Origin of the sequence: Dermabacter sp. HFH0086, from assembly GCF_000413375.1 — a bacterium.
Lineage (GTDB): Bacteria > Actinomycetota > Actinomycetes > Actinomycetales > Dermabacteraceae > Dermabacter > Dermabacter hominis.
The window spans coordinates 57,672-114,236 of sequence record NZ_KE340308.1 but is presented as its reverse complement, the minus strand read 5'-3'; the positions used below and the strand labels follow the sequence as shown (position 1 = coordinate 114,236).

General features: G+C 63.7%; 54 protein-coding genes (2 of these 54 running past the window's edge). 44 read left to right on the top strand and 10 right to left on the bottom strand.

From position 1 onward, the window contains the following. On the bottom strand, positions 1–537 hold the 5' portion of the coding sequence (locus HMPREF1484_RS00505; RefSeq protein ID WP_083288081.1) for a M23 family metallopeptidase. It extends 102 nt beyond the left edge of the window; the window shows 537 of its 639 coding nt (coding positions 1–537); its start codon is at positions 535–537; its stop codon lies beyond the left edge, outside the window. Between the two features lie 384 nt (positions 538–921). On the opposite strand from HMPREF1484_RS00505, the gene rpsB reads away from it, so the two are divergent. The 9 genes from rpsB (at position 922) to HMPREF1484_RS00460 (ending at position 9,359) form a co-directional block, all read left to right on the top strand. Further along, complete coding sequence (gene rpsB / locus HMPREF1484_RS00500) at positions 922–1,794, top strand: 30S ribosomal protein S2 (protein ID WP_016663049.1); 873 nt, start codon at positions 922–924, stop codon at positions 1,792–1,794. Between the two features lie 51 nt (positions 1,795–1,845). Further along, on the top strand, positions 1,846–2,670 hold the full coding sequence (tsf, locus tag HMPREF1484_RS00495) for a translation elongation factor Ts (RefSeq protein WP_016663048.1): 825 nt from the start codon (positions 1,846–1,848) through the stop codon (positions 2,668–2,670). A gap of 160 nt (positions 2,671–2,830) precedes the next feature. After that, a complete protein-coding gene (pyrH, locus tag HMPREF1484_RS00490) occupies positions 2,831–3,595 on the top strand; it encodes a UMP kinase (RefSeq protein ID WP_016663047.1) in 765 nt (254 codons plus the stop codon). A gap of 50 nt (positions 3,596–3,645) precedes the next feature. Then, a complete protein-coding gene (gene frr / locus HMPREF1484_RS00485) occupies positions 3,646–4,212 on the top strand; it encodes a ribosome recycling factor (protein WP_016663046.1) in 567 nt (188 codons plus the stop codon). Positions 4,213–4,233: 21 nt separating this feature from the next. After that, positions 4,234–5,229 (top strand): phosphatidate cytidylyltransferase, encoded by a 996-nt coding sequence (locus tag HMPREF1484_RS00480; RefSeq protein WP_232049672.1) that lies wholly within the window; start codon positions 4,234–4,236, stop codon positions 5,227–5,229. Then, entirely contained in the window at positions 5,222–6,487 is a 1,266-nt protein-coding gene (gene rlmN / locus HMPREF1484_RS00475; RefSeq protein WP_016663044.1) for a 23S rRNA (adenine(2503)-C(2))-methyltransferase RlmN, read from the top strand. Before HMPREF1484_RS00480 ends, rlmN begins: the two co-directional genes overlap by 8 nt. Positions 6,488–6,607: 120 nt before the next feature. Next, the gene (locus HMPREF1484_RS00470) at positions 6,608–7,156 is read left to right on the top strand and encodes a DivIVA domain-containing protein (protein ID WP_016663043.1); all 549 of its coding nucleotides are present in this window, start codon (positions 6,608–6,610) and stop codon (positions 7,154–7,156) included. Then, positions 7,156–8,493 carry an RIP metalloprotease gene (locus HMPREF1484_RS00465; protein WP_016663042.1) on the top strand — a complete coding sequence of 446 codons (1,338 nt, stop codon included), beginning with the start codon at positions 7,156–7,158 and terminating at the stop codon, positions 8,491–8,493. The genes HMPREF1484_RS00470 and HMPREF1484_RS00465 overlap by 1 nt, the downstream gene beginning before the upstream one ends. Further along, the gene (locus HMPREF1484_RS00460; protein WP_016663041.1) at positions 8,490–9,359 is read left to right on the top strand and encodes a GNAT family N-acetyltransferase; all 870 of its coding nucleotides are present in this window, start codon (positions 8,490–8,492) and stop codon (positions 9,357–9,359) included. The genes HMPREF1484_RS00465 and HMPREF1484_RS00460 overlap by 4 nt, the downstream gene beginning before the upstream one ends. Here HMPREF1484_RS00460 and HMPREF1484_RS00455 read toward each other — a convergent pair. Beyond that, positions 9,356–10,108 carry a GTP pyrophosphokinase family protein gene (locus HMPREF1484_RS00455; RefSeq protein ID WP_016663040.1) on the bottom strand — a complete coding sequence of 251 codons (753 nt, stop codon included), beginning with the start codon at positions 10,106–10,108 and terminating at the stop codon, positions 9,356–9,358. The two genes, HMPREF1484_RS00460 and HMPREF1484_RS00455, sit on opposite strands and share 4 nt — an antisense overlap. A gap of 144 nt (positions 10,109–10,252) precedes the next feature. On the opposite strand from HMPREF1484_RS00455, the gene HMPREF1484_RS00450 reads away from it, so the two are divergent. Further along, positions 10,253–12,019 (top strand): proline--tRNA ligase, encoded by a 1,767-nt coding sequence (locus HMPREF1484_RS00450; protein ID WP_016663039.1) that lies wholly within the window; start codon positions 10,253–10,255, stop codon positions 12,017–12,019. 12 nt (positions 12,020–12,031) lie between these two features. On the opposite strand, the gene HMPREF1484_RS11380 is transcribed toward HMPREF1484_RS00450, so the two are convergent. Further along, positions 12,032–13,078 carry a DUF4439 domain-containing protein gene (locus tag HMPREF1484_RS11380; RefSeq protein WP_016663038.1) on the bottom strand — a complete coding sequence of 349 codons (1,047 nt, stop codon included), beginning with the start codon at positions 13,076–13,078 and terminating at the stop codon, positions 12,032–12,034. Positions 13,079–13,174: 96 nt separating this feature from the next. Between HMPREF1484_RS11380 and rimP the strand changes: the two genes are divergently transcribed. From rimP to truB, 7 genes are all read left to right on the top strand, one after another. Further along, a complete protein-coding gene (gene rimP / locus HMPREF1484_RS11375) occupies positions 13,175–13,720 on the top strand; it encodes a ribosome maturation factor RimP (RefSeq protein ID WP_016663037.1) in 546 nt (181 codons plus the stop codon). A 51-nt stretch (positions 13,721–13,771) separates the two neighbouring features. Then, the gene (gene nusA / locus HMPREF1484_RS00435) at positions 13,772–14,740 is read left to right on the top strand and encodes a transcription termination factor NusA (protein WP_016663036.1); all 969 of its coding nucleotides are present in this window, start codon (positions 13,772–13,774) and stop codon (positions 14,738–14,740) included. Positions 14,741–14,948: 208 nt separating this feature from the next. Further along, a complete protein-coding gene (locus tag HMPREF1484_RS11090) occupies positions 14,949–15,242 on the top strand; it encodes a YlxR family protein (RefSeq protein ID WP_255348412.1) in 294 nt (97 codons plus the stop codon). Positions 15,243–15,332: 90 nt separating this feature from the next. After that, on the top strand, positions 15,333–18,212 hold the full coding sequence (gene infB / locus HMPREF1484_RS00430) for a translation initiation factor IF-2 (protein WP_016663035.1): 2,880 nt from the start codon (positions 15,333–15,335) through the stop codon (positions 18,210–18,212). 89 nt (positions 18,213–18,301) lie between these two features. Then, on the top strand, positions 18,302–19,420 hold the full coding sequence (locus tag HMPREF1484_RS00425; RefSeq protein WP_172620165.1) for a TRM11 family methyltransferase: 1,119 nt from the start codon (positions 18,302–18,304) through the stop codon (positions 19,418–19,420). A gap of 35 nt (positions 19,421–19,455) precedes the next feature. Continuing rightward, positions 19,456–19,908, top strand: a complete 453-nt coding sequence (rbfA, locus tag HMPREF1484_RS00420; protein WP_016663033.1) for a 30S ribosome-binding factor RbfA — start codon at positions 19,456–19,458, stop codon at positions 19,906–19,908. After that, entirely contained in the window at positions 19,901–20,860 is a 960-nt protein-coding gene (gene truB, locus HMPREF1484_RS00415; protein ID WP_016663032.1) for a tRNA pseudouridine(55) synthase TruB, read from the top strand. The genes rbfA and truB overlap by 8 nt, the downstream gene beginning before the upstream one ends. Before the next feature lie 20 nt (positions 20,861–20,880). Here the strand turns inward: truB and HMPREF1484_RS00410 are convergent, their stop codons facing one another. After that, a complete protein-coding gene (locus HMPREF1484_RS00410; RefSeq protein WP_016663031.1) occupies positions 20,881–22,377 on the bottom strand; it encodes a L,D-transpeptidase family protein in 1,497 nt (498 codons plus the stop codon). 187 nt (positions 22,378–22,564) lie between these two features. On the opposite strand from HMPREF1484_RS00410, the gene HMPREF1484_RS00405 reads away from it, so the two are divergent. The 3 genes from HMPREF1484_RS00405 (at position 22,565) to HMPREF1484_RS00395 (ending at position 26,373) form a co-directional block, all read left to right on the top strand. Continuing rightward, positions 22,565–23,572: a bifunctional riboflavin kinase/FAD synthetase gene (locus HMPREF1484_RS00405; protein WP_232049671.1), complete on the top strand. Its 1,008-nt coding sequence runs from the start codon at positions 22,565–22,567 to the stop codon at positions 23,570–23,572. Between the two features lie 103 nt (positions 23,573–23,675). Beyond that, on the top strand, positions 23,676–23,945 hold the full coding sequence (rpsO, locus tag HMPREF1484_RS00400; protein WP_016663029.1) for a 30S ribosomal protein S15: 270 nt from the start codon (positions 23,676–23,678) through the stop codon (positions 23,943–23,945). A 190-nt stretch (positions 23,946–24,135) separates the two neighbouring features. Then, on the top strand, positions 24,136–26,373 hold the full coding sequence (locus HMPREF1484_RS00395; protein WP_016663028.1) for a polyribonucleotide nucleotidyltransferase: 2,238 nt from the start codon (positions 24,136–24,138) through the stop codon (positions 26,371–26,373). Between the two features lie 83 nt (positions 26,374–26,456). Here HMPREF1484_RS00395 and HMPREF1484_RS00390 read toward each other — a convergent pair whose 3' ends face one another. Beyond that, on the bottom strand, positions 26,457–27,056 hold the full coding sequence (locus HMPREF1484_RS00390) for an RDD family protein (protein ID WP_016663027.1): 600 nt from the start codon (positions 27,054–27,056) through the stop codon (positions 26,457–26,459). A 93-nt stretch (positions 27,057–27,149) separates the two neighbouring features. Here HMPREF1484_RS00390 and HMPREF1484_RS00385 point away from each other — a divergent pair, with 93 nt between their 5' ends. The 16 genes from HMPREF1484_RS00385 (at position 27,150) to miaB (ending at position 43,644) form a co-directional block, all read left to right on the top strand. Next, complete coding sequence (locus HMPREF1484_RS00385) at positions 27,150–28,508, top strand: pitrilysin family protein (RefSeq protein WP_016663026.1); 1,359 nt, start codon at positions 27,150–27,152, stop codon at positions 28,506–28,508. Positions 28,509–28,539: 31 nt separating this feature from the next. Then, positions 28,540–29,304 carry a 4-hydroxy-tetrahydrodipicolinate reductase gene (gene dapB / locus HMPREF1484_RS00380; RefSeq protein WP_034370222.1) on the top strand — a complete coding sequence of 255 codons (765 nt, stop codon included), beginning with the start codon at positions 28,540–28,542 and terminating at the stop codon, positions 29,302–29,304. Between the two features lie 55 nt (positions 29,305–29,359). Next, complete coding sequence (locus HMPREF1484_RS00375; RefSeq protein WP_016663024.1) at positions 29,360–30,259, top strand: SGNH/GDSL hydrolase family protein; 900 nt, start codon at positions 29,360–29,362, stop codon at positions 30,257–30,259. Beyond that, positions 30,256–31,017 carry an S-layer homology domain-containing protein gene (locus HMPREF1484_RS00370; protein WP_232049713.1) on the top strand — a complete coding sequence of 254 codons (762 nt, stop codon included), beginning with the start codon at positions 30,256–30,258 and terminating at the stop codon, positions 31,015–31,017. The genes HMPREF1484_RS00375 and HMPREF1484_RS00370 overlap by 4 nt, the downstream gene beginning before the upstream one ends. Before the next feature lie 42 nt (positions 31,018–31,059). Next, a complete protein-coding gene (locus tag HMPREF1484_RS00365; protein ID WP_051120672.1) occupies positions 31,060–31,767 on the top strand; it encodes an HAD family phosphatase in 708 nt (235 codons plus the stop codon). A 55-nt stretch (positions 31,768–31,822) separates the two neighbouring features. Beyond that, positions 31,823–32,542 (top strand): FAD-dependent thymidylate synthase, encoded by a 720-nt coding sequence (thyX, locus tag HMPREF1484_RS00360; RefSeq protein WP_016663021.1) that lies wholly within the window; start codon positions 31,823–31,825, stop codon positions 32,540–32,542. Then, on the top strand, positions 32,539–33,456 hold the full coding sequence (dapA, locus tag HMPREF1484_RS00355) for a 4-hydroxy-tetrahydrodipicolinate synthase (RefSeq protein WP_016663020.1): 918 nt from the start codon (positions 32,539–32,541) through the stop codon (positions 33,454–33,456). The genes thyX and dapA overlap by 4 nt, the downstream gene beginning before the upstream one ends. A 15-nt stretch (positions 33,457–33,471) precedes the next feature. Continuing rightward, complete coding sequence (locus HMPREF1484_RS00350) at positions 33,472–35,163, top strand: ribonuclease J (protein WP_016663019.1); 1,692 nt, start codon at positions 33,472–33,474, stop codon at positions 35,161–35,163. A gap of 107 nt (positions 35,164–35,270) precedes the next feature. Next, positions 35,271–38,162 (top strand): DNA translocase FtsK, encoded by a 2,892-nt coding sequence (locus HMPREF1484_RS00345; protein ID WP_016663018.1) that lies wholly within the window; start codon positions 35,271–35,273, stop codon positions 38,160–38,162. Between the two features lie 37 nt (positions 38,163–38,199). Further along, positions 38,200–38,793 (top strand): CDP-diacylglycerol--glycerol-3-phosphate 3-phosphatidyltransferase, encoded by a 594-nt coding sequence (gene pgsA / locus HMPREF1484_RS00340; protein WP_016663017.1) that lies wholly within the window; start codon positions 38,200–38,202, stop codon positions 38,791–38,793. Between the two features lie 5 nt (positions 38,794–38,798). Further along, on the top strand, positions 38,799–39,299 hold the full coding sequence (locus HMPREF1484_RS00335; protein WP_016663016.1) for a CinA family protein: 501 nt from the start codon (positions 38,799–38,801) through the stop codon (positions 39,297–39,299). A gap of 240 nt (positions 39,300–39,539) precedes the next feature. Further along, entirely contained in the window at positions 39,540–39,851 is a 312-nt protein-coding gene (locus HMPREF1484_RS00330) for a helix-turn-helix domain-containing protein (protein ID WP_016663015.1), read from the top strand. A 5-nt stretch (positions 39,852–39,856) separates the two neighbouring features. After that, positions 39,857–40,084: a DUF3046 domain-containing protein gene (locus tag HMPREF1484_RS00325; protein WP_016663014.1), complete on the top strand. Its 228-nt coding sequence runs from the start codon at positions 39,857–39,859 to the stop codon at positions 40,082–40,084. A gap of 219 nt (positions 40,085–40,303) precedes the next feature. Further along, positions 40,304–41,392, top strand: coding sequence for a recombinase RecA (recA, locus tag HMPREF1484_RS00320; protein ID WP_016663013.1), 1,089 nt, complete (start codon positions 40,304–40,306; stop codon positions 41,390–41,392). Beyond that, positions 41,370–42,050 (top strand): regulatory protein RecX, encoded by a 681-nt coding sequence (locus HMPREF1484_RS10690; RefSeq protein WP_051120582.1) that lies wholly within the window; start codon positions 41,370–41,372, stop codon positions 42,048–42,050. Before recA ends, HMPREF1484_RS10690 begins: the two co-directional genes overlap by 23 nt. A 40-nt stretch (positions 42,051–42,090) precedes the next feature. After that, positions 42,091–43,644 carry a tRNA (N6-isopentenyl adenosine(37)-C2)-methylthiotransferase MiaB gene (miaB, locus tag HMPREF1484_RS00310; RefSeq protein ID WP_016663011.1) on the top strand — a complete coding sequence of 518 codons (1,554 nt, stop codon included), beginning with the start codon at positions 42,091–42,093 and terminating at the stop codon, positions 43,642–43,644. Between the two features lie 27 nt (positions 43,645–43,671). Here the strand turns inward: miaB and HMPREF1484_RS00305 are convergent, their stop codons facing one another. Continuing rightward, the gene (locus HMPREF1484_RS00305; RefSeq protein WP_016663010.1) at positions 43,672–44,142 is read right to left on the bottom strand and encodes a YbjN domain-containing protein; all 471 of its coding nucleotides are present in this window, start codon (positions 44,140–44,142) and stop codon (positions 43,672–43,674) included. 105 nt (positions 44,143–44,247) lie between these two features. On the opposite strand from HMPREF1484_RS00305, the gene miaA reads away from it, so the two are divergent. Next, complete coding sequence (gene miaA, locus HMPREF1484_RS00300; RefSeq protein WP_016663009.1) at positions 44,248–45,234, top strand: tRNA (adenosine(37)-N6)-dimethylallyltransferase MiaA; 987 nt, start codon at positions 44,248–44,250, stop codon at positions 45,232–45,234. A 31-nt stretch (positions 45,235–45,265) separates the two neighbouring features. Then, a complete protein-coding gene (gene dapF, locus HMPREF1484_RS00295; protein ID WP_016663008.1) occupies positions 45,266–46,141 on the top strand; it encodes a diaminopimelate epimerase in 876 nt (291 codons plus the stop codon). A gap of 51 nt (positions 46,142–46,192) precedes the next feature. Here dapF and HMPREF1484_RS00290 read toward each other — a convergent pair whose 3' ends face one another. Then, positions 46,193–46,822 (bottom strand): class I SAM-dependent methyltransferase, encoded by a 630-nt coding sequence (locus HMPREF1484_RS00290; RefSeq protein WP_016663007.1) that lies wholly within the window; start codon positions 46,820–46,822, stop codon positions 46,193–46,195. A 220-nt stretch (positions 46,823–47,042) separates the two neighbouring features. On the opposite strand from HMPREF1484_RS00290, the gene hflX reads away from it, so the two are divergent. After that, positions 47,043–48,467 (top strand): GTPase HflX, encoded by a 1,425-nt coding sequence (gene hflX / locus HMPREF1484_RS00285; protein WP_084813966.1) that lies wholly within the window; start codon positions 47,043–47,045, stop codon positions 48,465–48,467. Further along, on the top strand, positions 48,464–50,509 hold the full coding sequence (locus tag HMPREF1484_RS00280; RefSeq protein WP_016663005.1) for an ATP-dependent DNA helicase: 2,046 nt from the start codon (positions 48,464–48,466) through the stop codon (positions 50,507–50,509). The genes hflX and HMPREF1484_RS00280 overlap by 4 nt, the downstream gene beginning before the upstream one ends. On the opposite strand, the gene lexA is transcribed toward HMPREF1484_RS00280, so the two are convergent. Beyond that, the gene (gene lexA / locus HMPREF1484_RS00275) at positions 50,506–51,174 is read right to left on the bottom strand and encodes a transcriptional repressor LexA (RefSeq protein WP_016663004.1); all 669 of its coding nucleotides are present in this window, start codon (positions 51,172–51,174) and stop codon (positions 50,506–50,508) included. The two genes, HMPREF1484_RS00280 and lexA, sit on opposite strands and share 4 nt — an antisense overlap. A gap of 178 nt (positions 51,175–51,352) precedes the next feature. On the opposite strand from lexA, the gene HMPREF1484_RS00270 reads away from it, so the two are divergent. Next, positions 51,353–51,700 carry a LysM peptidoglycan-binding domain-containing protein gene (locus HMPREF1484_RS00270; protein ID WP_016663003.1) on the top strand — a complete coding sequence of 116 codons (348 nt, stop codon included), beginning with the start codon at positions 51,353–51,355 and terminating at the stop codon, positions 51,698–51,700. Between the two features lie 48 nt (positions 51,701–51,748). Beyond that, a complete protein-coding gene (gene nrdR, locus HMPREF1484_RS00265) occupies positions 51,749–52,201 on the top strand; it encodes a transcriptional regulator NrdR (protein ID WP_034370179.1) in 453 nt (150 codons plus the stop codon). A gap of 290 nt (positions 52,202–52,491) precedes the next feature. Here nrdR and HMPREF1484_RS00260 read toward each other — a convergent pair whose 3' ends face one another. After that, positions 52,492–54,732 (bottom strand): hypothetical protein, encoded by a 2,241-nt coding sequence (locus tag HMPREF1484_RS00260; RefSeq protein ID WP_016663001.1) that lies wholly within the window; start codon positions 54,730–54,732, stop codon positions 52,492–52,494. A gap of 238 nt (positions 54,733–54,970) precedes the next feature. Here HMPREF1484_RS00260 and HMPREF1484_RS00255 point away from each other — a divergent pair, with 238 nt between their 5' ends. Continuing rightward, positions 54,971–55,177, top strand: coding sequence for a cold-shock protein (locus HMPREF1484_RS00255; RefSeq protein WP_016663000.1), 207 nt, complete (start codon positions 54,971–54,973; stop codon positions 55,175–55,177). Positions 55,178–55,228: 51 nt separating this feature from the next. On the opposite strand, the gene HMPREF1484_RS00250 is transcribed toward HMPREF1484_RS00255, so the two are convergent. Next, a complete protein-coding gene (locus HMPREF1484_RS00250) occupies positions 55,229–56,077 on the bottom strand; it encodes a spermidine synthase (RefSeq protein ID WP_016662999.1) in 849 nt (282 codons plus the stop codon). Between the two features lie 63 nt (positions 56,078–56,140). Here HMPREF1484_RS00250 and HMPREF1484_RS00245 point away from each other — a divergent pair, with 63 nt between their 5' ends. After that, positions 56,141–56,565 carry the 5' portion of a hypothetical protein gene (locus HMPREF1484_RS00245; RefSeq protein ID WP_016662998.1) on the top strand. It continues 22 nt past the right edge of the window, so 425 of the gene's 447 nt are visible here — the first part of the coding sequence; the start codon lies at positions 56,141–56,143; its stop codon lies off the right edge, out of view.

Sequence of the window (56,565 nt, the reverse complement as noted above, 5' to 3'; positions counted from 1 at the left end):
TCCCGCCTCGCAATGGGCGTGTTCCGACGGTTGCTCGATAACCCCGATCACTTGCCCTCTGCTCACCGCGTCCCCCTTCGCGACCGAAGCGAGGACCGGTTCGTACGTGGAGGTCAGCCCGCTGTCATGGAGGATCGCCACGACGGGTTTGCCCGCGACCGTTCCCGCGAAGGTCACTGTGCCGCTCTCAACGGCGTGCACCACGAGGGTGCTTCCGACGATATCGATGCCGCGGTGACCGGGACCGTATGCGTGGACGGGCGCCTCGAAAAACCGCACAACGTCATGGTCGGGGCCGATGGGCCAGGCCCACGCCCCTTCGTGCTCGTGCGAATCTATGGTCGGCGGGGCAGGCGCCTGAGCGGTAGGCGCAAAAACGGCGAGAGAAGCGAGCCTTGCCCGGTTCACGACTGCGACGGCGTGCTCGAGGGAGTCGGGTGGTTGATCGTCACCGTGCGCGGGCGGGAGCGCCACAACTCCGGCACCGATGAGGAGTGCGAGTGCGAGAAGGATGCGGGCGCCGAGCCTCGTAGACATGTGCATGGAGTAAGCACATCGCGCCCGAGAATCCCCGACAAGACCACCCCGCGTGACTGTGGATGATAAAAGGTGTGCAGCGTGAGGCGCGGACTCGCTCACACGTCTGCTCGGATCCGTGCGCGAGTCAGCTTCGCTGTATTAGAGTTGCCGTAGCACTCGCATGCGCGGGTGACTTCGCGCGCCCATGCACGCGCGCGTGCCTTCGTTCCACGATCCTCCCACGAGGGAAGTGGCGGCACGAACGCAGGGCGCTAGGGCGAGCCGGCAACCGTCGGCCCGTAAAAAACGAGAACAGGCTTTGCGCAAGAACCCCACCGAGCCCACGCCCCGCGGGTGTGAGTGAGGCGGGCGAGCCCAGGGCCCAGAAAGGTAGTTACGACCATGGCAGTTGTGACACTCCGCCAGCTCCTCGAGAGCGGCGTCCACTTTGGACACCAGACCCGCCGTTGGAACCCGAAGATGAAGCGTTTCATCCTCACCGAGCGCAACGGCATCTACATCATTGACCTTCAGCAGTCGCTCACCTACATCGATCAGGCCTTCGACTTCGTCAAGGAGACCGTTGCCCACGGCGGCACGATTCTCTTCGTCGGCACGAAGAAGCAGGCTCAGGAGTCGATCCAGGAGCAGGCCACGCGCGTGGGCATGCCCTACGTGAACCAGCGCTGGCTCGGCGGCATGCTGACCAACCTTCAGACTGTCTCCGGTCGCGTCGACCGCCTCAAGGAACTCGAGCAGATCGACTTCGAGGACGTCGCCGGTTCGCAGTGGACCAAGAAGGAACTTCTCATGATGCGCCGTGAGAAGGAAAAGCTCGAAAAAACCCTCGGCGGCATCCGCGACATGAGCAAGGCTCCCTCGGCCGTGTGGATCGTGGACACCAAGAAGGAACACCTCGCCGTTGACGAAGCCACCAAGCTCGGCATTCCGGTCGTGGCAATCCTCGACACCAACGCCGATCCGGACGAAGTGCAGTACCCGATCCCGGGCAACGACGACGCGATCCGCGCCGTGACCCTCCTGACCCGCGTCATCGCCGATGCCGCTGCCGCCGGCCTCCAGGAGCGCCACGCCAAGCAGACCCAGGGCGAGAAGAACGTGTCGGCCGTTGACGCCGAGCCGCTCGCCGAGTGGGAACAGGAGCTGCTCAAGCAGTCCGAGGTTCAGCAGGAAGAGGCCGGCAAGGCCGAGGAGGTCACCGAGGCTCCCGCTGCTGAGGACAAGGCTGCCGAAGCAACCTCCGAAGAAGCCTGATTTTTCGACTATCACCTGTTCGCTCCCACAACCATTTAGAGGAGACAGATAATGGCTAACTACACGGCAGCAGACATCAAGGACATTCGCGAGAAGACCGGCGCGGGCATGCTCGACGTCAAGAAGGCTCTCGACGAGGCGAACGGCGACCACGAGAAGGCCGTCGAAATCATCCGCGTCAAGGGCCTCAAGGGCATCGCGAAGCGCGAGGGTCGCGCCGCATCGGAGGGCCTCATCGCCGCCGATGTCCGCGACGTCGAGGGCGGCCAGCTTGGCACGCTCGTGGAGATCAACTCGGAGACCGACTTCGTTGCGAAGAACGCCAAGTTCATCGCTCTCGGTGACGAGGCCGTTGCGGCCGCCGTCGAGTCGGGCGCCACGACCCCCGAGGAACTCGCTGAGACTTCCTTCGGTGAGGCCCTCACGAACGCTGGCGCGACCATGGGCGAGAAGATCCTCGTTCGCCGCATCGGCCGCGTCCAGGGCGAGGTCGTCACGAACTACATGCACCGCACCAACAAGGACCTCCCGCCGCAGGTTGGCGTGCTCGTCGCGACCGACAAGGCCGGCGCCGAGGTTGCACGTGACGTGGCGATGCACATCGCGGCCTACTCGCCTCTCTACCTCACCCGCGAGGACGTTCCCGCGGATGTGGTTGAGAACGAGCGCCGTATCGCCGAGGAGACCGCGAAGAACGAGGGCAAGCCTGAGAAGGCTCTCCCCAAGATCGTTGAAGGCCGCATGAACGGCTTCTTCAAGGAGAACGTTCTTCTCGATCAGCCCTTCGCCAAGGACCCGAAGCAGAGCGTCGGCAAGGTTGTCGAGGCCGCTGGTGGCACGGTGACCGGTTTCGTGCGCTTCCGCGTGGGTAACTGATTTCCGACGCTTGCCAAAGCGTGAACGCGAGGGCTCGCACCCACGGGTGCGGGCCCTCGCTTCTTTTCGAGCTTCTCACACGAGGACCTTCCCCACAGGGGCGGGCGTTGCCGGGCCGGTAGACTGTGGCCCCGAGAACCTGCACTCGGAAGGAATGTTGATGAGTACCGACCCCGATCCCATCACGTCGTCGATTCCCGTCATTGAACCGAAAGAGGGCTCGCGCCGCGTGCTCCTCAAACTCTCTGGTGAAGCCTTCGGTGGAGGCCGCGTGGGCGTCGATCCCGATGTGGTCTCGCGCATCGCTCGGGAGATTTCCGCGGGGGTTGCCGCGGGCGTTGAATGCGCGATTGTCGTGGGTGGCGGCAACTTCTTCCGCGGTGCTGAACTGAGCCAGCGAGGCATGGATCGCCGTCGCGCCGACTACATGGGGATGCTCGGCACCGTCATGAACTGCCTTGCACTTCAGGACTTCCTCGAGCAGGCCGGCACGTCCACGCGCGTGCAGACCGCTATTACGATGGGGCAGGTCGCCGAGCCCTACCTCCCACTTCGCGCCGTGCGCCACCTTGAAAAGGGCCGTGTCGTGATCTTCGGCGCGGGCGCGGGCATGCCGTACTTCTCGACCGATACTGTTGCCGTGCAGCGAGCGCTCGAGATCGGCTGCCACGAAGTGCTCATGGCGAAGAACGGCGTGGACGGCGTGTACACGGCTGACCCGAAGACGGACCCGAACGCGACCAAGCTCGAGCACCTCACGTATAGGGAGGCGCTGAGCAAGGGGCTGCGCGTCGTTGATTCGACCGCGTTTAGCCTGTGTATGGACAACAAACAGCAGATGATGGTCTTCGGTCTTGATGCGCCCGGCAACATCACGAAGGCGATGTGCGGCGACCGCATCGGCACCGTCGTTACGGGCGACTAAGATAGCCTTACCAGGCGAGATGTTTAATTAATCGGAAGGAACCGAGAGGCATGAGCGAGGACACCGGAAGCATCCTTAAAGAAGCCGGCGAGAAGATGGCAAAGTCGGTCGAGGTGACGAAGGAGGAGTTCACCGCGATCCGCACGGGGCGCGCAAGTGCTGCGATGTTCCATGGCCTCACCGCTGACTACTACGGCACCCCGACGCCGCTCAATCAGCTCGCGGCGTTCCAGTTCCCCGAGGCCCGTACCGTGATTGTGACGCCTTACGACAAGGGCGCGATGGCCCAGATCGAAGAGGCGCTTCGCGAATCGGATCTTGGCGTGAACCCCACGAACAATGGCGACAACCTGCGCATTGTTCTGCCCGCGCTGACCGAAGAGCGCCGCAAGGACTACACGAAGCTTGCCAAGACCAAGGCCGAGGATGGCCGTATCGCGATCCGCGGCTCGCGCGCACACGCGAAGAAGGCCATCGAGAAGCTCGTGAAGGACAAGGAGATCGGCGAGGACGAGGGCACTCGCGCTGAGAAGGAGCTCGAGGCTCTCACGAAGAAGTACACCGAGCAGGTGGATGTCGCACTCGAAGCGAAAGAAGAAGAGCTGCTCACCGTCTGAGCGGCCTTTCCCTCATCGTTCGTGAATACACGCCACGGTCGTCGACGCGCCGTGCCTGGCAATGAGCCGGGCACGGCCGTTGCCGTATCGGAAAGCACTTCGCCCGAGGTTCCGCTTGCGGCCTCCGAGGCGCTCGCGAGCGAAGAGCGGCTCGTCGCCGAGGTTTCCGAGCTGCCCGCTGCGACACATGCGCGCACGCCCCGAGCCGGGCGGAACCTTCCCGCCGCGATCGCCGTCGGGCTTGCTCTCGTGGCGCTTTTGTACGGGTGCATATATGTGCTCCCAGCTCTATTCACGCCCGTGGTTGCCATCGCGGTCGTCATCGCGACCCTCGAGGTCGCGAACGCCCTCGAGGGTGCGCGCCTGCGAGTTCCCTCGATCCCGCTGCTTGTCGCGAGCGTTGGCGTGGTGGTGTCGGCGTGGCAGTACGGCGCCTCGGGGCTTCTCGTGTCCACGATCGTGGGAGCAATTGTGCTCATCATGTGGCGCACGACGGAGGCGACGGGCCTCATGGCGCTGCGGGACACGGTAGCGGGCATCTTCGCGCTTTTGTGGGTGCCGTTTATGGCGAGCTTCACGATCCTCCTCATGGCGCAGCCGAACGGCGCGAACAAGGTCATGTTTGCCCTCGTGGTTCCCATCATGAACGACACGTGCGGCTACGCCGTAGGGGTCCTGTTTGGCAAGCATCCCATGGCTCCGAGCATCAGCCCGAAGAAGTCGTGGGAAGGCTTTGCGGGCTCCCTCGTGGGTGGTATCGCCGCTGCGGGCCTCATCGGTCACGTGTGGCTTCCCGACATTGGCTTCGGGTGGGGTCTCGCGTTCGGCGCGGTCATGGTGGTCGTGTCCACCATCGGGGACTTGAGTGAGTCTCTGCTCAAGCGCGACCTGCGCATTAAAGACATGGGGCAGCTGCTTCCGGGGCACGGCGGCATGATGGACCGCCTCGATTCGATGCTTCTCACCGCCCCGACCGTGTACATTCTTCTCGCGATTGTGGAGGCCATCAGTGGTTGAGAATCCCACGCCCAAGCTCGATGTTGCGAAGGATCTTTCGCGCGAGGTCGTCAAGGGGGAGCCCGTAAGGCTCGCCCCCGGTCAGCTTCAGTTGCGGCCGACCCGCCGGGGGAAGCCGCCCGCGCATCTCGCGGATCTCACTCTCGACGAGCGCGCCGAAGCCGTGAAGGACATGGGGCTTCCCGCCTTTCGCGCAAAGCAGCTGTCGAATCACTATTTTGAGCATTTCACGACCGATCCTGACGACATGACCGACCTCCCGAAGGGGGACCGTTTAGCCCTCGTGGAGCGGTTCTTCCCAACGCTCCTCACAAAGGTCTCGCAGCAGAGCGCAGATCAGGGCATGACCCAAAAGTTCCTGTGGCGCCTGTTCGACGGCTCGCTCGTCGAGTCGGTCCTCATGCGCTATTCGAATCGCGTAACGCTGTGCATTTCCTCCGAGGCCGGTTGCGGTATGAACTGCCCGTTTTGTGCGACCGGCCAGATGGGCCTCACGAGGAACCTTTCCGCAGCGGAGATCCTCGAGCAAGTGCGCATCGCGAACCTTCTGCTTTCGCGTGGCGAGATCCCCGGTGGTGAAGGCCGCGTCACGAACATCGTCTTTATGGGCATGGGGGAGCCGCTCGCGAACTACCGTGCCGTCGCAACGACGTGCCAGAGGCTCAACGCCCCCGCGCCCGAGGGGTTTGGGATGGGAGCGCGGCACATCACCGTGTCGACCGTGGGGCTCGCTCCTGCCGTGCGAAAGCTCATCAAGGAAGAGATTCCCGTGACGCTCGCCGTGTCGCTCCACGCGCCCGACGACGAGCTTCGCAACGAGCTCGTTCCCATCAATCAACGCTTCGACGTCGACGACATTCTTGATGCGGCGTGGGAGTACTTCGAGGCGACCGGTAGACGCGTGTCGATCGAGTACGCACTCATTCGCGATATCAATGACCAGGCCGAGCGTGCGGAGCTCCTCGCCAAGCGTCTCATCGCGCGCGGGGGCGCCCACTGGGTGCACGTCAATCCAATCCCGCTCAACCCGGTCAAGGGGTCGAAGTGGACGGCCTCGGATCCGTGGGTGGAGCGCACGTTCGTGGAAACACTGCGTGAACACGGAATTTCCGCGACGATTCGGGATACGCGCGGTAGCGATATTGACGGTGCGTGCGGGCAGCTTGCCGCGACCGTCGTGGAAACTGATGCGCGCCGCGAGGACCGTGAGGCTCGCGTGGCGAGGGTTGAGGAAATCGCGCGCGGTACCGGCGCGTGATTTCGGGGCCGACGCTTGCCGGCCTTTCGCGTATCCAAGCATTACAGTGGTGCAAGGGCGATCTATTGAGCGCCCCGGTTATGTCGCGTGAGCATCCCCGTCGAGGGAGGGAGCAAGTAGATGAGTACGGCTTTTAAGCGTGCCGGACGTTTCACCTTTGGCTACAACGTCGAGGAGGTCGATGACTTCCTGTTGCGCGCGCGTGCCGCGTACGAGGGCCGCGACGGCTCCTTCCAACCAGCCGATGTGATCACCGCGAAGTTTTCAACCGAGCGTGGCGGCTACGACATGCTCGCCGTCGACGAGGCCCTTGATCGCCTCTCGGATGCGTTTGCGCTCCAGTACCGTGATGAAGCAATCGAGCGCGATGGTGAAGAGGCGTGGATCGCGGCGCTCACGGAGCGCGCGGAGGTTCTCCAGGAGCGCCTCTCCCGGCCCGCGGGCGAGCGTTTCCGCCCCGCTGGCCAGGGCGAACGGGCTTACGATCGCGAAGACGTCGATGCCCTGTGCGATCAGCTCCACGCCTATTTCACGGACGGCTTCGCGATGAGCGTCGATGATGTGCGTCGAGCAGCGTTCCGCGCACGTAAAGGCGCCGAGGGCTACCAGGAGGCCGTCGTGGATGTGTACCTCGATCACGTTGCCGACGTGATGGCTTCCGTTCCGTGATGCCCCTTTTCTACGCGCTCGGCGTCCTCTTGATGGTTGTCGGGCTCGGGCTCTCGATCGCCCTTCACGAGATCGGCCATCTCGTTCCCGCGAAGCGCTTCGGCGTGCGCGTGACCCAGTACATGATCGGTTTCGGTCCCACGCTGTTCTCGCGCGTGAAAGGGGAGACCGAATACGGGATCAAGGCGATTCCGCTTGGCGGTTATATCCGCATGATCGGCATGTTCCCGCCTCACAAGGGAGAGGATCCAGGCGTCATCCGTGAGGATTCGACGGGGTTCTTTCAGCAGATGAGCGAGGAGGCCAAGCAGTGGGACTCGAGCCAGTACTCGGCTGAGGATCGTCACCGCACCTTTGTCGCGTTGAGCGTGCCGAAGAAACTCGTCGTTATGCTCGGCGGCCCCACGATGAATCTCCTGATCGCGATCGTCCTCACCGCGATCGTCCTGAGCGGCTTCGGTCTGCCGAACGTGACGGCGAAGGTCGCTGCCGTCTCGCAATGTGTCGTGCCCGCAAATGCACCCGCAGATGTGTCGTGCGAGGGCATGCCCGAAGCCCCCGCCTTCGCCGCGGGGATCAAACCCGGGGACGTGATCACCTCGGTCGACGGGACTCGAGTCGCGAACTTTCACGAGATGAGCACGGTGATTAGGAAGCACCCTGACGACGAAGTCGAGATCGCTCTCCTGCGCGACGGTAAAGCAATGACCGTGACGGCAACTCCAGTCGCGAACACGGTCGTCGCACGCGACGACTCGGGTAAGCCGGTTAAGAATGCCGACGGTTCCTACGCGACCCGTGAGGCCGGTTTTCTCGGTGTGACCGGCACACAGGAGCTCACCCCGCGGCCTCTGACGGAGGTTCCCGGTGCCGTATGGGACCAATTCGTGGGGACCGGCAAAGTCGTCGTGACCCTTCCCGTGCGCGTGTGGGAAATCGGCAAGGCAGTGTTGAGCAGCGAAGAACGCGATCCGAATGGCCCGATGGGGGTCGTGGGCGTGAGCAGGCTCGCCGGCGAGATCGTGTCGCAGGACTCGCCCGGATTCTCCCTCAAGGAGAAAACGTGGACGTTCCTGTCGATGCTCGGCTCGCTCAACATGGCGCTTTTCGTCTTCAACCTTGTGCCGCTCATGCCGCTGGATGGCGGCCACGTCGCAGCGGCGCTGTACGAGGCGGCGCGGCGGCGCCTCGCCAAGTTGCGAGGGAAGGCGGATCCCGGACCCGTCGATGCCTCGCGCATGCTGCCCGTCACGAATGTCATCGCGATCGCCTTCATTCTCATGAGCATCCTGTTGATCTACGCCGATATCGTGAAGCCGGTGACCCTTTTCAGGTGAGTGTCCTGTCGAATCTGTGGCGCAGGCGCCCCGCAGACATCAGCCCCCTGCAAGGGCAGTGGCTCGGTCCTGCTCGTGAAGCGATGCAGAGCGAAGCGCACGTGAGCACGCTCGCCTCCGCTCGGTTCGAGGAACTTGCGGCGGTTGGTCGCAGCGGCTCCGAGTTTGCGGTGCTCACGCGCGGCAGCGAGATCCGGGGAATTCTGTGGCATGGCGTGAGCGCTAGCGTTCTCGCTCCCGATTCTTTCGACGCTGTCGAGCGCTTATCGCGGCACGCTCTCGCGCTCTCGACGCGTTACTCGTCGATCGTGGCGGAACGCAGCATCGCGATGCACATGTGGGAGGTTATGCGCGAGGGCCTTCCGCCTGAGCGCGAAGTGCGCGAGAGTCAGCCTCTTCTGGAGTATTGCGCCGGGCAACCGTCGGACCTCCCCTCCACGGGCGTGGTGGCGGCTGACACCCGCGACCTGGACCGGGTGTTTCCCGCTGCCGTCGCGATGTTTCGCGAGGAGGTGGGCACGGATCCCTGCCGCGGGGATGGCGGGCGCGGCTACCGCAACCGGGTCGAGTATCTGCTGCGCGAGCGTCGGACGTATATCGCGCGCGATGGTGAGCGGATTGTGTTTAAGGCCGATCTCGGTGCGCTCTTTGGCGGGGTTGCCCAAGTACACGGCGTGTGGATTGATCCCGCGTACCGCGGCCAAGGGCTCGCAGCGCCCTTCATGCGGGGCACAGCAGAGCTCATTCGTCGCGACCACGCACCCCGCGTCACCCTCTACGTGAACTCTTTCAACGTTCGCGCGAGACGCGCCTACGAGCGTGCGGGCTTCAGGCCGATTGGCGCACTCGCCACCGTGCTGTTCTAGGCGCTTGCGCGTCCCGGAAGAGGCGGCCCCTCGATCTGATCGCGCACGATCCCCATCTGCTCATCGAGGCTCGCGGCAGTCGCGGCGATCTCGATGAGTTTTTCGCGCATCTCGGCAGGCAGTTCGCCTTGATACTTGTACTTGAGCTCGTGTTCGGCGCTCGCCCAAAAGTCCATGGCAATCGTGCGGATCTGTACCTCGATCGGTACATCGATCGTGCGGGTCGAGAGAAACACGGGAACCTCGAGAATGAGGTGAAGAGAGCGGTAACCGCTCGGCTTGACGTTCGCGATGTAGTCCTTCTCTTCGAGAAGAGTGATGTCGGGCTGGGAGGCAAGCGCGTGGGCAACGAGGTAGCAGTCCTGGACGTAGCTGCATGTGATGCGTACGCCGCCGATGTCGCGGATGCGGTTGCGGATCTCGTCGAGATCGGGTGGGCACTGCGTGCGCACGAGCTTGCCGAGCAGCGAATCCATCGATTTCACGCGCGTTTTTACGTGCTCGATGGGGTTGTGCGGGGTCGTCACATCCCATTCGCCCGAAAGGATCTCGATCTTCGTCAGGATCTCCTTGAGGCCGAATTCGTACGGCATCATGAACCCCTCGAGCTTCTCGCGTACGACCTGCATAAGGCGATCCGGGTCGCCTTCGATCTCTTCGCGAATCGACTCGCCTTCGCCGATGAGGGCGCGCAAATATGCCATCGAGGGCGACGGCGCGATACCCGAGAGCGTGAGCGGCTCAGACATGTCATCCTTCCCGTGGTGACGAGTGACACTCCACGATACGCGCTCAGCCCTGGGATTTTGTGGGGTGCGTGCGGTGCGCCCACTAGACTGTGAGGGCCTGAGGAATTCACCTCGAAACCCCTGTTGCCAGGAGGACAACGCCCCATGCTTCGCATGTCATCGAGCTTCATTCGCACGCTTCGAGAGGACCCGGCCGAAGCCGAGTTCGCGAGTCACAAGCTTCTCGTCCGTGCCGGCTATATTCGCCGCACGGCCCCGGGAATCTACACGTGGCTTCCCCTTGGGCTCAAGGTCCTGCGCAAGGTCGAGACGATCGTGCGTGAAGAAATGGATGCCGCCGGCAGCCATGAGATTCTCTTTCCCGCGCTTTTGCCGCGCGAGCCCTACGAGGAAACGAACCGCTGGAGCGAGTACGGCGACAACCTCTTTAGGCTCACGGATCGCAAGGGTGCCGATATGCTCCTCGGCCCCACTCACGAGGAAATGTTTACCCTCGCGGTGAAAGACCTCTTCACGTCGTACAAGGACCTGCCCATTTCGCTCTATCAGGTGCAAACCAAGTACCGCGACGAAGCGCGCCCGCGTGCGGGCCTGCTGCGCGTTCGCGAGTTCATCATGAAGGACGCCTACAGCTTCGACATCGACGACGAAGGACTCGAGCGTTCCTACATGATTATGCGCGGGGCCTACCAGCGGGTCTTCGCTCGCCTCGGCCTTGAGATCGTCATTGCTCAGGCGGATGCGGGAGCGATGGGCGGCTCCCGCTCCGAAGAATTCCTCCACCCGACACCGGTGGGCGAAGATACGTTTGCGCTCAGCCCCGCGGGCTACGCCGCGAATGTTGAGGCCGTGACGACGGTCGCCGGAGAGCCCCTCGATGCAGACGCCATCGCAGCCCTCCCCGTCGCACGCGAGATCGAGACACCAGGCGTCACGACGATCGACGCTCTCGTCTCATTCCTCAACGAGAACGCCCCGCGCGAGGACTCTCGCGCGTGGGAGGCGGCCGATACCCTCAAGGCACTCGTGTATGTCGAAAAGACTCCCGAAGGCGAAGAGTCCCCGCTTCTCGTCATGATTCCGGGAGATCGCCAGGCGGATGAGAAGCGCCTCGAGACGGCCCTTGCCCCGAACGAGGTGCGTCCCTTCACTGACGAGGACTTCGCTAAGTACCCGAACGTGAAGAAGGGCTACATCGGGCCGCAGGGATGGGGCCTTGAGGCCAACGGCTATCGACTCCTGCTCGACCCGCGCGCCGTGGATGGCACGAGCTGGGTCACGGGCGCGAACCGCGAGGGCGCGCATGCGCTTGGGGTTGTCGCCGGCCGCGACTTCGTGGCCGATGGTTTCGCCGAGGTTGCCGAGGTTCGCGACGGCGATCCTTCCCCGGACGGTTCGGGTCCGCTCACCCTGACGCGCGGCATGGAGATGGGACACATCTTCCAACTCGGTCGCAAGTACGCCGAAGCTCTTGGCCTCAAAGTTCTTGACGAGAACGGCAAGCAGCAGGTCGTGACGATGGGCTCCTACGGTATCGGCGTGACTCGCGCCGTCGCCGCGATCGCCGAGACCAATCACGACGAGAAGGGCCTCGCCTGGCCGCGTGCGGTTGCGCCGCTCGACGTTCACATTCTCGCGACCGGAAAAAACCAGGAGGTCTTCGAGAAGGCCGAGGAGATCGCCGCCGCGCTCGAGGCCGAGGGCTTTGACGTGCTGTACGACGATCGCCCGAAGGTCTCACCCGGCGTGAAATTTAAGGACGCCGAACTGCTCGGTCTGCCCACAACTGTCGTCGTGGGTCGCGGGCTCGAGAAGGGCGTTGTCGAAGTACGCGATCGCCGCAGTGGGGCGAGCCGCGAAGTTCCCGTCGAGGCGGCTCTCGCGGAGATCCTCGCCGAGCTTCGCGCCTAGGGCGCCGGTGGTTTAGCTCTCGCCCTCGTCGATCCCCGGGAACGGGGGGAGGGTTTCGCGCAGCGCCTCGAGTGCCTTTGCGCTCTCGAGGGCTGCCGTGAGGAACGGCGCGCGTTCGCTCAAGGGTGCCAGCCCCGCGAGTTCGACCGCATTGGTGAGCGTGCGAGAGGTGACTTTGAGGCGTAGGTTCGCGGCCCCTTCCGCATCGAGCGGGCGAGGCAGGGCGTACCCCGCCTCGCGAGCAACCAGGGGCAGCCCAAGGCGTTCGGCGACCTCGCCGAACGTCTCAGCGTGTGAGGCGTGGACGTTAGCCGCCTTGAGGTACGCCTCACGCTGATCAGCTTTGACGCGAGTGGCTGCGACCTCGAGGGCGTAGGCCGCGAAGTTTTCGTCGGTCTGCGCTCGCTCGAGGGGGGTCTCAATGAGGTGAGTCTCAGCCGCTTCGGGTGGGTCAATCGCGGGGACCTCGCGACTGGGTTCTATATCCGTAAAGGGCTTGGGCGCACTGACGCCCGCGACGGCGGCAGCTTTCGCGACGCGGGTAAGCCGCAGAGCGGCCCACTCGGCCCATGCGCTCCCCGCGGCGCACAGATCCGCGAAGTCTCCCGAGACCTGAATGGTCGCGTGGGCGTAGAGGTCGCGCAGGGCCGCGAGGCCGCGTGCCGCGTCGAGCATGGCGCGCTCGACGGGGGCCTGCGTGCCGACAGCTGCGCTCTCGTGGGCGGATCCCCCCTTTTCGGTGCGATTCGCCTCAGCCGAGGCGATTTTCTCCTGTTCGGCGCCCGTGCGGAGTGCTCGCTGGTGGATCGCGAGCGCAGACGTCAGGAACGACGGGAAATCTTCGTGCGGGCGGGCGGTCTCGAGAATGCCCGCGAGGTCCGTCACAGACGTGAGGAGTTCCGTGCGGTAGATCTCGTCTATTCCCGGGGGTGGGGGTGTGTAGGTTTCGCGCTGGCCGATCGCGATGCGCGTGGGCCCCGTGCAGCTCGCCAGTAGCGGCGCCGCGAGGATTCCCGCGAGAAACCCACGCCTGGCCAGGCCTTTTGTTACGTGCCTCATGCGGCTCCTCGTTCCCGGATGTGCCACCATGTTCAGCACATTATGATCTCGGTGTCCCACTCTATTGGGTACGGACGAGCGCGCGAAAGGAGCCCCATGGAGAAGAACGCCACCTCCGCTCAGGCCGGTCAGGTTGAAACACTCTCGAAGGCCTTCGCGCCCATCGTCGAGGGGCACGGACTCGTTGTCGAGCATCTCACCGTCAAGACACGAGGGGCCGCAACCCTTCTCGACGTCGTCGTCGATCTTCCCGAAGATGAAATCGGGAGCGCCGATCTCGATACCCTCACCGACGTGTCGCGCGAGCTTTCTGACCTCCTCGACGCTGATACGTCGCTTATAGGGGAAGGGCCTTCGACGCTCGAGGTCACGACCCCGGGTGTGTTTCGGCCCCTGACCGAAATTCGCCACTTTAAGCGCGCCCGCACCCGCCTTCTCGACGTTGAAGACACCTCGGGGCGCACCTTTCTTGGCCGCCTCGAGGACGTTGAGGGCGAACAGCTCGTGTTTGACGTGCAGAAACCGCCGCACGTTCCGAAGAAGGCCGCGAAGGCGGCGCCGGCAGGCAAGGTGCCGCCGGGACCGCACCGGATGCACGTGTCCGACGTCGCCCGGGCCGAGGTTCATCTCGAGTTTCGTTAGTCCCGGACAGCCACCGCACATAATTGAAGAACAGATCATAAGGAGCACGCAATGGATATCGATATGGGAGCGCTTCGCGCGCTCGAACGCGAACGCGAGATCAGCATGGAGGTTCTCCTCGAGGCGATCGAGAGTGCCCTTCTTGCCGCCTACCAGCACACGCCGCACCCCGCGCGCGAGGCGCGTGTGGAGATCGACTCAAAGACGGGTGTGGTGACCGTCATTGCTCGCGATGTTGATGTCGATGGCGAGGTTGAAGAGTGGGATGACACGCCCGAGGGCTTTGGCCGCGTTGCTGCTTCGATCGCGCGTCAGGTGATTTTCCAGCGTATTCGCGCGCTCGAAGACGAGGCTGTTCTCGGCGAGTTTGCGGGCCGCGCTGATGACATCGTCTCTGGCGTCATTCAGCAGGGGCGTGACTCCCGAATGGTTCAGGTTGACCTCGGCAACGTCGAAGGCCTCCTTCCCCCGCACGAGCAGGTACCAGGCGAGAGCTACCCGCACGGCAAGCGCATCCGCGCCTACGTTGTCGATGCGCGACGTGGCCCGAAGGGACCCTCGATTACGCTTTCGCGCACCCACCCGAACTTCGTGCGCCGCCTTTTCGAGCTTGAAGTTCCCGAGATCGCCGACGGCACCGTGGAGATCGTTTCGCTCGCACGGGAGTCGGGGCACCGCACGAAAATGGCGGTTCGCGCGAACGTCGCTGGCGTCAATGCGAAGGGGGCGTGCATCGGTCCCATGGGTGCGCGCGTGCGCTCGGTCATGAACGAACTCGAGGGGGAGAAGATCGACATCGTCGACTTTGACGACAACCCCGCGACGTACGTGGGTAATGCACTCAGCCCTGCGCGCGTCGCCTCTGTCGTCGTGACCGACGAAGTTAATCGACAGGTGCGCGCGGTTGTGCCAGACAATCAGCTTTCGCTCGCGATCGGCAAGGAAGGGCAGAACGCGCGCCTCGCCGCGAAGCTCACGGGTTGGCGAATCGACATTCGCACCGAGGGCCAGGAGGACTGAGAGGCGGTCGCTGAACCCCGGCGGCCCACGTGATAGTGCGCACGGCATCTCCGGCAATTCGTCTACGTTTTGCCAGCCGGGGGTAGACTAGAAGGGCTGATCATTCGTATTCGAGAGGGAAGTTGTCGCCATCACCGAGAATCACGCCGCACAGAGCTCGCGCTCACGTCGGCCCTCTCGCGCGGCACATCGACCGTCTCGCACGTGCGTGGGTTGCCGGGAAACCGGCGAACGCCACGCGATGATCCGCGTGGTCCGGGAGGAACAGGGAACATCCCTCAGCCTCGCTGTTGACCCGAGCGCGAGTGCCCACGGGCGCGGTGCCTGGGTTCATCCGGACCTCGCATGCATTGCTTTCGCTCTCACACGCGGCGGTTTCCAGCGCTCCTTCCGGGCGCCGGTAGACGTCGCGGCACTTGAACGGGAGGGAACTCTCGAGAGGGCGCGTGAGGCGATGACTCACCCCACACGGGGTGCCGAACCACATTTGGAAGCGGGATAACACCAATGGACATCCGATGAGTACTCGAAAATGAGCACCCTCAGGAACTAGTGGACCGCGCCTGCTCGGCGCGGCCGAGACAGGAGAATTGTGGCTAAACTTCGCGTCCACGAGCTCGCCAAAGAGCTGGGAATGCCAAGTAAAGAAGTCCTCGCGAAGCTCAATGACATGGGCGAATTCGTGACCAGTGCGTCCTCGACAATCGAGGCGCCCGTGGCCCGCCGTGTGCGTGCCGCGTTCCCGAACGCAGGAAAGAAGAAGGGCGAGGAGGCGTCGGAATCGAAGGGCGCCGCCAAGAAGCCCGCGCCCCGCAAGCCGGCCCCGAAGAAGGCTGCGGAACCGAGCGCTACCAAGGCGGAGCCGAAGCCGGCACCGAAGGCGGAGGCCGAGAGCCCCGCGCCGAAGCCGAAGGCCAGCACCGATGCGCCCGCGGCAAAGCCCGGTGCAGCACCCAAACCCGGTGCACGCTCGAACGCGCCGAAACCCGGCGCCCCCAAGCCAGGGGCCAAGCCCAAGGCCGATGCCGCCCCCGCACCGAGGCCCGGTGGCGCTCCCAAGCCCGGCGCTAACCGCCCCGGCCCGCGCCCCGGTGGCGCTCGTCCCGGCAATAACCCGTTTGCGTCCTCGCAGGGGATGCCGCGTCCGGGTGGTCGCCCCGGCAACAACCCGTTTGCCTCCTCCCAGGGCATGCCGCGTCCCGGCGGTCGTCCAGGCCCTCGCCCCGGCGGCGAGTCGCAGGGTGGTCCGCGCCCGCAGCGTCGCGACGGAGATTCGCGACCCTCGCGCGAGGGCCGCGGCAACGCACGTCCGTCTAACCGCGGGCCCCGCCCCAACCCGAACATGATGCCTGCGCACTCGCCGCAGGCCGAGAGCCAAGGTCGTCCCGCAGGCGGCAACGGTGGCCGCGGAGGTCGCGGTGGCCGTGGCCGCGGTGGCTTCGGCGGCGGTCCGGGTGGCCCCGGTGGCGCTCCCGGTCGTCCGGGTGGTCGCCCCGGTGGTGGTGGTCGCGGCGGTCGCCGTGGTGGCACCCAGGGCGCCTTTGGGCGTGGCGGCAAACCAGCCAAGAGCAGGAAGTCGAAGCGCGCAAAGCGCCAGGAATTCGAGCAGATGCAGGCTCCCGCACCGGGCGGCGTGCAGATCCCGCGCGGTGACGGCAATACCGTCATCCGCTTGCGCCGCGGTGCGACCCTGAGCGACTTCGCCGAGCGCATTGACGTCAACCCCGCCTCGCTCATCACCGTGCTGTTTGCGATGGGTGAGATGGCGACGGCAACCCAGTCGCTCGACGAAGACACGTTCCAGCTTCTCGGCGAGGAACTCGGTTACAAGATTCAAATCGTTTCTCCCGAGGACGAGGAGCGCGAGCTTCTCGAGCAGTTCGACATCGACCTCGAAGGCGAACTTGCCGAGGAGACGGAAGAGGACCTCGAGCCTCGCTCGCCCGTTGTCACCGTCATGGGTCACGTCGACCACGGTAAGACCCGCCTTCTCGATGCGATCCGACGCGCGAACGTGGGCCAGGGTGAAGCCGGCGGCATCACCCAGCACATCGGTGCCTACCAGGTGCAGGTGGAGCACGAAGGCGAAATGCGCCCCATCACGTTCATCGATACCCCCGGTCACGAGGCGTTCACCGCTATGCGTGCCCGCGGCGCCAAAGTCACGGACATCGCGATCCTCGTGGTTGCCGCTGACGACGGCGTGATGCCGCAGACGATCGAGGCGCTCAACCACGCGCAGGCCGCAGACGTGCCCGTCGTGGTGGCCGTCAACAAGATCGATAAGGAGTCCGCGAACCCCGACAAGATCCGTGCCCAGCTCACCGAGTACAACCTCGTGGCTGAGGAATACGGCGGCGACACGATGTTCGTCGATGTCTCGGCGCGCGAAAACCTCCACATCGATGACCTTCTCGAGGCCGTCCTGCTTACCGCGGATGCTGCCCTCGAACTCAAGGCAAACCCGAACAAGGATGCCCGTGGTGTGGCGATCGAGGCGAGCCTCGACCGTGGCCGCGGCCCCGTCGCGACCGTGCTCGTCGAGCAGGGAACCCTGCGTGTCGGCGATGCGATCGTGTGTGGCACCGGCCATGGCCGCGTGCGCGCCATGATCGACGAGAACGGCAACCAGCTCGAAGAAGCAGGCCCATCGCGACCCGTTCAGGTGCTCGGCCTCAGCTCCGTTCCCGGCGCCGGTGACTCGTTCATCGTTGCCGCCGACGAGCGCATGGCACGCCAGATCGCCGAGAAGCGCGAGGCAGCTCAGCGCGCCGCGCAGCTGTCGAAGCGCCGCAAGCGCATGAGCCTCGAGGATCTCAAGGCGGCAATGGAAGAGGGCAAGATCGAGACCCTCAACCTCATCCTCAAGGGCGATGCCTCCGGTTCGGTCGAAGCCCTCGAAGAGGCGCTGCTCGGCATCGACGTGAGCGAGGACGTGCAGCTTCGCATCATCGATCGCGGCGTTGGTGCGATCACGATGAACAACATCAACCTCGCCGTTGCCTCGGATGCCGTCATCATCGGTTTCAACGTGCGTGCCGAAGGCCAGAACGCCGAGTACGCCGAGCGTGAAGGTGTCGAGATCAAGTACTACTCGGTCATCTACCGCGCGATCGAGGACATCGAGAACGCCCTTCTCGGCATGCTCAAGCCCGAGTACGAAGAGAAGGACACGGGCAGCGCGGAAATTCGCGAGATCTTCCGCTCCTCGAAGTTCGGCAACATCGCGGGTTCGCTCGTCATGTCTGGCACGATCAACCGCGGCTCGAAGGCTCGCATCACGCGCCAGGGCGTCGTGATCACGGAGGGCCTCGAGATCGCCGGTCTGCGTCGCTTCAAGGACGACGTGACCGAGGTCCGCGAGGGCTACGAGTGCGGTATCAACCTGGGCAGCTTCAACGACGTCCAGGAAGGCGACCTCATCACGACCTACGAAATGGTCGAGAAGCCGCGCGAAAAGAAGAAGGACTAATCGCCTTTCGGTGATAACACGCGGGCGGCGCTTCGGTTGAGGCCGGGGCGCCGCCCGTTTCGCCGCCGTTGCCCCGCATGCTGCGGCACATGACGATGAACGGAGAGAACATGCGTGTCAATGTCCTCATCGCACCGAGCGCGAACAGGGTGTACGGGTTGGAAGCTCCGCGTCTCGCTGCAGCCGAACTTGCGTTCGTCCTCAACGATGGTGCTCCCGGCGTGCTCACGGGCACGAGCGACGTGCGCGAGGCGGGCCTCGATTTCCTCGCCCTCGACATCGACGATGAAGCGTGGGAACGCCCCGAAGTCCAGCGCGAGCTCGCGTTCGCCCTCGCCTACAGCCCGCACGTGTTTGCGGCTTTCGAGGAGGTCGGGCGCATGCCCGCCCCAACGGCGGATCGCACGTACGTGGATGAAAGTCCGACGCTTCCCTTGCTCCAGCCGATTCCGCTTCCGGACGTTGAGCGCTACCCGAGTACCCTGCTCACGACTCTCAAGTATCAGGGGAAAACAAATGAGCAGTTCACGGCGCTTCTTGTGCACCTCGCGGCGCATGCCGCAGGCAAAGCGCAGGCGCTGCGCGAGGGAACGTTGCGCGTCCTCGATCCAGTCGCCGGCCGCGGAACCACGCTCAACCAGGCGCTCATGTGGGGACTGAGCCCCGTGGGCGTCGACCTCGACAAGAAGGACGCTGAACTCTACCGCGCGTTCCTCACAACGTGGATGCGCGAGAATCGACTCAAGCACACGACGTCGCACACGAAGCTCACTATCAATAAGAAGGCACTCGGGCGGCACTTTCATGCTGAGCTCGCCCGCTCGAAGAGCGATCAGCGCGCGGGGCGCAGCCAGAGCCTCGAGTTCTACACGGCGGATTCGACCGGACTCGATCACTTCCTCAAAGCCCGCAGCGTCGATGTGATCGTCGCCGACCTCCCTTACGGCGTGCAGCACGGTGCGAAGGTGGGCGCGCACCTCAGCCGCTCACCGCTTGATCTCTTGCGAAACGCCCTGCCTGCGTGGACTCGTGTTCTCGCCCGCGGCGGCTCCGTGGCGCTGGCCTACAATCGTCACACGACTCCCGCGGATGACGTGCGCGCTATCCTCGAAGAGCACGGGCTTACGAGCGTGGGGGAGGACAGCAACTTTAGGCACCGGGTCGATGCGTCGATCGACCGCGACATCGCGCTTGCGCGCAAGGCATAGCGCGTCGGAACTTCCGATTACTCAAGGAGAGACCCATGAACGACAATCCCCGCGTACGGCGCCTCGCCGATCAGATTAAAAAGATCGTGGCCCGCACGCTCGATGAAAAAGTCAAGGATCCGCGGCTCGGTTTCGTGACGGTCACCGATGTTCGCCTCACCGGCGATGGCCAGCACGCCTCGATTTTCTACACCGTTTATGGAAGCGACGAGGAGCGAGCCGGGACCGCTGCCGCTCTCAAGGCCGCGAAGGGCATGCTGCGGAGCGCTGTGGGGCGCGGCATCACCGCGCGCCTCACTCCGTCTCTCGAGTTCTTCGAGGACACGATCCCGGAAACATCGAAAACGATCGAGGATCTTCTCGTCGAAGCACACCACCGCGATAGCGAGCTTGAACGCGAACGTGCCGGCAAGCAGTTCGCGGGCGACGCCGATCCCTACCGCGTCCCCGGCGAGCATCTCGTGGACGACGACGAGGACGATGAGTAAAAAACGCGCGGGGGAGGGGCCTCACGGTTTCCTCCTCCTCGATAAGCCGGCGGGGCTGACGAGCCACGACGTTGTCGCACGCGTGCGCTACCACCTCAATACGCGCAAGGTCGGCCACGCGGGCACGCTTGACCCCGCCGCGACGGGCCTCCTCCTTCTCGGCGTAGGGCACGGCACAAAGCTGCTCACCTATGCCGTGGGACTCGATAAGACCTATGAAGCGACGATTCGACTCGGGCATGCGACCGTCACGGACGATGCGGAAGGTGAGCGGCTTGGCGACGTTGCCCCCGCGCATGAGCTGCGTGCGCTGAAGGAGGATCGTAGCAGGCTCGAGAGCGCCATCGGTGACCTTACGGGAGATATCGAGCAAGTCCCGAGCGCCGTGAGCGCAATCAAGGTGGGCGGCGTGCGCTCCTACGCCCGCGTGCGCGGGGGAGAGGAGGTCGAACTTGCCGCGCGCCCCATTCGCGTGGAGCGCTTCGAGATTCGTGATCTCCGCATGGCAGGAGACTTCCTCGACGTGGATTGCGTCGTGGACTGCAGCTCCGGCACCTACATCCGTGCGCTTGCACGCGACCTCGGCGCTGCCCTCGGAGTAGGCGGGCACCTCACCGCTTTACGGCGCACGCGCGTGGGCGACTTCACCGTGGACAACGCCCAGCGAATTCCCGAGCGCGATGCGCCGCGCGCGGCAGAGGACCCCTCGGGAGGATTGCACCTCACGCCGCTGGGCGAAGCGGCCCTGTCGTTTTTGCCTTTGCTGCCCGTGAGCGAGCGCGAAGCTGCGGCGCTCAGATATGGGCAATGGATTGAGGCTCCTCAAGCGTCGGAACCCGAAACCTACCCGGCGGCCGCGATCGTGCCGCCCACGGGTGAGCTCGTGGCAATCGTCGAACCGGCCCCCAAAAGAGGCCTCCTCAAGAGCGCGAGCGTTGTACCGCGCCTCTAAAGCGCGCAGGTTCCCCGCTGTCAGCGGTGCGAGACAACCTTCGTTCCGAGGCTTGCCCACTCGAACAGCCACTTGGCGTCCTTCACACGCATGTTCACGCAACCGTGCGAGCCGGAGTAGCCAAAGCTCGAGCGCCACGGTGCCGAGTGGAGTGCGTACCCCTTGTGGAAGAACTGGTTGTACTTGACGCCCTTCGTGCAGTAGTCGTATCGCGGCGTGCAGCCCATGTTCTGCACCTCGGTACGGTGCCAGATCTCGTACTCACCCGTGGGCGTTTCGGTGCCCTTGCCGCCATCCACGACGGAGACGGGGCCCCACACGGCCTTGTCGCCCACGTAGGCGGTCACGGTCTTGTTCGCGAGGTTGATATCGATCCACTTCTCGCCGTTGTGGGCCTCGGCGGGAGCGTAGGAGGGAAGCTCGCTGGGAACCTTTTCCGGGTCCACGGGCGCCTTCTCAACCTTCTTTTCCTTGACCTCGGCCTTCTCGACCTCGGTGATCATGGCGATATCGAGGTTCTCACCCGCGGAGAGCGCGTGGGTCAGCTTCTCGGTGATGTCCTTTTGATTCGTGACCTTGACGCCGTCCTTGCCGGGGGAGACCTCGGTGCGTGAGCCGTCCTCGGCGACTTCGACGATGCCGTCCTTCTTCGTCGTGGCAACCTTGTCGGCGATCTTCCCGACGTACGTGTCGACTTTTTCTTGATCGATGCTGATCTCGAAGTTGTCGCCCTTGTCGTTCGGGGTGATCGACACGAAACGTAGGCGGTCCTTGCGCTTGACCTCGAAGGTTTTGTTCTCGGGGCCCGTCACGACCAGGGAGCTCTTGAGCATGGTTTCGAGCTTGTCGAGCGTGGCCTGTGCGGCTTCGGTGTTGAGCTGTGGCTCGATGGTCGTGAACTCTTGCGTCACGGTGAAGTCTTTGAGCTCGGGCGCGTGTTTCTTCACGTCCTTGACGAAGTTGGCGGGATCGACGCCCTTGCCTGCCTTCGATTCAACGACGGAGAACTCCTTGGTCTCGTCGTCCTGGACGATTTGCGCATCGACGGGCTCGACTTCGTTGTCGGGAACGAGGGACTCGGCGTAAGCGCGGGCTTTCTCCTCGTCGACGGTGACAACGGGCGTGATGGAGTGCGTGCCGCTCAGGGCAGCGCTCACAACCGACGGGATGCTCGACTCACGTGAAAGGGCTTTCTCGACAGTCTTATCGACGTCGATGCGCCCACCGATCTCCTCGAGGGGAACGGTTGTGCGCTCGCCGTTGGCGTCGACGGTGACAGTGACGCCGGTGGTTTCTTTCTGGACGATTGTGCGAATTTGCTCGGTCGTTTTTCCAGCGACATCGACTCCGGCAATCGTGGTGCCGGGCAGGGCCTTGCCCTCAAATTGCTTTGCGTACGCGAACGAGCCGCCGGTCGCGACGAGTGCGATGACGACAGCCAAAGCCGTGAGAACGAGAAGTACTGTTCGACCGTGCTTCTTGGAAGCGGGAGTGTGTGTCACGGGGGTGGTTGACATGCGCTCGATCCTTCACACGTAGAGAGGGGACTACGTTCACTGTAGCGAATGCGCGCGACAGATTTAAGATGCAAGGAAGTATGCGAGGTGTGTCATGAGTGACGTTACCGACCCCGCCCGCGAAGCCTCCTCGCTGTTCATCGGTTAAGGTGGCATGTGTTCGATCCCCCCCCCACGAAAGCTTGCCGTGAACGAAGTGACCTCCTCGCGCGTGTGGCGCGACCCTCATGAGGTTCCGCGTGAACTCGCGCCGGGCGTGGTGACGATCGGGAACTTTGACGGCGTGCACCGTGGTCATCGTCGAGTCATCGACTCGCTCGTGTCGTACGCGAGTGCTCACGACCTTGCGCCGCGCGCCCTCACTTTCCATCCGCATCCCCGCCACGTCATGACCGGTAGCGAAGAGCCGATGCTGATCACGGGATACGACGATCGAAATGCCCTCGTGTGCGAAGCGGGTGTCGAAGACCTGCTCGATGTCCACTTCACGCTCGAGTTTGCGCAGCTGCGTGCTGAGGAGTTCGTGCGCGAGTACCTTGTTGACCTCCTTCGTGCGCGTGCCGTTGTGCTCGGGAAGGACTCGCGATTCGGACGCCGTAACGAAGGTGACTTTCACACGATGGTCGAACTCGGCGAGAAGTACGGCTTCCAGGTCGTGAGTGTCGAGGAGCTCGATGCGGATACCGAGGCGGAGTCGGGAGGGCGCGAGCGCATCTCCTCGACTCTCGTTCGGAAGAGTTTGCTTGCGGGTGATATGTCCGGTGCTGCGCGCATGCTCGGCCGGTGGCACTCGGTGCGCGATACGGTACGCCATGGTTTTAAGCGTGGGCGGGAACTGGGATTTCCCACGGCAAACTTCAGTGCCCACCCGAGTGGTGCCGTCCCGATCGACGGGGTGTACGCGGGCTACTTTTCGGTGCTTGACGGCGACCGATTCCTCGAGCGAGTTCCCGCGACCATTTCCGTGGGCACGAACCCGACGTTCGAAGAGGGCCCTGCTTACCGGATCGTGGAGACGTACGTGCTCGGCTCGCACGAGTACGAGCTCTACGATCGGCAAGCGAAAGTGGAGTTTGTGGAGCGGCTCAGGCCGACGCTTGCCTTCGATGGCATCGAGGCCCTGGTCGAGCAGATGCACCGCGATGTGGCCGTGACTCGCAGCACTCTTGCCGCCCATGGCGACCCGCGCGCCTAACGCTGCTGCTAGCCTTGGAAGGCCGTGCTTAATCGGCCACGGATTCTAAGTGCTCGGGAGAACAGGCCCCGGTGCGCCGTGCAACAAGGTGATAGGAGAGCCAGTGGCTTACGATTCCTCCGTCAAGCAGGAGATCATTAAGGAATACGGTCTGAGCGAGGGTGACACCGGCTCGCCCGAGGTGCAGATTGCGCTTCTGTCGCATCGCATCAACTACCTCACCGAGCACCTCAAGGATCACAAGCACGATCACCACACCCGTCGTGGGCTGCTTCTCCTCGTTGGTCGCCGCAAGCGCCTTCTGCAGTACCTGCAGTCGGTCGACATTGAGCGTTACCGTTCGCTGATTCAGCGTCTCGGTCTGCGCCGCTGACTTTATTCCGCCGCTCACCCGCCGGGTGGGCGGCGTTTTACCATCCATCGAGTTTTCCTTGCAACAATGATGAGAGGGGGATCGGTCCTCGGCAGTGACGTCTTCCGCGCAGGCGGGATACGCGACTGGCGATGGCCGGCCCCACGCAAAGAAAACTCTTGTTCACCACAGAAAGAGAGTGACAGTGACCATGGAAGGCCACAACATTCATTCAACGATCGCCACGATCGACAACGGCTCGTACGGCAAGCGCGAAGTGCGCTTTGAAACCGGCCGCCTCGCAAAGCAGGCCGCGGGTGCCGTCGCCGTCTACCTCGACGACGACACGATGGTGTTCAGCGCAACCGCTGTCTCCAATCAGCCGAAGGAGCAGTTCGACTTCTTCCCGCTGACTGTTGACGTCGAAGAGCGCATGTACGCCGCGGGCCGCATCCCCGGCTCCTTCTTCCGCCGCGAGGGCCGCCCGGGTACCGACGCGATCCTCGCAGCCCGCCTGACCGACCGCCCGCTGCGCCCCGCCTTCGTCAAGGGCCTGCGCAACGAGGTCCAGGTTGTTCTCACGGTTATGGCTGTGAACCCCGACGATGCCTATGACGTCGTTGGCATCAACGGCGCCTCGGCCTCGACCCAGATTTCGGGCCTGCCGTTCTCGGGCCCCATCGGTGGCGTGCGTATCGCGCTCATGCCGAATGCCGAGGGCGGCCAGTGGATCGCCTTCCCGACCTTCAGCCAGCTCGATGAGGCCGTGTTCTCGATGGTCGTCGCTGGACGCATCGTTGAAGATGACGTCGCGATCATGATGGTTGAGGCCGAAGCGACCGACAACGCCTGGTCGCTTATCAAGGAGCAGGGAGCGGTGGCGCCGACCGAAGAGGTCGTCGCCCAGGGCCTCGAAGCTGCCAAGGTTTACATCCGAACGCTGTGCGAGGCCCAGAAGGAGCTCGCCGCGAAGGCTGCGAAGCCCGTTCGTGAGTTCCCGCTCTTCCTCGACTACCAGGACGATGCGTACGATCTCGTCGCTGAAGCGGCGACCGATCGCCTCCGTGAGGTCATGAGCATCGCGGGCAAGCAGGAACGCGAAGAGGCCACCGAGACTCTGCTCGCGCAGGTCAAGGAGGAACTCGCCGACAAGCTCGACGAGCGCGAGAAGGAAATTACCGGAGCCTTCCGTGCGCTCACGAAGAAGGTCGTGCGCGAGAAGATCCTTACGGAGGGCGTGCGTATTGACGGCCGCGGCCTTCGCGACATCCGCCAGCTTTCGGCCGAGGTCGAGGTGCTGCCGCGAGTGCACGGTTCGGCTATCTTCGAGCGCGGCGAGACCCAGATTCTTGGCGTCACCACCCTCAACATGCTCAAGATGGAGCAGCAGATCGACGGCCTTTCGCCTGTCGATCACAAGCGCTACATCCACCACTACAACTTCCCGCCCTACTCGACCGGTGAGACGGGCCGCGTGGGCTCGCCCAAGCGCCGCGAAATCGGCCACGGCATGCTCGCCGAGCGCGCACTCGTGCCGGTTCTGCCGAGCCGTGAGGAGTTCCCGTACGCGATTCGACAGGTATCCGAGGCTCTCGGCTCAAACGGCTCGACCTCGATGGGCTCCGTGTGCGCTTCGACCCTCGCGCTCCTGAATGCCGGTGTGCCCCTCAAGGCGCCCGTTGCCGGTATCGCTATGGGCCTCGTTTCCGACACCGTGAACGGCGAGACGAAGTACGCGGCTCTCACCGACATCCTCGGTGCAGAGGACGCTTTCGGCGACATGGACTTTAAGGTCGCGGGAACCTCAGAGTTCGTGACGGCTATCCAGCTCGACACGAAGCTTGACGGCATCCCCGCTTCCGTCCTCGCAGGCGCCCTGTCGCAGGCTCGCGAAGCTCGCCTGCACATTCTCTCGGTTCTCGAAGAGGCCATCGATCAGCCCGATGAGATGAGCCCGAACGCCCCGCGCGTTCTCGCCGTCACCATCCCGGTGGACAAGATCGGTGCGGTCATCGGTCCGAAGGGGCAGATGATCAACCAGATTCAGGACGACACGGGCGCGGACATCACGATCGAGGACGACGGCACCGTGTACATCGGTGCGACCGACGGCCCCTCGGCTGAGGCTGCGCGTGCGGCCGTCAACGCGATTGCGAACCCGCTCGTTCCCGAGGTCGGCGAACGGTACCTCGGCACGGTTGTGCGTGTCGTCGACTTTGGCGCGTTCATCTCCCTCACCCCGGGCAAAGACGGCCTGCTGCACGTCTCGCAGTTGCGTAAGCTCAACGGCGGTAAGCGCGTGGAGAGCGTCGACGACGTCGTGAGCGTTGGCCAGAAGCTCGAGGTTGAGATCCGCGAGATCGACTCGCGCGGCAAGATCTCGCTCGCTGTGGCGGCTGACGAAGACGACGCTGAGAAGACGGACGAGTCCGAGCAGGGCGCCGAGTAGCCTTTCGCGCTCTCGCGCAAAGCACGACGAGAGTGGGCGGCCAGGAAATCCTGGCCGCCCACTCTATTGCTGGGGAGAGCTATTTAGCTATTCGCGATAACGACGGTCTTCGCGATCTTGTCGTGCCAGCCTTGCTGGCGACCCGAACTATCGAACAGGGGCGAGAGCCAGCACGCGAGCGCAGCGAGCCCACCCACGATCGGGATAAGCCCCATCACTCCGGGCAGGGCGAAACGCAGAAGTGCGTTGAGCAGCTGCGGATTTTCTCCCGTTTCGACGCTCACGACCTTGATCTTCATGACCATTTTGCCGAGGGTGGCACCGTAGAAAGTGAGCATGAGGGTTTCGTACGCGAGACCGATGATCGCGATCAAAAGGATGACAACAAACGACACACCAAATGTGAGGATAGAGCCAGTTTCGCTTCCCGAGGCGGCCGCGGCGAAAATGATAACGCCGAGGATGGCGCCGATGATGCCGCCGGCGGCGCCGGCGATCAAACCATCGATAATGCGAGCGAGAGCGCGTTGACCGACGCTCGCGAGAGTACGGGTACCCTTACCGGGGATCTCTATGCTTCCAGTGCCCGAACCGGATGACTGCTGGCCGAAGCTCTGCTGCCCCTGGTGGGGCTGGTTCGTGTGCGGATCCTGCGGCTGGAAACTTGGGGTGGGATTCGACATTCTGCTCCTCGGGAGACGGGCAACGATCGTGCGGCCGCGAGTGACCGCGCCTATAGAGTAATGCACACCACTAGGAGAAGGACCGCTTTTCACATGTCAATTTCGCTCGACCTTTCGGCAGGCCTCGATCAGGTTTTGCACGAGCAGGAGGGCGCATTCACGCGCCGCTCAATTCTTCCCGGGGGAGTGCGGCTCCTTACCGAACGTGACCCCGGTGTTCGCTCGGCAAGCGTCGGATTCTGGCTTCCGGTGGGCTCGCGCGATGAGAGACCTGAGCACGCCGGCTCGACTCACTTTCTCGAGCACCTGCTCTTTAAAGGAACGCCCACGAGAAGCGCCCTCGACATTGCCCGCGCCTTCGATGAAGTGGGAGGCGAATCGAATGCCGTGACCGCGAAGGAGCACACGTGCTATTACGCTCGTGTACGCTCAGTCGACTTGCCCATGGCCCTTGCGACCCTTGCGGACATGGTCACGAGCGCCTCGATCACGAGCGAAGCATTCACGACCGAACGCGAGGTCATTCTCGAGGAACTCGCGATGGCGGAGGACGACCCGACCGATGTGGGCCACGAGGCTCTCATCGCCTCCGTGCTCGGCGAGGAAACGGCCCTCGGGCGGCCCGTAGGGGGAACGCCCGCGACGATCAACGCCGTCACGGTCGAGGCGGTGCGGGAGCACTACCGCGCCCATTACTTGAGTACCAACCTCGTGGTGACGGCAGTCGGAGACGTCGACCACGACGAGGTCGCGACGATGCTTCTCGACAGTCTTGCAAAAGGCGGGTGGAGCCTCAGCGACGGGCAAGCGCCGCGCCCTCGCCGTGCCCAGCAGGGCTTTGCGTACCCGAGCGGCGAGGATGGCACAGATGGACTCGAGGCGCTGCGGCACGGAGCCGTCACGAAGCGTCTTATGCGCGAGACCGAACAGACCCACCTTTTCCTTGGCGGACCGGCGATCCCCGCGTGGGACGAACGGCGGCATTCTCTAAGTGTCGCGATGGCGATCCTCGGTGGTGGGATGAGTTCGAGGCTCTTCCAGGAGGTGCGTGAGAAGCGCGGCCTTGCTTATTCGGTGTACGGGTTTACAGCGGCGTATCGCGATGCCGGTCTTGCGGGGCTGTACGCCGCGTGCCGTCCCATGAATGCGGAAAAGGTCGCGCAGCTTTTGCTCGAGGAGACGCAGAGGCTCGCGACAGACGGGATCGAGCGAGAAGAGCTTGCGCGGACGCTCGGGCACATCTCGGGGTCGATGGCGCTCAGCCTCGAGGACACGCAGTCGCGCATGGCGCGGCTCGCAACGGCTGAGCTCGTTCTCGGTTCGTATCGAACGGTTGATGAAGCTCTCGAAGCCTTCCACGGCGTGACGCGCGAGAGCGTGCGCGAGATCGCCTCCGAGGTTGCTTCGGCGCTGAGAGTGCGCGTCGACGTCGGCCGTACCGGCGCCGCCTGACATACTTGATTCCGAATACACACACGAGGGGATGGTTATGAGCATTCGCGTTGGAGTCATTGGTTCAGCCGGGCGTATGGGAAGCGAGGTTGTCCGCGCTCTCGAGGCGGCCTCCGATCTCGACTTCGTGCGGGGAATCACGGCCGAGGACTCCCTCGAGCAGCTTCTCGACGACGATGGCGCGCCGCTCGTGGACGTGGCCGTCGACTTCACCCTTCCGAGCGTGACGAAAGCGAACGTGCTGTGGCTTATCGAGCACGGTATCCACGCGGTCGTGGGGGCGACCGGTTGGGATGATGCGGCGCTCGCCGACGTTCGCGCAGCCCTCGACGACACCCCCGAGACCGGGGTTCTCATTGCCCCGAACTTCGCGATCGGGGCGGTGCTCGCGATGAGCTTCGCGCGCACCGCCGCGCGGTTTTATGAGAGCGCAGAGGTGGTCGAACTTCACCATCCCGAAAAACTCGATGCGCCGTCCGGAACCGCGCTGCATACGGCCCGCGCGATCGCTGACGGCCGCGCACAGGCGAGCCTCGGGCCCGTCCCGGATGCGACCGAGCGCGACCCCCACGGCGCGCGAGGAGCCGACATCGACGGCGTTCACGTGCACGCCGTGCGTCTGCGCGGACTCGTGGCGCACGAGGAAATTCTCTTCGGCAACCCGGGAGAACAGCTCACTATCCGTCACGACTCATTCGATCGCGTGAGCTTCATGCCCGGGGTTCTCCACGGCGTGCGCGAGGTGGCCTCTCATCCCGGTCTCACGGTGGGGCTAGAGAACTACCTCTCGCTGTAAGCTAAGTGGCGTCGGAACTGATCGCCCACCTCTCGCACGCACCCGAGGAGGCTCTATGCCCGAGAACCCGCCCTCGCACGCCCTCGCGCGTGCCTTTGCGGCACTCGCGCCCGAACGGCCTCTTGCACTGTGGGGTTCGAGTTCGATGGAAGGCGGTCTCGGTGCCGAGCACACGCCTCGACCGGTATACGTCCACGAGGAAGTTGCGAATGCAATGAACCCCGTCCCGGTCACGAACCTCGCGTACGGGGCACAGTTTTCGGGGCACACGACGATTCTTCGTGGACTCGACACGCCCATGGTGCATATCCCCGAGGGGTACACGGGTGGGCGAGTGAATGTGCGCGTGGACACGGATGTTCCCGGCATGTGGTCGTTCACGTGTCACGGGGAGCTGTCGAGCGGGGCGAGCGGCACGCTTACGGGAACGCCGGAAAACCAATGGTTCTTTGAGTCCGACGGCGGCCCTGCGACATCGGGTGTCTTCACATCGTCGTGGAAAGCCACCACCGAGAATTGGCGGCACGTGATCTGGACGGGGAAGAACAACATCGTGCAGCGTGAGCAGGTGCTGAGCGACGTCGAGAGGCTCGTCGCATCCGCGCGTGATCCGAAGACGGATGCCATCGTTCTCGGGCAGTGGGTCACGAAAAACGATCTCGATGCTCTCGAGAAAATTAGGGCCATTCACGCGGTCAACGCCGCCCAACGCGAGGTTTACGGGCACCGCTTCGTGGATGTGCAAGCCCTCCTGACGAGCGAGGAGGCGCTGCGCGCCGAACCAATCGCGTCGCTTGATTTGCACTCGCGAGCAGAAACACGTTCCGAACTCGAGAAGGGGATCGTACCGACCCCGCTCAGGGGTAGCGACGGTATCCATTTGAGCGGTTGGGGCAATCTCCTCGTCTCGTGGGTTCTCATCGAGAAAATGAAGGAGCTCGCGTGGATGGCATGAGGGCGGTGAATTCGGAAGCGGCAGGCCTCGTGACGACGCGGCGGGCGTTGCTGGCCTCGCTCTTGGGGATAGCCGGGATCGCCGCGCTCAAGCTACGGCCCGCGACCGCGACGAAGCCGGGCATGCAGGTCGTTGCTGATCCCGCGGAGCGCTACGCCGACGCGATCGAGTGGCTCGTGAAACACGATCTGTTCGATCCAGCCCGCGAGGGAACGTTTCTTCCGAGCGCCGATGTGACGCGTGAGGACGCCGCGATCATGCTGTACCGTCTCGCTGGTGCCCCCGAGCGTGACGGTCTCGACCTCGAACCGTATCGCGACATTGAGAAGACGGCTCGCAGCTATCGCGAAATCATGTGGATGCGCGGCCAAGCGGTATTCTTCGGCGAGTACGACGCGACCTTTCAGCCGACGCAGCCCGTGACGCGAGCGGAGGGGTGTTCGTTCCTCGCGCGGCTGCTTCGCGGCGTACTTGCGGCGCACCTCGCGGCGGGAGGCTCCGCTGTTGCGCCCGAGATCGCGAGCTTTCGCGACGTCTCCAAGGAGCACCCGCGCTTTGCGGATATCGAGTGGGCCCGTGCAGTGGGACTGCTCGGGCGCGACCTCACGGTCGATGAAGCCGAGAGCTCGGGCGAGCGACAGGCCGACGCTTCCACCCCTCTCGTGGATGCCGAACTTCGGCCAGACGCTACTCTCGTGAGGGGCGAGTTCGCGCGGTTGCTTCAACGCGCGAACGCCCTATTCGACGACGCCCACTAGACGGGCGCCCCACCCTCGACTAAGGAGTGACACGTGGCAGACATGGCGGCGACGCTCGACGGGTGCGCGAAGGGAACAGCTCTCGCGCGTGCGAAGGCGATCCTTCTCGATTCCGATGGGACCCTCGTCGACTCAACTCGAAGTGTCGAGGCGAGCTGGGACACCCTCCTCGGTGACGAGGGTGCGGGGCGGTTTGAAAAGCACTATCACGGGCAACCGGCCAGGCGAGTATTGCGCCTCGCGATGCCCGACATCAGCGAGGAGAGGCTCGAGGAGCTTTTCACCAAAGTCGAAGGATACGAAATTGCGAGCGCGGGCGATGTCGAGGCGTTCGACGGGACCGCGCGTTTCCTCGGCGAACTCGAAGAGGCAAAGGCTGCGCTTTCGCGCGAATGCTGGGCGATAGCGACGAGCTGCACGCTTCCACTCTTCGAGGCGCGCTACCGGCCCCTTGGGCTCCCGTACCCCACGACCCTCGTGACCGCCGATCAGGTCACGCATGGCAAGCCGGATCCCGAGCCCTACCTCCTCGCGGCACAGAGACTCGGGGTCGATGCGGCGGAGTGCATCGTCGTCGAAGATGCGCCGGGCGGCCTCGCCTCAGCTCGTGCTGCGGGGGCGTTCGTCGTGAGTGTTCTCAACAGTGCGAGTGCGGAGACCGTCGGCCCCCTTGCCGATCTCGTGATTCCTTCGCTCGCGGATGTCTCGATCGAGGCCTGCGAAGGGGAGCTCGTGCTTCGTGCGCGGTGAGCGCCACGCGGCGATTTTCGGTTTTTGAACTGCTTGGTCAACTAGGGTGATACATATGAGCGAAATAGTGTTCCGATCTGACGTCACGGTCGACCTTGTGAGGTCACAGGCTTCCGATTCCGATGTCATCTTTGCCGCGCGGGTCTCGACCCAGGGGGAAAAGTCCAAGAGCGTCGTGGGCACTGATGCCTCCGATCGCGACAAGGGCCTCATCAACTACCTCATGCGCGACCGCCACGGCTCGCCGTTCGAGCACAACAGCTTCACGTTTTACGTCGAAGCGCCGATCTTCGTGTTCCGCGAGTTCATGCGCCACCGGATCGCGTCCTATAACGAAGAATCGGGCCGCTACCGCCAAATGCGCCCGATTTTCTACGTGCCCGGTCCCGAGCGCAAGCTCGTCCAGAAGGGCAAACCCGGCGCCTATGACTTTTACGAGGGCAGCCCCGAGCAGCACGAGATCGTGACGAAGGCGTACAAGGCGCAGTGCGAGAGCGCGTATGCCGCTTATCTCGAGATGCTCGAGGCCGGCGTTGCACGCGAGGTCGCGCGCGGTGTTCTGCCCCTCACGCTGTTCAGTTCGATGTACGTGACCGTCAATGCCCGCAGCATGATGAACTTCCTGTCGCTGCGCACCAAGCGTGAAGGCTCGCACTTCCCGTCGTTCCCGCAGCGCGAGATCGAGATGGTCGCCGAAAAGATCGAAGAGTTCTTCACCGAGGCGATGCCCCTCACCTACGAGGCGTTCAACGCGGGCGGCCGGGTGGCGCCGTGAGTCAAGAAGCACCGGTATTTGGACGTCTCGGCGTCGCTATCGTCACGCCCTTCACTGAGGATCTCGAGAAGGTCGATCACGAGGCTCTCGCCGGCCTCGCGCGCCATCTCGTCGACGAAGGCCACGATCTCATCGTCGCGAACGGCACCACGGGCGAATCGCCCACCACGAGCGATGAGGAAAAGCTCGCGATTCTCGCGACCGTGCGCGAGGCAGTTGGCGCGGATGTCACCCTCCTCGCGGGGGCGGGCACGAACGATACGCGTCACTCTGTCGAGCTTGCACGCGCGATCGAAGAGGGCGGCAATGCCGACGGCCTCCTTCTCGCCACCCCGTACTACTCCAAGCCCACGCAGCGCGGCCTGATCGCGCACACGCTCGAGATCGTCAACGCCGTCGACCTGCCGGCGATGCTCTACGACATTCCCGGTCGCTCAGGCATCCCTATCGAATACGAGAGCGCCGTCGAACTGTCCCAGCACCCGAACATCGTTGCCCTCAAGGAAGCCAAGGGGGACATGCACGAGGCCTCGAAGCTCATCCGTGACACGGGCCTCGATATCTACTCCGGTGAAGACGCGCTCAACCTGCCGTGGCTCGCGATCGGCGCCGTTGGTACGGTTTCGGTCACGAGTCACCTTACGGGGCGGCTCGACCGTCTTATGTTTGACGCCCTCGAACAGCGCGACCTCGCGCTCGCGCAAAGGCTCCACGCATCGCGCATCGACTTTGTTGACGCGATCATGAACCAGGGCCCAGGAACGATGGCGATCAAAGAAGCCCTTACACACCTCGGCGTGCTTCCGCACGCTGGCTGCCGCGCCCCGCTCGGAACGGTCGAGCCGGAGGTCGCGGCGCGCATCCACGCCGCCGTAGACGCCTACCAGAGCGTCCTCGCGCAGCACACCAGCTGAAGAATTTAGGACACTGTGACTACACCCTTTTCCACGACACTCGGGACCCCGCCACAACTGAAGAACAAGACACTACGGGTGACCCCGCTCGGCGGTCTCGGCGAGGTCGGCCGAAACATGACCGTCTTCGAGTATGAGGGCCGGCTTCTCATCGTCGATTGCGGCGTTCTCTTCCCCGAAGAGGCCCAGCCGGGCGTCGACCTAATCCTCCCGGACTTCCGCTCGATCGAGGATCGCCTTGATGACGTTGCCGCGATCGTGCTCACGCACGGCCACGAAGACCACATCGGTGCAGTTCCCTACCTTCTGCGCCTCAAGCCGGACATCCCGCTCGTCGGTAGCCAGCTGACCCTCGCCTTTGTCGAGGCGAAGCTCCGTGAGCATCGGCTCAAGCCGTACACGCTCGCCGTGAAGGAAGGGGATGTCGAGAAGTTTGGCGCGTTCGAGTGCGAATTCATCGCCGTGAATCACTCGATTCCCGATGCGCTCGCGGTCGCGATCCGTACCGAGGCTGGCACGGTTCTCCACACGGGCGACTTCAAAATGGACCAGCTCCCGCTCGATGGTCGCCTGACGGACCTTCGTGCCTTCGCGCGCCTTGGTGAAGAGGGCGTGGATCTCTTCCTCGTCGACTCGACAAACGCCGAGGTTCCCGGCTTCACCGTCAAGGAGCGCGAGATCGGTCCCGTGCTCGATAATCTTTTTGCGCGCGCGCAGCAGAAGATCGTTGTCGCGAGCTTTTCGAGCCACGTCCACCGCGTTCAGCAGGTGCTCGACTCGGCGCACGCGCACGGACGCAAGGTGGCGTTCGTGGGGCGCTCGATGGTGCGTAACATGACCATCGCTGCCGACATGGGCTACCTCAATGTTCCCCCGAACACGCTCGTGGACCTCAAGAAGGCCGACGACATTCCGGATCACAAGATCGTGTACATGTGCACGGGCAGCCAGGGCGAGCCGATGGCCGCGCTCGGGCGTATCGCGAACCGCAACCACCGCGTCGAAGTCGGCGAGGGGGACATCGTGATTCTTGCGTCCTCGCTCATCCCGGGCAATGAGAACGACGTGTTTCGCGTGATGAATGGCCTCATGGAACTCGGGGCCGAGGTCGTGCACCAGGCGAACGCGCGCGTGCACGTCTCGGGGCACGCGAGCGAGGGCGAGTTGCTGTACTGCTACAACATTCTGCGCCCGAAGAACGTGATGCCCGTGCACGGCGAGGTGCGCCACCTCATCGCGAACGGGAAGATCGCGCAGTCCTCAGGTATCCCTCGCGAGAACATCGTGCTCGCGAAGGACGGCACGGTCGTCGACCTCAAAGACGGCGTCGCACGCGTCGCCGGCGAGGTCGAAGTTGGCTACGTGTATGTGGACGGTTCGAGTGTGGGCGAGGTAAGCGAGGCCGATCTCAAGGACCGCCGTATCCTCGCGGAAGAGGGCTTCATTTCCCTGTTCGCCGTGGTCAATAGTGAAACCGGCGAGCTCATTGCCGGGCCAGAGATCCACTCGCGAGGCATCGCCGAGGATGACGAGGTGTTTGAGCGCATCAAGCCCGACGTCATCAAGGCGCTGCACAAGGCGATCGAGGACGAGAAGGGGCACGACACGTATCAGCTTCAGCAGGCGATGCGCCGCGTGGTGGGGCGTTTCCTCTCTCAGCGCCTTCGCCGCCGCCCGATGATCATCCCGGTTGTCGTCGAGGCTTAGCGACGCGGATTTTTGCAGATGCCGCTGCGAGGTCAGCCCCCTGTGTGATTCACACGCCGGGGCTGACCTCGTGACGTTCGTACCCTTAGGCGGGTAGATTGTGGAGTATGGCGACACGTACGACTTCCCCCGCACGTGCGTCGAAAGGAACCTCCCGAGGCTCGTCCTCGGGCTCGTCGCGCACGAAAGGTGCGCCCACGGATCCCTCGACGCTTCCCCTCCCGGTGCGCGCTTTGCGCGTCGGGTACCTCGGCGTTGCCCGCGCGGTTGGCGGCTTCGTTCGCGGCATCGGCATTCAGCGCTGGGAGGTCGCCTACGAAGAGCGGCGCGATGGCTTCGCTCTTTTCTTGAGCATTCTCGCGCTCATTCTCATCGTTCCCGAATGGTTCCAGGTGCGCGAATGGGGCTTTGGCGCGATTCATACGGTCGCTGCGAGCTCGTTCGGCGTGATCGCCGTGCTGCTTCCCCTCCTTCTAGGGCTGTGGTCGCTTCGGATGTTCCGCAGGCCCGATCTCGTTCACGCGAACGGACGCCTTTTCGCGGGACTACTCATGCTTGTGTGTGCGCTCTGTACGGTCGCATCCGTGAGCGCGCGTATTCCCACGCCGTCCAATGGTGTTGACGCCCTCGCGCGCGGTGGCGGCGTGTGCGGCTATCTCGTCGCGGCGCCCCTCGCGAATGTCCTGCCTGACTGGGTGATCGTCACTCTCGGAGTCGTCCTCGCCCTGTTCTCCGTTCTCGTGCTCACTGCTACGCCGCTCGGCCAAGTAGGGTCGCGTCTCGCGGGGGTCTACGGGGCTCTCGTGGGCAGGGGAGAGCGTGAAGAAGCGGAGCGCGAGGCCTTCGGCTTGGGCCGACGCCAGCAGGCTCTCCACGCTGCCGAGGGCAACGCCGAGGGCAGCCCAACGAAGACTCGGCGCATGAGCGATCTGTTCCGCCGCAAAAATCGCCGGTCGTCAAGCGACACCGAGAACCTCGAGGCCGGCGTCGATCACGAAGCCTTCGGCTACGAAGGCGATGGCGCGTATCGCCAGGGCGCCGAGAGTGAGCAGGCCGAGACGACGACGCTTCCGCGCTCGCAGAAGAAACCGCTCGTGAAAAAGGCAGATGCCGCCAGTGCACTCGCATCCGGCGCGAAAAGCTCTGACCCCTACGATTACCTCGAAGCGGAAAACAGCAGGAAGAAGGAGTTTCCGACGGCTGCCAGCCAAACGTCGGACCTGGAAAACGCCCCCACCGTGCCGGTGCCGAGCGTGAGCGCTGCGGAGCAGACCCGCGAGCTGACCCCGCCCAAGGGCGAAGGTGTCAAGGGGCCGCACGTGCAGCCCGAACTCCAGGTTGAGACCGCCTACCCGCTCCCGAGCCCCGACATGCTCGTGGCCGGCCCGCCCGCGAAAGCTCGCTCCGAAGCGAACGATCGCGTTGTCGCGGCACTCGGCGAAGTGTTCGAGCAGTTTGGCGTGAACGCCGAGGTCGTGGGCTTTTCCCGCGGCCCGACCGTGACGCGCTACGAGGTTGAGCTCGGCCCCGGCACGAAGGTCGAGAAGGTCACGGCGCTGTCCAACAACATCGCGTACGCGGTCGCGAGCGCCGATGTGCGCATCATTTCGCCGATCCCCGGCAAGAAGGCGATCGGTATCGAGATTCCGAACGCGGACCGCGAAACTGTTGCGCTCGGGGATGTCCTTCGTAGTGGTGTCGCGACCGCCAACGAACACCCCATGGTGATGGGGCTCGGGAAGGATGTCGAAGGCGGATTCGTGATTGCGAATCTCGCGAAGATGCCCCACTTGCTTGTTGCGGGCGCGACCGGCGCCGGTAAGTCGAGCTTTGTGAACTCGATGATCACCTCAATCCTCATGCGTGCAACGCCGGAGGAAGTGCGCATGGTGCTCGTTGATCCAAAGCGCGTTGAGCTGACGATCTACGAGGGGATCCCGCATCTCATTACCCCCATCATCACGAACCCCAAGAAGGCTGCGGAGGCGCTCGAGTGGGTTGTGAAGGAGATGGACCACCGCTACGACGATCTCGCCGAGTACGGCTTCAAGCACATCGACGACTTCAATAAGGCCGTGCGCGCGGGCCAGGTGAGCCCCCCGCCGGGAAGTGAGCGAGTGCTCGCGCCCTACCCGTACCTCCTCGTGGTCGTTGACGAGCTTGCCGACCTCATGATGGTCGCCCCGCGAGACGTCGAGGCATCGATCCAGCGCATCACCCAGCTTGCGCGCGCTGCCGGCATTCATCTCGTGCTCGCAACCCAGCGACCCTCCGTCGACGTCGTCACGGGCATCATCAAAGCGAATGTTCCCTCCCGCCTCGCGTTCGCGACGAGCTCCCTCCAGGATTCGCGCGTCATCCTCGATACTCCCGGCGCGGAGAAGCTCATCGGCCAGGGCGACGCGCTTTTTCACCCCATGGGCAAGGCGAAGGCTATGCGTGTGCAGGGCTCGTGGGTCAACGAGTCCGAGATTCACGCAGTCGTCGACTACGTGAAGGGGCAGGCGAAGCCGCAGTACCGCGAGGACGTGCAGCAGGTCGCCAAGAAGAAACAGATCGACGATGACATCGGCGGCGATCTCGACGTGCTGCTTCAGGCGGCCGAACTCGTCGTCACCACGCAGTTCGGCTCCACCTCGATGCTTCAGCGCAAGCTCCGCGTGGGCTTCGCCAAGGCGGGGCGCCTCATGGACCTTCTCGAGTCACGCGAGATCGTCGGGCCGAGCGAGGGCTCGAAAGCTCGCGATGTGCTCGTGCGTCCCGAGGATCTCCCGCGCGCGATCGCGCGTATCAAGGGAGAGGACACGGACCTGTATGAGGACTCGCAGGACGCTTCCCACGCAGGTTCCGGTTCCGGGGCGGGGGAGTCTGACGCCTCCTCGGCCCAAGATCGCTACTCGGATGATCCGTTGGACCACTCCTCGCGTGAGGTGAGTCCCGAGTATTACGACAACGACGATGCCGACGGCGAAGACGCCTGGCAGCTCACGGGCCGCTAACGCGCGAAAGACGCCGCTAAAGAGAAGGGAAACACCCATGAGCGCTTCCGATACCCCGCGCGTTCCGCTGTGGAATATCGCGAACGTCCTCACCATGACGCGCATGGTCATGGTGCCTATCTTCGTGGTCGTAGCCGCGCTCTACCACGAGGACATCGCCATGAGGTGGGTCATTGCCGGGATCTTCGTGCTCGCAATGGTCACGGACTTCGTCGACGGCTACCTCGCGCGCTCTCGGAACCTCATTACCGATTTTGGCAAGATCATGGACCCGATTGCCGACAAGGCGATGACGGGCGCCGCGCTCATCATGCTTTCGGTGTGGCAGTACGTGCCGTGGTGGATCACAGTGCTCATCCTCGTGCGCGAGATCGGTATTACGGTCATGCGCTTCACGATCTTGAAGTATGGCGCGCTTCCCGCAAACTTCAGCGGCAAGGCGAAGACGATGATGCAGTCGATCGGGATCACCTTCTGCCTCATGCCCTTTGAGCTGATGTGGCCTCCCGCGTGGTGGATCGGCATCACGCTTATCGCCATCGCCCTTGTGCTCACGCTCTGGTCGGGGCTTCGCAATGTCAACGACGGGCTGCGCCTGCGCCGCGAGGCACTCGCGCAGAAAGCGGCTTAACGAGAATGGACGCGCCGCGTGAGCAGCTGGCGTCGGCCCGCGCCCTCCTTGCTATGTGCGAAGAGAGGGGTATGAGCCTCGCGACGGCTGAGTCGCTCACGGGCGGGATGCTCGTCGCGCGCCTCGTGGATGTTCCGGGCGCTAGCAGAGTCGTCCAGGGGGGTGCGTGCACGTACAGTTTCGAAGCGAAGGCGTCTGTTCTGGGGCTAGACCTTGCGGACCTGCAGGCGAAGGGAGCCGTGCGCGCCGAGGTCGCGAGCAGCATGGCTCGGGCCGCGCGCCGCGTGTACGGGGCAGATGTTGCCCTTGCGACGACCGGAGTGGCCGGGCCCGGGAATGACGATTACGGCAACCCGGAGGGGCTCGCCTACATCGCCGTGAGTACGCCAAGTCGCGAATTCGTGCGTGAAGTACGCCTCACGGGCTCGCGACCGGCGATCCGTGCGGGTGTTGTGGACGATGCGATCACCCTCGGCATTGAGGCTCTGACCAGCGCAAATGTGTAACAGGCGCGTTGGGCCGGTGTGGGAAACCTGAAAAGCGAGCGCGTGTGAGGCCGTAGGATGGCGGAACAACGAGGAACCCTCGTGCGTTGAACAGGCGTGAATACGTACAAGAATGCGGGAGCTGGTGCTCCCAGGCAACGAAAATGGGTGACGGCCACGGGGTCGCGCCCGGCGTCCGTGCTGGGCCGCGAGTCGGCAGTACCGCGGCGCGGAACACTGACAAGGAAGGGAGAATCTCGCATGGTGCTCTTCCGCCAGGAACTCGGCGGCGTTTTGCGTGAGGCGCGTCGCCGCCAGGGCAAGACTCTGCGTCAGGTATCGGCCGATGCGCGAGTCTCGCTCGGCTACTTGAGCGAAATCGAGCGCGGCCAAAAGGAGGCCTCGAGTGAACTGCTCGCCTCCGTGACCGAAGCTCTCGGTTACCCCATGTCGGTGATTCTCCGCGAAGTTGCAGATCGCGTGGCACTCGAAGAGGGCATCGTTATTCCCGACACCGTTCCCGCCGAACTTGAGCGGGGCGTCCAGGGCGCCGAATACGCGCTGGCGCGGTAGTCAACGTGAGGCGAAGCGAGTTTCGTGAGCTCGCCGCCTATGTCTTTGGTGCCGAACTCGCGCATACGTACTGTCGTGAATTCGCGCTTGTGACGTGCGGGAACCTAACCCCGAACCAGGCGATTGAGGCGGGCTACCCCGTTAAAGAAGTGTGGCACGCGCTGTGTGATGACATGGATGTGCCTGTGCACATGCGCTGGGAGGTCCCGCCCGAGGCGCGTCCGCGCGCGTGAGCGTGTGGCGGCGAAAGGCGTGACAAGAATCGAACACGCGTGCGCATTAACGTGCAAATCGAACAGGTGTTCGTTTACGATGGTGTTGTTCGGCCTCCACGGTGCGTGTGCATCCACACCTGTGCCGGGGTCGGGTTTAAATGTCTCACCCCCGTTTACCGTTGGAAGGGTCAAGCGAGAGTCCACCTCGTAACGGGGTGACAAACGAAAGGAACCGCCATGGCAGCTGCCGCCAAGGATCGCGATAAGTCGCTCGAAAACGCGCTCGCACAGATTGACCGTCAGTTCGGCAAAGGCTCGATTATGCGCCTTGGCGACGACACACGCCCGCCCGTCGAAGTCGTTCCCACGGGGTCGGTCGCACTTGACGTCGCGCTCGGTATCGGTGGTCTTCCCCGCGGTCGCGTTGTCGAGATCTACGGCCCGGAGTCCAGCGGTAAAACCACGGTTGCGCTCCACGCGATTGCAAACGCGCAGCGGGCGGGTGGTATTGCTGCCTTCATCGATGCGGAGCACGCCCTCGATCCGGAATATGCGAAGAAGCTCGGCGTCGATATCGATGCACTTCTCGTGTCGCAGCCCGACACCGGCGAGCAGGCTCTCGAAATCGCCGACATGCTCGTGCGCTCGGGCGCGATCGACGTCCTCGTCGTCGATTCCGTCGCGGCACTCACGCCAAAGGCTGAAATCGAAGGCGAGATGGGGGACTCTCACGTGGGCCTCCAGGCGCGCCTCATGTCACAAGCGCTTCGCAAGCTTACCGGTGCGCTCTATTCGAGTGGCACCACCGCTATCTTCATTAACCAGCTTCGCGAAAAGATCGGCGTGTTCTTCGGCAGCCCCGAAACCACCACGGGTGGTAAAGCACTCAAGTTCTATGCTTCGGTGCGCATGGACATTCGTCGAATCGAGACCCTCAAGCAGGGTACCGACGCGGTTGGCAACCGCACTCGCGTCAAGATCGTGAAGAACAAGATGGCTCCGCCCTTCAAGCAGGCCGAATTCGACATCCTTTACGGCGAAGGCATTTCTCGCGAAGGTGGCCTCATCGATCTCGGCGTCGAAAACGGCATCGTGCGCAAGTCCGGTGCGTGGTACACGTACGATGGCGATCAGCTCGGCCAGGGCAAGGAAAATGCGCGCCAGTTCCTCAAGGACAATCCGGATCTCGCCGCAGATATCGAACAGAAGATCCTTATGAAGCTCGGCATTGGCCAGTATGCAGATGAGTCCGCTAAGAAGGCCGCTGCCGATGCTCCTGTGGGGGACGGCGAATTCGTAGACGATGACGTCCCTGCGCAAATCTGAGCCTCGCCCCCACGTTCGGGCTGGGCAAGAGGATTGGCGCGCGGGCGTCGTTGAAGAGCTTGCCGAGCACATCGCCGCCATCGAAGCGGGGGAAGCCGCACCTGGGGAGGGCAGCAACCCGTGTCGAGGTGGAGTATTCCGCGATCACGAAACGGAAAAGGTCGTCGTCAAGGAATGCCGGTATGTGCTCGGCCTACTCGGCCACCGTCAGCGCAGCGAGGCGGAGATTCGGGCAAAGCTCGCGCAGCGCGTGCATGAAGTTGATGTTCTCGAAGAGATCATGCGGCGTCTCGATACCGCTGGACTCATCGATGACGAAGGCTTTGCACGCGCCTGGGTAGAGCAGCGACGCGAGAGCAAACTCCTTGGCACAGCCGCTTTGCGTCGAGAACTCGAAAATAAAGGCGTCGGTGCGCCCGATATCGACACCGTTCTCGCGGAGACCGCTCCGTACGACAGCGAAAAGGAGCGCTGCCAGATCCTCGCGAGAGAACGGCTTGCGAAGGAGCTTCGTAAAAGCGGAGGGGCTGAAAACCTTGATCGAGGGGCGGCCCTTCGGCGCATTGGCGGCGCACTCGCGCGCCGAGGCTACTCGGAAAACCTCACGCTCTTCGTGCTCAATCGCGAGCTTGATGCGGCGGGAGTCACCTGGTCCTGACCGTGCCCGAACCCACGGGGCTACGTATCCTTGAAACACCATGAGCGAAACAGCGATCCTGAACGACAATGACGCGCCGGCACGCGGCACCTACCAAGTGCGCACGTTCGGCTGCCAAATGAACGTCCACGACTCTGAGCGCCTCACGGGCCTCTTAGAGCAGGCAGGCTATACGCCGGCCGCCGACGGCGCCGACCCGTTGAACGGCGACGTCGATGTCATCGTCTTCAACACGTGCGCCGTGCGCGAAAACGCCGACAACCGGCTCTACGGTAACCTCGGCCAGCTCCGCCCTGCGAAAGATGCCAACCCCAATTTGCAGATTGCCGTCGGCGGGTGCCTGGCCCAAAAGGATCGCGCCACCATTACTGAGCGTGCACCCTGGGTCGACGTCGTGTTCGGTACTCACAACATCGGTTCCCTCCCCGTTCTTCTTGACCGCGCTCGCGTTCAACAAGAGGCCCAGGTGGAAATCCTTGAGTCGCTCGAGGTGTTCCCCTCGACTCTCCCCACAAAGCGCGAAAGCGCGTACGCGGGTTGGGTATCGATTTCAGTCGGCTGCAACAACACGTGCACGTTCTGCATCGTTCCTTCCCTCCGAGGGAAGGAGAAGGACCGTCGCCCCGGCGAGATTCTCGCCGAGGTTCAGGAACTCGTGAACCAGGGAGCTCTTGAAGTGACTCTCCTTGGTCAAAACGTGAACTCCTACGGAGTGGAGTTCGGCGACCGGGGCGCGTTTGCCAAGCTCTTGCGCGCGTGTGGCGAAATCGAGGGGCTCGAGCGCGTGCGATTCACGTCGCCGCACCCCGCGATGTTTACCGATGACGTCATTGACGCGATGGCGGAAACACCCAACGTGATGCCGCAACTGCATATGCCGCTCCAATCGGGCAGCGACGCTGTTCTCAAGGCGATGCGCCGCTCGTACCGCTCCAAGAAATTCCTCGGGATCCTCGAAAAGGTGCGCGAGAAAATCCCGCACGCAGCAATCACGACCGACATCATCGTCGGCTTTCCCGGTGAAACGGAAGAGGACTTCCAAAAGACTCTCGATGTCGTCGAGGCTTCGCGTTTCTCGAGCGCCTTCATGTTCCAGTACTCGCCGCGCCCGGGCACTCCGGCCGCCGAAATGGACGATCAGATCCCGAAGGCAGTCGTCCAGGAGCGATTCGAGAGGCTCGTCGCGCTTCAGGATCGCATTGCGGCCGAAGAAAATGCGAAGAAGGTCGGAGCAGAGGTCAACGTCCTCATCGCCGAAGGCGAGGGTGATCGAGACTCCGAAACGCACCGCATCTCTGGCCGCGCCGAGGACGGCCGGCTCGTGCACGTTGCTCTGCCCGAAGGGTATGCGGAGGCGGACCGCCCTCGCCCCGGTGATGTCGTCCGTGCTCGCGTGACCAAAGCCGCCCCGTTCTACCTGATCGCCGACTCGGGTGCCGAAGGCGGCGAATTCGAGGTGCGTCGCACCCGCTCGGGCGACGCGTGGGAACGCCGCCGCGCGAACGGCGATGAAGACGCGGCCTCGTGCGGCACGCCCGGCCCCGGTGGGCCCGTGAGCCTCGGTCTTCCGAGCCTCAGGCGCCCGGAGCGCTAGGCGGAATCGGGCGGTGAGGGCACGCGCTCAGGCGGTGACGTCGTCCTGGTCGCTCACCTGTGTCGAGAGGCTCGCGAAGAACGCTACCGTCGTTGATAGCGCGCACGTGATGGCGCGGTCAATCGCGTCGTCGCTAACCCCGTAGAAATAATCGAAGACCAGCTCGCCGTACACGCCGAGCACCGAGTCATTCTCGCGGCGCACGTACGCTTTCGGCCACATGCGTTCCATGTTCCAGTGGTTGCATAGGCGCGTCGCTTCGAGTTTCTGCTGCACGGCGAGTAGCTCGTCCCAGCGTCCCCGGATGACGAGGATGTGCGAGTGCTCGCCGGCGACTGCGAACGTGAAAGGATAGTGGTCAAAGCGCGCACGCAACACGGTGGGGGTGTCATCATCCTCGACGAAGGCATAGCCGAGCCGCCCGAGGGACTCCTTGAGACGTTCGATGCTGAGTTCTTCGCCTGCGAGTGCGGCTTCGTGTGAGTGGCCGTTGGGCATCGGCTGCCTTTCTGTGGTGTCCGGGCCGGTGGCTGCGTGAAGTCCACGCTAGCGGCTTTCGGCTCGGTGCGCGAACGAGCAGTGGTGAGATCGAAGGGAGTTCACGTGGCACATGCGGTGAACGGTGGTGGGGGCCACGACAGTGGCGCTGGACAGGTGCCGCCGCTTGTCGTGATTGCGGGCGCGACTGCAACGGGCAAGAGCGCCCTCGCGATCGAGACTGCCCGCCGTTTCGGAGGCGAAGTGATCAACGCTGACGCTCTCCAGTTTTACCGCGGAATGGATGTGGGGACCGCCAAGGTGACCCCGAGCGAGCGCCGCGGTGTTCCCCATCATCTCCTCGATATTCTCGACGTCACCGAAGAGGCGAGCGTCGCAACGTTCCAGGCGGATGCACGCCGGATTGCGAGCGAGATCCGCGAAAGGGGCAAGATTCCGGTTGTCGTTGGGGGCTCGGGACTCTACGTGCGAGCCTTCACCGACGTGATGGCTTTTCCACCGTCGGACCCCGCTGTGCGCGAGGAGATCGAGTCTCACGTGCTAGCGATCGGCACCGGAGCCGCCCACGCCCAGCTCGCCGCAGCAGACCCCGATGCAGCCGCGAAAATTGCGCCGCGGGACGAGCGTCGAATCGTGCGAGCGCTCGAGGTGCACCGCCTCACCGGAAAGCCGTTCTCCGCGTTCCTGCCGACCTACACGTTCCACGATCCGGCGATCGCGTACGTCGCCGTGAAGCTCGACCGGGACACGCTCCACGAGCGCGTCGAGAAGCGCGTGCATCGCATGGTTGAAACCGGGTTTCGCGACGAGGTCGAGGGACTGCTCGATGCGGGCCTTGAGCGCGGGGTGACGGCGCGCCAGGCGATCGGCTACGCCCAAATGATCAAGCACGTGCGGGGCCACTGGAGTCTCGAGCAAGCGATCGAGTCGACGATCACCAATACCCGCCGTCTCGTGCGCAAGCAGGACACGTGGTTCAGGCGGGATACGCGGCTCACGTGGGTGCCGGGGGAGGATTCCGACGAAGCGCTCGCCGTGATTGAGCGCGAGATTGCGCACGCCGCTAGGTGCCCGTCAAACGCTGAGGTGTGAGGTCCCGCGCGCGCGTGCCTATGATCGAGCCATGGCCACTGCATCTTCATGCCCCAACGCGCGCAAGGCTCTAAGCTACGCGAGCGCCACCAAAAACGATTTTGTGATGATCGACGATCCTGCGGGTCGAGGCGAGCTCAACAGCGCACGCGTGCGTGAGCTCGCGGGCCCCACGGGAGTGGACGGGGTGATCCGCGCGATTCGTACGCGATGCCTCGGTGATCCGGCAAGCCAGGGGTTCGACACGGTCCCCGAGTGGTTTATGGACTATCGCAATGCTGATGGCACGATTGCGCAAATGTGCGGCAACGGCGTTCGGGCCTACGCAGCGTTTCTCGCTGACCGCGGTTACGTTGAGGATCGGGTGTTCGACGTCATGACTCGCGCGGGTGTACGCACGGTCGAGATCCTTGAGGAAGGCCCACAGTGGCAGGTGCGCGTGGGCATGGGGGCCGCAGAACTTGAAGGTGTCACGAGGATCGTCCGCGTTGCCGACCGCTTCCTCGAAGGCACTGATGTGAATGTGGGCAACCCCCACACTGTCGTGGAGCTACCCGAAAACCTCAGCCTTGACGAGCTTGACCTCACCGAACGCCCCGAGCTTGAACCCGAGCCCGAAGATGGCACGAACATTGAGTTTGTGGAGATCCGCGGCGAGCGACACGTCGCCATGCGGGTTTTCGAGCGAGGGGTGGGGGAGACCCTCTCGTGCGGAACCGGCGCGACTGCCGTGGTTGCCGCTCTCGCTGAGGCACGTGGGGACGGCACGCGCGAGCCGTGGCGCGTCGATGTGCGCGGCGGGCGCCTCGAAATTGGTTGGGACCCCTACGGGCGCATGACTCTCACGGGCCCGGCCGAACTCGGTGAGCTCACCTGCGGCGGGCCAGCGCGCGAGCGAGGGAAGTAGGAAGGCTAGGCGGGCGTCGGAATTCCGACGCCTCCCCATGCGCGAGCGATTCTAAACTTCTGGGCGCTCCGGGCCTACGCCGAGCAAGCGGAACCCTTTCGAGGAATGGACCTTCTCGACCGGCCGTGTGGGGAATTGGCCCGCGAGCCACGTGGCGAGCGAATCGGCGCCTAGATTTTTCCCGACGACCATCGCGGCCGTACCCGTCCCGCGGAGCTGGCCGATCCACCGCGTAAGCACAGTGTGCAGTTCACTCTTGCCGATACGGATCGGCGGATTCGACCAGAGCGCATCGAAGCGGGCACTCTCGGGAATCTCGTCTGGCGCGGCGACAGTGACGTTTGACAGGCCGAGCCGTGCGGCGTTCTCGCGCGTGATGGCACGTGCGTGTGGATTGACATCAATCGCCGTGACGTGGCAGTCCGGTTGGGTAAGCGCGAGGCTCAGTGCAATCGGGCCCCAGCCGCAGCCAATATCGAGAACCTCGCTTTTAGGTGCGAGCGGTGCGAACAACTCCGCATGGTCGAGGAGTATTGCGGTTGCCTTGTCGAGCCCATCGAAACTGAACAGACCCTTCGCGCTCACGAGGCTCCGTTCGGCACCAGCGAGGTGCACGCGCAGGTCGCGGCGCTCCAGGTCCGTACCGGGCGCGGGAGAGAAGTAATGGGCGTCGCTTGTCACAGCAAGGAGTGTAGTGGCGCAGAACGCGAAAAGCTCCCGCATCGGGTTCGGACGTGACACACTTATACGCAGACCTCACGCGAGGCCCCACTTGAGAGAACCTGGAGTAAAGGCGCACTTGACACCCTTCGTCCCCGATCCCGAATTCGAGACATCACACGCAGCACCGCAGGCAGCGGAGCCCGAGAATGCGGGAAGCGACGCCCGCGAATCCTCGATTATGCAGCGCGTCCTCTCACGCGGCGACGCCTCGATCTCGGCGACAACGTATGAGAGCGATGCCGACGGCGACCAACTCGATCTCGCCGAGCGCCACTCTCTGCGCCGCGTCGATCAACTTCGCACCGATCTCGAAGACGTCACCGAGGTTGAATACCGCGAGCTTCGACTTGAGAACGTCGTGCTCGCGGGGCTTTTCACGACCGGCAACGTCGAAGACGCAGAAAACTCGATGCGCGAGCTCGCAGCGCTTGCCGAGACTGCGGGCTCACGCGTTCTCGACGGCGTCATGCAGCGCCGTGCCCACCCCGACCCTGCCACCTTCCTCGGTTCGGGCAAGGCGAAGGAACTCGCCGAGATTGTGGCCGACCTTCGTGCTGACACCGTGATCTGCGACGGGCAGCTTGCCCCTTCGCAGCGCCGCGCGCTCGAGGACATTATCAAGGTCAAGGTCATCGATCGTACGGCCCTCATCCTCGACATTTTTGCCCAGCACGCAAAATCCCGCGAAGGTAAGGCCCAGGTCGAGCTTGCGCAGCTCGAGTACCTCCTGCCGCGCCTGCGCGGTTGGGGCGAGTCGATGTCGCGCCAGGCGGGTGGCCGCGTTGCCGGTGGCGCCGGGATCGGTTCCCGCGGCCCCGGCGAAACGAAAATCGAACTAGACCGCCGCCGCATCCGCACGCGCATGGCTAAGCTCAGGCGCGACATCAAGGCGATGGCCCCCTCGCGCGAGGCCAAACGCGCCGACCGCAAACGTCACAACATTCCCTCTGTTGCGATTGCCGGATACACCAACGCCGGGAAGTCCTCCCTGCTTAACCGTCTCACTGGGGCCGGCGTTCTCGTTGAAAACGCCCTGTTTGCGACACTCGACCCAACCGTGCGCAGGTCCGTGACGCCCGACGGTCGCGAATTCACGTTTGCGGATACCGTCGGATTCGTGCGCTCCCTTCCCACCGAGCTCGTGGAGGCCTTCCGCTCAACCCTCGAGGAAGTCTCCGGGGCGGACCTCCTCCTGCACGTCGTCGATGCCTCCCACCCCGATCCCGAGGGGCAGATTCGCGCTGTACGCGCCGTTCTCGCTGATATTGAAGGCTTCGACGTGCCAGAAATCGTGGCTCTGAACAAAGCGGATCTCGCGAGTCCCGAAACGATCGCGCGTCTGCGCTCGCAAGTGGAACACGCGGCCGTCGTGTCGGCCCGCACGGGTGAAGGCATCGAGGAGTTGCGTGCACTCATCGCCGACATGCTCCCGCGGCCCTCGGTCGACATCGATGTCGTCGTGCCCTACACGCGCGGCGACCTCGTCTCGCGCGTGCACACTCAGGGCGAGCTCGTCAGCGAGGAATTCCTCGCTGAGGGCACGCGCCTCGTGGCACGCGTCGACGAAACTCTCGCTTCCGAACTCGCCGCCGCGCGCCAGTGAACGCATCAGGCACGGACCTCGACCAGCTACTCGCGACAGCGGTCGCCGCAGTCGGCGGCGCAGATCGCCCGGGGCAGCGGGCCATGGCTCACGCCATCGAGCGAAGCATCGAGCTGCGCCGCCACCTCCTCGTGCAGGCAGGGACGGGCACGGGCAAGTCCCTCGCATACCTCGTTCCCGCCCTCAAACGCGCGATTGATCGCGGCACCCCCGTCGTCATCACGACCGCGACGCTCGCGCTGCAAAGCCAGATCGTCGCCAAGGACCTCCCTCGCATTGTTGAAGCCCTCGGGACGAAACTCGAGCGTGTGCCGAGCTTCAGTCTCCTTAAGGGGCGCGGCAACTACGTGTGCCTCCACAAGCTGGAGGGCGGCTATCCCGACGAACTCGAGGAAGGTTCACTCTTCGCCGAGGCTTCGGTCACGGGAGTCAAGCACGACTCCGAACGACTCGGCGCGCAGGTGCAGAGGCTGCGCGAGTGGGCGCAGACGACAGATACGGGTGACCGCGACGATCTCGACACCCCGGTGTCGGACCGAGCGTGGCGCCAGGTCTCCGTGACCGGCTCCCAGTGCATTGGCTCTTCCTGCCCATTCCACGACGAATGCTTCGCGGAACGCAATCGCGCACTCGCGCGCGAGGCCGACGTCATCGTGACAAACCATGCGCTCTACGCCATTGACGCCTTCGACGGGCACGGGATCATCCCCGAGCACGATGTCGTAGTCATCGACGAGGCCCACGAGTTTGTTGACCGCGTGACGTCCTCGGTGACCGAATCGCTGCATCAGGGCGCGATTCGCGGCGCCGTTCGGGAGCTGAGGAGCCTCGGCGTGAGCGCACTTGAACTTGACGATGCGGGAAGTGCCCTCCAGGAAGCTCTCGCCCCGCTCCCCGACGGGAGGGTGCGTGGCGAACTCGAAGCCCGGCTGCGAGACACTCTCGCGGCGATCCGCGCCGAAGCTGAGTCGGCACGCGAGGAAGCCAAAAATGCCGGTGATAGCTCCGATGCGACGACTGCGGGGGCGCGCACATCCGTGCGTGCAAAGCTGCAACAAATCATCGACGTGTGCGAGAGATTGCTCGCGCCCCACGAGGACGATGTCGTCTACCTCAATCACAGCGAAGCCCTCGGCCGAACATTTATCGACGTCGCTCCACTCAGCGTCGCTGGCCTCGTGAAAACCCGGATCCTCGATGAGCGCACATCGATTTTTACCTCGGCGACGCTCACGTTCGGCGGCCGGTTTGAAAGCGCCGCGTTCTCTTTCGGGCTTCGCGCTGACAAGCATGCCGAGCCTGAAAGCGACGTTGGTGCCACTCGAAGCGAGGATGCTGTGCGCGAGTGGTGGTCGGCCCTCGATGTGGGCTCTCCCTTCGCGTACGCCCAGCAAGGGATTCTCTATGTCGCCTCGCATCTTCCCGCCCCGGGGCGCGAGGGTATCTCGAGCGCGACACTTGACCACATCGTCGAACTCATTGACGCCGCCGGAGGAGGAGCGCTCGGACTCTTCTCCTCCCGCCGAGCGGCCGAGGAGGCGGCGGAGTATGTTCGACGGATGACCGGGCGCACGGTGCTCCTGCAAGGAGAGGATTCGAACGCGGCGCTCGCTTCGCGATTCCGACAGAGTCGTGACACCTGTCTGTTCGGGACGCGAACGTTTTGGCAGGGCATTGACGTCGCCGGCGAGGCCTGCCGCCTTGTGCTCATTGACAGGATCCCATTCCCTCGGCCCGATGATCCGCTCGCTTCAGCGAGACAAGAGAAATACGCCCGACTCGGGCGCAACGGTTTCTACGAGGTAGCCGTTCGACAGGCGGCACTCAGCATGGCGCAAGGAGCCGGGCGACTTATCCGCGCCGAGAGCGACCGTGGAATGGTAGCGGTGCTTGATTCGAGGCTCGCGACGAAGTCCTATGGAGGCGTGATTCGCCAGGCAATTCCTCCGCTGTGGACGACGCGCGATAGCGCCGTCGCGCTTGCCGCACTCGAGCGACTGCGCACAGAGCTCGCTGCGCCACCGCATCCAGGCAATCTCTAGACCGCGCGGAGAACCGCCACGACTTTGCCGAGGATTTCGGCTTCGTCGCCAAGGATCGGTGTGAAGGCAGGGTTGTGGGGCATGAGCCACACGTGCCCGTCGCTTCGTGCGAAAGTCTTCACTGTCGCCTCGCCATCGATCATGGCCGCGACAATCTCGCCTTTTTCCGCAACCTTCTGCTGGCGGACGACGACCCAGTCGCCGTCGCAAATGGCGGCATCGATCATCGAATCACCCTGAACCTTGAGCAGGAAGAGTTCGCCATCGCCCACGAGCTGGGTCGGGAGCGCAAAAACATCTTCTACCTGTTCCTCAGCGGTGATCGGCACGCCGGCCGCGATCGTGCCCACGAGTGGGACATTGACGGCGGGCGAGCCGGGTGCTTCGAATTCGCTCGGGAGCGGCTCGCCTTCCTCATCTGCTTCCACGAGCCAGAGCGTGCGGGGGCGTTTCGGATCTTTGCGGATGTATCCCTTGCGCTCGAGTTCCGAGAGTTGGTGGGAGACCGACGACGGTGACTGGAGGCCCACTGCTTCGCCGATTTCGCGCATCGTGGGCGCGTAACCATTTGCGCGGATGGAGCGGGCGATCGTCTCAAGAATGCGTTGTTGGCGTTCGGTGAGGGCGGGGGCGCCAGCTGAAGAGCCGTGAGCTGAGGGTGCCATGCGCCGTTCCTTTCGGTGGGGCGAGTTTAAATGTCTCACCCCCGTTGTTGAGTTGAGGCGTACCTCAAAGGTACCGGAACAGAACGCTTGTTCCAAACATGTGTTCGAAAATGTCTTGACTTTTTCGAACAGATGATCGTACGCTCGTCATGTCGTCAATCGAACAAGGATTCTAAAAATGACTACTTCTACGTGTAGCACTCAGCCGGTTCGAAAGAATGTTCGCCTTCGTCTTACTCGCCGCGGCCGCATCGTCGTGGCATCGCTCATTGCGCTCGTACTCGCTGCTTCGGCAATCGTTGCCGGCGTTGTCTTTTTCTCGCCTGCGGCGGTCGCGGGTGCTGAGGGAGCCGTGTCGTACACGACCGTTCAGGTCGAGGAGGGGCAGAGCCTCTGGAGCATTGTCTCGGCTAACGCGCCTGCAGGCACCGATGTTCGCGACTATCTCATGCTTGTCCAGGACGTCAACGGTCTCGATGGCACCGTGATTCACCCGGGTCAGGAGCTCGCGCTGCCCACGCTCTAGCGGGTAGGGCCTCGGAGTATGAATGGGGTGCCCTGGTAGAATTTCGGGGTGCACTGCCCTTTTTGTAGGAATGAAGATTCGCGCGTCGTGGACTCGCGTACAGCCGACGACGGCATGACCATCCGCCGCCGTCGGCAGTGCCCTGCGTGCAATAAGCGATTCTCGACTACGGAATCAGCCTCGCTCGCGGTCCATAAGCGCTCTGGCGTGAGTGAACCATTCTCGCGATCCAAGGTGATTTCCGGCGTGCGTAAAGCATGCCAGGGCAGACCGGTGACAGACGACCAACTCGCGGTCCTCGCGCAGCGCGTGGAGGAGGCGATTCGTCTCAAGGGTGTGTCGGAGATCGACGCCCACGACGTAGGCCTCGCGATTCTGCAGCCGCTCAAAGAGCTGGACCTCGTCGCCTACCTTCGTTTCGCGAGCGTCTATCGCGGATTCGACTGCCTTGAGGACTTTGAGTCGGCCATCGAGGAACTACGAACCGAGGGCGAGAAGTAGGGCGCTGCACCCCTGTGGGGCGAGTTGAACGAGCCGAAGGTTGATCGGCGATGCGCGTTTCCTGCCCTGACCTCAGCAGCCAGGGCTTCCGCCTTTTTCCTCCGGAGCAGGCAAGGATCTGGCGGCATGACCCCTTGCTGGAGAGATTTTGAGAAAAGTGGTCGGAGGCCCTCGAGAAACACTGTATGATTTTCTTGGCCGATGGTCGCGGAGGGGAAGCCGCGGCCATCGGTTCTTTCATGCCCCCGCCAAAGCGGGCGCTTCCGCCAGAGCCCAGAAGCCGCCGGGCCCTACGCGCCTAATCCGGCGGGGAGATCTCCCGAATAGACCACGCTGAGCGCCTGAGTCGGCCGCGTGAGCGCGACGTACACATCGTTAGCGCCGCGAGCATGGCTCGTGAGAATCTCGGCGGGGCGCACGATGACGACCGCGTCGAACTCGAGTCCCTTGGCATCTGTCGGAGTCATCACGGAAACTTCTCTGTCCACACCGATCGAACCACGGCCCACTGCCGAGGCGCCGAATACGGCTGAAGCTCCCGCCAAGAGGGCATCAAGATCCTCGGTGAGGCAAAGGATCGCCACGCGGCCCTGCGTGAGGTCGGCAAGCGTGCGCGCCTCGTTAACTGCCTCCTCGATGACCCTGTCGGCACGTGTGTGCCGGAAACGTACGTCGTGTTCACCTTCGCGCACGCTCCTGACCTCCGTCACTCGCAAGCCGTGTGCGGCAGCGAGTGCGGAGGCGTGACGCATGATCCGCGACGGCGTGCGGTAATTGACGGTGAGCTCCTCGATGCTGGCCCGATCCTCAAGAAAAGGCGAAAGTGCGTGATCCCACGAGTCGGCGCCGGAGACCGAGGAGGTCTGCGCCACATCGCCCACGATCGTGAACGATTTCGTGGGGTTTCGACGCATGAGTGCACGCCACATCATCGGCGAGAGCTCTTGTGCCTCGTCGACCACGATGTGGCCGTAGGTCCAGGTGCGATCCGCTGCGGCTTTCTCGGCGAGGGAGCGGCTGTCGCGCCGTGCGCCAACCTGAGCGGCGAGTTCAGCTGCGCTGACGATCCCCTCGGAATCAATCATGGACAGCACCTTTTCGGCATACTCGAGGTTTGAGCGTTCGGTGGTGCGAGCCTTGTCCTTCTCGCGCTGCGTGGCGGTGTCGTCTTCACCGAGGAGCTCCGCGATTTCGTCGAGGAGGGCGACGTCTTCGATCGTCCACTCGGCGTCCTTCGAGCGGTGAAGAAGCTTGATCTCCCGCGCGCTCATGTGGTCGCCCGCCGCGTGAACCAGCCGCTCGATGCTCGCGAAGAATGAACGGGCGAAGGATTGCGGGCTGTATGGCAGCCAGCACCGGTTGAGGGCGACTTTGACGTCGTGGTTCGTTCGCAGATCGTGGAGGAGATCCGCGCGGTCCTCCTCTGCCCACGGGCGTTCGAGGCGCGTGAGCTCGGCGACATAGGCCTCAACGAGGCGGTCGAGTGCGGCGCGTACGAAGGTTGTGCGTGCATGGTTGTGCGGCCTGCCCGTCGCGCGGGCCTCCGCGCGCGCTGCACGGACATCGCCCGGAGTGAGAGTGATGTGGACCCCGTCGATATTGAGGTCGATGGGGCCTTTGGGAACTTGCTGGCGCGCCTTGACGGCACGGCGCAGAACCTTTGCCATCGCGAGGGACCCTTTGACGCGGGCGACGTCTTCGCGATCGTGTGTGTCTGCCCGCACGCCCGGAACGAGTTCGCCCGGCGTGAGGGTGACGACGCCTGTTTCGCCGAGGCTGGGCAACACGCGCTCGATGTAGCGCAGGAAGCCGCGCGTGGGGGCAACGATGAGAACGCCCGAATGCTCGAGCCTCTTACGGTGCGTATAGAGCTGGTAAGCCGCGCGGTGGAGGGCGACGGCAGTCTTGCCGGTGCCGGGGCCTCCCTGCACAACGAGCGCGCCGCGTGTTTCGTGGCGGATAATGCGATCTTGTTCGGCCTGGATTGTCGCGATGATATCGCCCATGCGGCCCGTGCGTTTCGCGGAGACCGCCGCAAGGAGTGCCCCTTCTCCCTGGAGGCTCGAATGGTGCTCATCTGAGTCGAGGAGCGTGCCGTCGAGAACGTCGTCTTCGATATCGGTCACGGTGCGTCCCGAAGTGACGAGGTGCCGACGCAAGCGAACGCCCTGCGGGTGCCTCGGCGTTGCCTGGTAAAACGCGGCGGCTGCGGGGGCGCGCCAGTCGACCAGGAGTTGGGTGCCTTCAGCGGTGAACACGCCGATGCGCCCAATGTAGTGCCGGGTGGCGTCGGACCTGTCGAGCCGGCCAAAAATAGCGTTCTCTGAGACGGACCTCAGCAGCCCGATCCGATCCTCGTAGAAAGTCGCGAAGGAGTCTCGCTCGCTGCGGTTTTGGTGCGTGCTCGCCGTCTGGGCGCTGATGACGTCAGTGAGTTGCGTTTCGAGGCGTGCGATTTGTTCGTCGATGCGTGCGTAGACTCGGTCGGCGTAGCGCTGCTCGAGGGCGATTTGCTCGTCAGAGGAAGCCACGTTGGGTCCTTCCAGGATGGGTCACGATTCGCTTGCGTCCCTTCGCGGGAGGCGGAAGCGACATTCCATTATGGTCGCTTTTCATGTGCGTTCCAACCCGGTGTGCGCGCTCGCGTGGCCAGCAGGAATCCGCTCGACACGCTGAAGGGAAACTGGGCGCGCGAACATCCAGCGTGGAATGATGGTACCTGCGCGTGTTTTCGCGCAGTTTGGTACGAGTAGTTAGGGGAGTCCACGCATGGCACAGGGCTCAGTTAAATGGTTCAACGCCGAAAAGGGTTTCGGCTTCATCGAGGTTGATGGTGGCGGCGCTGACGTGTTCGTTCACCACACGAGCATTGACATGGACGGTTTCCGCACCCTCGATGAGGGCCAGCGCGTCGAGTTCGAGGTTGTCGACGGCGACAAGGGCCCGCAGGCCGCGCACGTTCGTTCGCTCGCGTAGGTTCGCCTCGCTAGGCTTTCGTTCCGCACCCGTGCAGGGTGCGGAACTTTTTTAATGTCCGACGGTGGCTGCGCTCGCATCGCCTCCGAGCTCAACAACGCTGCCGCCACTGGCGAGTTTGTCGACGGTCTTTTTGTCGAGAGTGCGCACTGTCACCGCGTCGGTTCGAATCGCTCTGCGGGCATCGTCGCTGAGCCCGCCGGGCGCGTAGACGGCGATGCAGTTAGAGCGGCGGCGTTTCTTGATGGCGCTCGGTTCCGCGATGAGCTCGATCTCGCCGAAGACTTCGCGCAGCGTGACGATCTCATCGGCGAGTTCGTGCTGGTCTCGGTCCATGGCGATGTTGGCGAGAAACATGCCGTCGTCGTTGAGTATTCGGCGCTGTTCGCGTGCTGCTTCGAGGCTACGCATGGCGAGGGGCGTGCGGGAGTTGGAGAAGACGTCGCGTATCACTACGTCGAAGCGTGCCGTGCGCAGTGTGGGAAGGACGGCGAAGGCATCTCCCTCGCGAATGGCGACGCGAGGCGAAGGGGGAAGGTCGACCCATTCGCGAACGAGGTTGATCAGCTTCGCGTCGAGTTCGATGACGGAGTTTCGGGAGGCGGGGAAATGATGGGCGAGAGCACGGGGGAGCGAGGCGGCTCCGCCGCCGAGGTGGGCGATGTTCAGTGCCGTCTCACTGGGGTACGTCGTCGTCATAATCAGGGCGATCCACCGCATGTATTCGAAGACGAGGTGCTCGGGATCGGGGTGGATGTGGGAGCTTTCCATGCCGTCGATGATCACGGTGTAGGAGCCGTCTGTTTCGGGTTCCAACCGCACGACTGAGTGGCTGGTGGGAATGTCCTCGAAGAAGGGGAGGTGGAGGGGGAGCCGGTTCGATCGACGGTTGCGTGCCATGACTCGAGTTTAAATGTCTCACCCCCTTCCTATCGTCGTGAGTGTCGAGAAAGGGGAAGAATCATGACATCGACCATGACAGTGGCAGCGCCGGCGGCGCTGCGCGAAATTCGGGACCTTAACGCGGATCTGGATCGTCTGGAAGCCTTCGAGGCCGAGATCCACGCGAGCCTCGATGAGGCAGGCGTGAGCGCCGCTGAACGATTCGAGCGCGTCCACCGCGCAGCGCTCAAGATTGCGGGGCTCGCGATTCGCCGAGCAAACACTCAAAGGAAACGCAAGCTGCCCCTGAACGTGTGGGTGGCGCTTGAGCGCATGGGCGGAATGCACAGGGCGCGCGCACGGGAGGCGGCGCGTTTTGTCGAGCTTCGCCGTAGCGCGGAGCACTACTGGGAGCACACGAGTCGAATCTCCGAGCAGGACGTGCAGGAGCACGCGGAACAGACCCTCGCCTATGTTCACTCGGTGAAGGAGGAGCTCCTCGGGCT

What these genes read in the sequence shown, in the direction of transcription:
- HMPREF1484_RS00390 (WP_016663027.1), bottom strand. Translation starts at nt 27,056, where the DNA reads ATGTCGAATCCCACCCCAAGTTTCCAGCCGCAGGATCCGCACACGAAC.
- rbfA (WP_016663033.1), top strand. Translation starts at nt 19,456, where the DNA reads ATGAACGACAATCCCCGCGTACGGCGCCTCGCCGATCAGATTAAAAAG.
- HMPREF1484_RS00470 (WP_016663043.1), top strand. Translation starts at nt 6,608, where the DNA reads ATGAGTACGGCTTTTAAGCGTGCCGGACGTTTCACCTTTGGCTACAAC.
- HMPREF1484_RS00455 (WP_016663040.1), bottom strand. Translation starts at nt 10,108, where the DNA reads ATGTCTGAGCCGCTCACGCTCTCGGGTATCGCGCCGTCGCCCTCGATG.
- hflX (WP_084813966.1), top strand. Translation starts at nt 47,043, where the DNA reads ATGCAGCGCGTCCTCTCACGCGGCGACGCCTCGATCTCGGCGACAACG.
- tsf (WP_016663048.1), top strand. Translation starts at nt 1,846, where the DNA reads ATGGCTAACTACACGGCAGCAGACATCAAGGACATTCGCGAGAAGACC.
- HMPREF1484_RS00370 (WP_232049713.1), top strand. Translation starts at nt 30,256, where the DNA reads ATGAGGGCGGTGAATTCGGAAGCGGCAGGCCTCGTGACGACGCGGCGG.
- HMPREF1484_RS00410 (WP_016663031.1), bottom strand. Translation starts at nt 22,377, where the DNA reads ATGTCAACCACCCCCGTGACACACACTCCCGCTTCCAAGAAGCACGGT.
- rpsB (WP_016663049.1), top strand. Translation starts at nt 922, where the DNA reads ATGGCAGTTGTGACACTCCGCCAGCTCCTCGAGAGCGGCGTCCACTTT.
- HMPREF1484_RS10690 (WP_051120582.1), top strand. Translation starts at nt 41,370, where the DNA reads ATGACGTCCCTGCGCAAATCTGAGCCTCGCCCCCACGTTCGGGCTGGG.
- HMPREF1484_RS00365 (WP_051120672.1), top strand. Translation starts at nt 31,060, where the DNA reads ATGGCGGCGACGCTCGACGGGTGCGCGAAGGGAACAGCTCTCGCGCGT.
- HMPREF1484_RS00250 (WP_016662999.1), bottom strand. Translation starts at nt 56,077, where the DNA reads ATGGCACGCAACCGTCGATCGAACCGGCTCCCCCTCCACCTCCCCTTC.
- HMPREF1484_RS00465 (WP_016663042.1), top strand. Translation starts at nt 7,156, where the DNA reads ATGCCCCTTTTCTACGCGCTCGGCGTCCTCTTGATGGTTGTCGGGCTC.
- HMPREF1484_RS00450 (WP_016663039.1), top strand. Translation starts at nt 10,253, where the DNA reads ATGCTTCGCATGTCATCGAGCTTCATTCGCACGCTTCGAGAGGACCCG.
- dapF (WP_016663008.1), top strand. Translation starts at nt 45,266, where the DNA reads ATGGCCACTGCATCTTCATGCCCCAACGCGCGCAAGGCTCTAAGCTAC.
- truB (WP_016663032.1), top strand. Translation starts at nt 19,901, where the DNA reads ATGAGTAAAAAACGCGCGGGGGAGGGGCCTCACGGTTTCCTCCTCCTC.
- HMPREF1484_RS00305 (WP_016663010.1), bottom strand. Translation starts at nt 44,142, where the DNA reads ATGCCCAACGGCCACTCACACGAAGCCGCACTCGCAGGCGAAGAACTC.
- nusA (WP_016663036.1), top strand. Translation starts at nt 13,772, where the DNA reads ATGGATATCGATATGGGAGCGCTTCGCGCGCTCGAACGCGAACGCGAG.
- HMPREF1484_RS00335 (WP_016663016.1), top strand. Translation starts at nt 38,799, where the DNA reads ATGGACGCGCCGCGTGAGCAGCTGGCGTCGGCCCGCGCCCTCCTTGCT.
- HMPREF1484_RS00425 (WP_172620165.1), top strand. Translation starts at nt 18,302, where the DNA reads ATGACGATGAACGGAGAGAACATGCGTGTCAATGTCCTCATCGCACCG.
- rimP (WP_016663037.1), top strand. Translation starts at nt 13,175, where the DNA reads ATGGAGAAGAACGCCACCTCCGCTCAGGCCGGTCAGGTTGAAACACTC.
- HMPREF1484_RS00345 (WP_016663018.1), top strand. Translation starts at nt 35,271, where the DNA reads ATGGCGACACGTACGACTTCCCCCGCACGTGCGTCGAAAGGAACCTCC.
- HMPREF1484_RS00385 (WP_016663026.1), top strand. Translation starts at nt 27,150, where the DNA reads ATGTCAATTTCGCTCGACCTTTCGGCAGGCCTCGATCAGGTTTTGCAC.
- thyX (WP_016663021.1), top strand. Translation starts at nt 31,823, where the DNA reads ATGAGCGAAATAGTGTTCCGATCTGACGTCACGGTCGACCTTGTGAGG.
- frr (WP_016663046.1), top strand. Translation starts at nt 3,646, where the DNA reads ATGAGCGAGGACACCGGAAGCATCCTTAAAGAAGCCGGCGAGAAGATG.
- HMPREF1484_RS00330 (WP_016663015.1), top strand. Translation starts at nt 39,540, where the DNA reads ATGGTGCTCTTCCGCCAGGAACTCGGCGGCGTTTTGCGTGAGGCGCGT.
- miaB (WP_016663011.1), top strand. Translation starts at nt 42,091, where the DNA reads ATGAGCGAAACAGCGATCCTGAACGACAATGACGCGCCGGCACGCGGC.
- lexA (WP_016663004.1), bottom strand. Translation starts at nt 51,174, where the DNA reads ATGGCACCCTCAGCTCACGGCTCTTCAGCTGGCGCCCCCGCCCTCACC.
- recA (WP_016663013.1), top strand. Translation starts at nt 40,304, where the DNA reads ATGGCAGCTGCCGCCAAGGATCGCGATAAGTCGCTCGAAAACGCGCTC.
- pgsA (WP_016663017.1), top strand. Translation starts at nt 38,200, where the DNA reads ATGAGCGCTTCCGATACCCCGCGCGTTCCGCTGTGGAATATCGCGAAC.
- dapB (WP_034370222.1), top strand. Translation starts at nt 28,540, where the DNA reads ATGGTTATGAGCATTCGCGTTGGAGTCATTGGTTCAGCCGGGCGTATG.
- pyrH (WP_016663047.1), top strand. Translation starts at nt 2,831, where the DNA reads ATGAGTACCGACCCCGATCCCATCACGTCGTCGATTCCCGTCATTGAA.
- HMPREF1484_RS00395 (WP_016663028.1), top strand. Translation starts at nt 24,136, where the DNA reads ATGGAAGGCCACAACATTCATTCAACGATCGCCACGATCGACAACGGC.
- HMPREF1484_RS00270 (WP_016663003.1), top strand. Translation starts at nt 51,353, where the DNA reads ATGACTACTTCTACGTGTAGCACTCAGCCGGTTCGAAAGAATGTTCGC.
- HMPREF1484_RS00375 (WP_016663024.1), top strand. Translation starts at nt 29,360, where the DNA reads ATGCCCGAGAACCCGCCCTCGCACGCCCTCGCGCGTGCCTTTGCGGCA.
- HMPREF1484_RS00255 (WP_016663000.1), top strand. Translation starts at nt 54,971, where the DNA reads ATGGCACAGGGCTCAGTTAAATGGTTCAACGCCGAAAAGGGTTTCGGC.
- HMPREF1484_RS11380 (WP_016663038.1), bottom strand. Translation starts at nt 13,078, where the DNA reads ATGAGGCACGTAACAAAAGGCCTGGCCAGGCGTGGGTTTCTCGCGGGA.